This is a genomic window from Curtobacterium flaccumfaciens, assembly GCF_018598405.1.
Lineage (GTDB): Bacteria > Actinomycetota > Actinomycetes > Actinomycetales > Microbacteriaceae > Curtobacterium > Curtobacterium aurantiacum.
This window is the reverse complement of record NZ_JAHEWS010000028.1, coordinates 1-45,924: the sequence shown is the minus strand read 5'-3', so window position 1 is coordinate 45,924 and position 45,924 is coordinate 1. Positions and strand designations below refer to the sequence as shown.

The 45,924-nt window shown below is 71.4% G+C and carries 43 protein-coding genes and 2 tRNA genes; 29 read left to right on the top strand and 16 right to left on the bottom strand.

Annotated elements, in window-relative coordinates; genetic code table 11:
* Positions 1 to 81: 81 nt before the first annotated feature.
* From KK097_RS15470 to KK097_RS15460, 3 genes are read right to left on the bottom strand one after another with little or no spacing between them, the layout of a single operon-like run.
* Positions 82 to 330 carry a MoaD/ThiS family protein gene (locus tag KK097_RS15470; protein ID WP_214531252.1) on the bottom strand — a complete coding sequence of 83 codons (249 nt, stop codon included), beginning with the start codon at positions 328 to 330 and terminating at the stop codon, positions 82 to 84.
* 3 nt (positions 331 to 333) lie between these two features.
* The gene (gene moaA / locus KK097_RS15465) at positions 334 to 1,386 is read right to left on the bottom strand and encodes a GTP 3',8-cyclase MoaA (RefSeq protein ID WP_214545348.1); all 1,053 of its coding nucleotides are present in this window, start codon (positions 1,384 to 1,386) and stop codon (positions 334 to 336) included.
* Positions 1,387 to 1,391: 5 nt separating this feature from the next.
* Entirely contained in the window at positions 1,392 to 2,831 is a 1,440-nt protein-coding gene (locus tag KK097_RS15460; RefSeq protein ID WP_214545347.1) for a glycosyltransferase 87 family protein, read from the bottom strand.
* A gap of 87 nt (positions 2,832 to 2,918) precedes the next feature.
* On the opposite strand from KK097_RS15460, the gene KK097_RS15455 reads away from it, so the two are divergent.
* Genes KK097_RS15455 through pheA form a run of 4 tightly spaced genes read left to right on the top strand, consistent with a single transcriptional unit; the run spans position 2,919 to position 6,329 of the window.
* Positions 2,919 to 4,301 carry a molybdopterin-dependent oxidoreductase gene (locus KK097_RS15455; RefSeq protein ID WP_307858412.1) on the top strand — a complete coding sequence of 461 codons (1,383 nt, stop codon included), beginning with the start codon at positions 2,919 to 2,921 and terminating at the stop codon, positions 4,299 to 4,301.
* A complete protein-coding gene (locus KK097_RS15450; RefSeq protein WP_214531245.1) occupies positions 4,298 to 4,759 on the top strand; it encodes a hypothetical protein in 462 nt (153 codons plus the stop codon). Before KK097_RS15455 ends, KK097_RS15450 begins: the two co-directional genes overlap by 4 nt.
* Before the next feature lie 28 nt (positions 4,760 to 4,787).
* On the top strand, positions 4,788 to 5,333 hold the full coding sequence (locus KK097_RS15445) for a MarR family winged helix-turn-helix transcriptional regulator (RefSeq protein WP_214531244.1): 546 nt from the start codon (positions 4,788 to 4,790) through the stop codon (positions 5,331 to 5,333).
* 39 nt (positions 5,334 to 5,372) lie between these two features.
* Entirely contained in the window at positions 5,373 to 6,329 is a 957-nt protein-coding gene (gene pheA / locus KK097_RS15440) for a prephenate dehydratase (RefSeq protein ID WP_071406510.1), read from the top strand.
* 31 nt (positions 6,330 to 6,360) lie between these two features.
* On the opposite strand, the gene KK097_RS15435 is transcribed toward pheA, so the two are convergent.
* Positions 6,361 to 7,431: a diacylglycerol/lipid kinase family protein gene (locus KK097_RS15435; RefSeq protein ID WP_214545346.1), complete on the bottom strand. Its 1,071-nt coding sequence runs from the start codon at positions 7,429 to 7,431 to the stop codon at positions 6,361 to 6,363.
* A gap of 55 nt (positions 7,432 to 7,486) precedes the next feature.
* Between KK097_RS15435 and serS the strand changes: the two genes are divergently transcribed.
* The 5 genes from serS to KK097_RS15410 all read left to right on the top strand — a co-directional run bounded on the left by serS (position 7,487) and on the right by KK097_RS15410 (position 10,873).
* Entirely contained in the window at positions 7,487 to 8,752 is a 1,266-nt protein-coding gene (gene serS, locus KK097_RS15430; RefSeq protein WP_214545345.1) for a serine--tRNA ligase, read from the top strand.
* Positions 8,749 to 9,612 carry an HAD family hydrolase gene (locus KK097_RS15425; RefSeq protein WP_214545344.1) on the top strand — a complete coding sequence of 288 codons (864 nt, stop codon included), beginning with the start codon at positions 8,749 to 8,751 and terminating at the stop codon, positions 9,610 to 9,612. The genes serS and KK097_RS15425 overlap by 4 nt, the downstream gene beginning before the upstream one ends.
* An 83-nt stretch (positions 9,613 to 9,695) precedes the next feature.
* Positions 9,696 to 9,780, top strand: a tRNA-Ser gene (locus KK097_RS15420).
* Between the two features lie 2 nt (positions 9,781 to 9,782).
* Complete coding sequence (locus tag KK097_RS15415; RefSeq protein WP_214545343.1) at positions 9,783 to 10,313, top strand: GNAT family N-acetyltransferase; 531 nt, start codon at positions 9,783 to 9,785, stop codon at positions 10,311 to 10,313.
* Complete coding sequence (locus KK097_RS15410) at positions 10,310 to 10,873, top strand: GrpB family protein (protein WP_214545342.1); 564 nt, start codon at positions 10,310 to 10,312, stop codon at positions 10,871 to 10,873. The genes KK097_RS15415 and KK097_RS15410 overlap by 4 nt, the downstream gene beginning before the upstream one ends.
* A 12-nt stretch (positions 10,874 to 10,885) precedes the next feature.
* On the opposite strand, the gene KK097_RS15405 is transcribed toward KK097_RS15410, so the two are convergent.
* Together KK097_RS15405 and KK097_RS15400 are read right to left on the bottom strand one after the other, a co-directional pair.
* Entirely contained in the window at positions 10,886 to 11,281 is a 396-nt protein-coding gene (locus KK097_RS15405; protein WP_214531233.1) for a hypothetical protein, read from the bottom strand.
* Positions 11,282 to 11,395: 114 nt separating this feature from the next.
* Entirely contained in the window at positions 11,396 to 12,091 is a 696-nt protein-coding gene (locus KK097_RS15400) for an SDR family oxidoreductase (RefSeq protein ID WP_214545341.1), read from the bottom strand.
* Between the two features lie 84 nt (positions 12,092 to 12,175).
* Between KK097_RS15400 and KK097_RS15395 the strand changes: the two genes are divergently transcribed.
* Positions 12,176 to 12,631 carry a winged helix-turn-helix transcriptional regulator gene (locus KK097_RS15395; protein WP_214531229.1) on the top strand — a complete coding sequence of 152 codons (456 nt, stop codon included), beginning with the start codon at positions 12,176 to 12,178 and terminating at the stop codon, positions 12,629 to 12,631.
* Between the two features lie 59 nt (positions 12,632 to 12,690).
* Here KK097_RS15395 and KK097_RS15390 read toward each other — a convergent pair whose 3' ends face one another.
* The gene (locus KK097_RS15390; RefSeq protein ID WP_439647659.1) at positions 12,691 to 13,713 is read right to left on the bottom strand and encodes a LacI family DNA-binding transcriptional regulator; all 1,023 of its coding nucleotides are present in this window, start codon (positions 13,711 to 13,713) and stop codon (positions 12,691 to 12,693) included.
* A gap of 66 nt (positions 13,714 to 13,779) precedes the next feature.
* The gene (locus tag KK097_RS15385; protein WP_439647658.1) at positions 13,780 to 15,060 is read right to left on the bottom strand and encodes a Gfo/Idh/MocA family protein; all 1,281 of its coding nucleotides are present in this window, start codon (positions 15,058 to 15,060) and stop codon (positions 13,780 to 13,782) included.
* Positions 15,061 to 15,261: 201 nt separating this feature from the next.
* On the opposite strand from KK097_RS15385, the gene KK097_RS15380 reads away from it, so the two are divergent.
* The 5 genes from KK097_RS15380 (at position 15,262) to KK097_RS15360 (ending at position 19,851) form a co-directional block, all read left to right on the top strand.
* On the top strand, positions 15,262 to 16,230 hold the full coding sequence (locus tag KK097_RS15380; protein WP_250893376.1) for a carbohydrate ABC transporter permease: 969 nt from the start codon (positions 15,262 to 15,264) through the stop codon (positions 16,228 to 16,230).
* 11 nt (positions 16,231 to 16,241) lie between these two features.
* Entirely contained in the window at positions 16,242 to 17,183 is a 942-nt protein-coding gene (locus KK097_RS15375) for a carbohydrate ABC transporter permease (RefSeq protein WP_214545340.1), read from the top strand.
* A 26-nt stretch (positions 17,184 to 17,209) separates the two neighbouring features.
* Positions 17,210 to 18,583, top strand: coding sequence for an ABC transporter substrate-binding protein (locus tag KK097_RS15370; protein WP_214545339.1), 1,374 nt, complete (start codon positions 17,210 to 17,212; stop codon positions 18,581 to 18,583).
* Between the two features lie 117 nt (positions 18,584 to 18,700).
* The gene (locus tag KK097_RS15365; RefSeq protein ID WP_214545338.1) at positions 18,701 to 19,171 is read left to right on the top strand and encodes a BLUF domain-containing protein; all 471 of its coding nucleotides are present in this window, start codon (positions 18,701 to 18,703) and stop codon (positions 19,169 to 19,171) included.
* A 71-nt stretch (positions 19,172 to 19,242) separates the two neighbouring features.
* The gene (locus KK097_RS15360; RefSeq protein ID WP_214531223.1) at positions 19,243 to 19,851 is read left to right on the top strand and encodes a ScbR family autoregulator-binding transcription factor; all 609 of its coding nucleotides are present in this window, start codon (positions 19,243 to 19,245) and stop codon (positions 19,849 to 19,851) included.
* 45 nt (positions 19,852 to 19,896) lie between these two features.
* Here the strand turns inward: KK097_RS15360 and KK097_RS15355 are convergent, their stop codons facing one another.
* Together KK097_RS15355 and KK097_RS15350 are read right to left on the bottom strand one after the other, a co-directional pair.
* Positions 19,897 to 20,325: a BLUF domain-containing protein gene (locus KK097_RS15355; protein ID WP_017888306.1), complete on the bottom strand. Its 429-nt coding sequence runs from the start codon at positions 20,323 to 20,325 to the stop codon at positions 19,897 to 19,899.
* 76 nt (positions 20,326 to 20,401) lie between these two features.
* Positions 20,402 to 21,556, bottom strand: a complete 1,155-nt coding sequence (locus KK097_RS15350) for an AI-2E family transporter (protein ID WP_214531221.1) — start codon at positions 21,554 to 21,556, stop codon at positions 20,402 to 20,404.
* Between the two features lie 91 nt (positions 21,557 to 21,647).
* On the opposite strand from KK097_RS15350, the gene KK097_RS15345 reads away from it, so the two are divergent.
* From KK097_RS15345 to KK097_RS15335, 3 genes are read left to right on the top strand one after another with little or no spacing between them, the layout of a single operon-like run.
* Complete coding sequence (locus tag KK097_RS15345) at positions 21,648 to 22,415, top strand: Rv2135c family putative phosphatase (RefSeq protein WP_214545337.1); 768 nt, start codon at positions 21,648 to 21,650, stop codon at positions 22,413 to 22,415.
* A gap of 33 nt (positions 22,416 to 22,448) precedes the next feature.
* Complete coding sequence (locus KK097_RS15340; protein ID WP_071406497.1) at positions 22,449 to 22,976, top strand: Rv2134c family protein; 528 nt, start codon at positions 22,449 to 22,451, stop codon at positions 22,974 to 22,976.
* Positions 22,973 to 23,731, top strand: coding sequence for an Rv2133c family protein (locus KK097_RS15335; RefSeq protein ID WP_214545336.1), 759 nt, complete (start codon positions 22,973 to 22,975; stop codon positions 23,729 to 23,731). Before KK097_RS15340 ends, KK097_RS15335 begins: the two co-directional genes overlap by 4 nt.
* A 71-nt stretch (positions 23,732 to 23,802) precedes the next feature.
* On the opposite strand, the gene KK097_RS15330 is transcribed toward KK097_RS15335, so the two are convergent.
* Positions 23,803 to 25,839: a vWA domain-containing protein gene (locus KK097_RS15330; RefSeq protein WP_214545335.1), complete on the bottom strand. Its 2,037-nt coding sequence runs from the start codon at positions 25,837 to 25,839 to the stop codon at positions 23,803 to 23,805.
* Positions 25,832 to 27,217 carry a MoxR family ATPase gene (locus tag KK097_RS15325; RefSeq protein ID WP_214545334.1) on the bottom strand — a complete coding sequence of 462 codons (1,386 nt, stop codon included), beginning with the start codon at positions 27,215 to 27,217 and terminating at the stop codon, positions 25,832 to 25,834. Before KK097_RS15325 ends, KK097_RS15330 begins: the two co-directional genes overlap by 8 nt.
* A 205-nt stretch (positions 27,218 to 27,422) precedes the next feature.
* Between KK097_RS15325 and KK097_RS15320 the strand changes: the two genes are divergently transcribed.
* From KK097_RS15320 to KK097_RS15305, 4 genes are all read left to right on the top strand, one after another.
* Positions 27,423 to 28,877, top strand: a complete 1,455-nt coding sequence (locus KK097_RS15320) for an MFS transporter (RefSeq protein WP_307858410.1) — start codon at positions 27,423 to 27,425, stop codon at positions 28,875 to 28,877.
* A 169-nt stretch (positions 28,878 to 29,046) separates the two neighbouring features.
* The gene (locus KK097_RS15315; RefSeq protein ID WP_214545333.1) at positions 29,047 to 29,727 is read left to right on the top strand and encodes a GntR family transcriptional regulator; all 681 of its coding nucleotides are present in this window, start codon (positions 29,047 to 29,049) and stop codon (positions 29,725 to 29,727) included.
* A gap of 171 nt (positions 29,728 to 29,898) precedes the next feature.
* Positions 29,899 to 31,212 (top strand): LCP family protein, encoded by a 1,314-nt coding sequence (locus tag KK097_RS15310; RefSeq protein WP_214545332.1) that lies wholly within the window; start codon positions 29,899 to 29,901, stop codon positions 31,210 to 31,212.
* Positions 31,213 to 31,729: 517 nt separating this feature from the next.
* A tRNA-Ser gene (locus KK097_RS15305) sits at positions 31,730 to 31,819 on the top strand.
* A 66-nt stretch (positions 31,820 to 31,885) separates the two neighbouring features.
* On the opposite strand, the gene KK097_RS15300 is transcribed toward KK097_RS15305, so the two are convergent.
* Positions 31,886 to 33,076: an MFS transporter gene (locus tag KK097_RS15300; protein WP_214545331.1), complete on the bottom strand. Its 1,191-nt coding sequence runs from the start codon at positions 33,074 to 33,076 to the stop codon at positions 31,886 to 31,888.
* Between the two features lie 127 nt (positions 33,077 to 33,203).
* Between KK097_RS15300 and KK097_RS15295 the strand changes: the two genes are divergently transcribed.
* A complete protein-coding gene (locus tag KK097_RS15295; protein WP_214531207.1) occupies positions 33,204 to 33,653 on the top strand; it encodes a MarR family winged helix-turn-helix transcriptional regulator in 450 nt (149 codons plus the stop codon).
* Positions 33,654 to 33,731: 78 nt separating this feature from the next.
* Here the strand turns inward: KK097_RS15295 and KK097_RS15290 are convergent, their stop codons facing one another.
* The gene (locus KK097_RS15290) at positions 33,732 to 34,736 is read right to left on the bottom strand and encodes a LacI family DNA-binding transcriptional regulator (RefSeq protein WP_214545330.1); all 1,005 of its coding nucleotides are present in this window, start codon (positions 34,734 to 34,736) and stop codon (positions 33,732 to 33,734) included.
* A gap of 115 nt (positions 34,737 to 34,851) precedes the next feature.
* On the opposite strand from KK097_RS15290, the gene KK097_RS15285 reads away from it, so the two are divergent.
* The 5 genes from KK097_RS15285 (at position 34,852) to KK097_RS15265 (ending at position 41,963) form a co-directional block, all read left to right on the top strand.
* Complete coding sequence (locus KK097_RS15285) at positions 34,852 to 36,069, top strand: Gfo/Idh/MocA family protein (RefSeq protein ID WP_214545329.1); 1,218 nt, start codon at positions 34,852 to 34,854, stop codon at positions 36,067 to 36,069.
* Complete coding sequence (locus tag KK097_RS15280; RefSeq protein WP_214545328.1) at positions 36,066 to 37,070, top strand: sugar phosphate isomerase/epimerase family protein; 1,005 nt, start codon at positions 36,066 to 36,068, stop codon at positions 37,068 to 37,070. The genes KK097_RS15285 and KK097_RS15280 overlap by 4 nt, the downstream gene beginning before the upstream one ends.
* Before the next feature lie 200 nt (positions 37,071 to 37,270).
* Positions 37,271 to 38,275, top strand: coding sequence for an AAA family ATPase (locus tag KK097_RS15275; RefSeq protein WP_250893375.1), 1,005 nt, complete (start codon positions 37,271 to 37,273; stop codon positions 38,273 to 38,275).
* Positions 38,275 to 39,606: a DUF58 domain-containing protein gene (locus tag KK097_RS15270; protein ID WP_214545327.1), complete on the top strand. Its 1,332-nt coding sequence runs from the start codon at positions 38,275 to 38,277 to the stop codon at positions 39,604 to 39,606. Before KK097_RS15275 ends, KK097_RS15270 begins: the two co-directional genes overlap by 1 nt.
* Entirely contained in the window at positions 39,603 to 41,963 is a 2,361-nt protein-coding gene (locus KK097_RS15265) for a transglutaminase TgpA family protein (protein WP_214545326.1), read from the top strand. Before KK097_RS15270 ends, KK097_RS15265 begins: the two co-directional genes overlap by 4 nt.
* A gap of 757 nt (positions 41,964 to 42,720) precedes the next feature.
* On the opposite strand, the gene KK097_RS15260 is transcribed toward KK097_RS15265, so the two are convergent.
* Complete coding sequence (locus KK097_RS15260) at positions 42,721 to 43,323, bottom strand: TetR/AcrR family transcriptional regulator (RefSeq protein WP_214531726.1); 603 nt, start codon at positions 43,321 to 43,323, stop codon at positions 42,721 to 42,723.
* Positions 43,324 to 43,549: 226 nt separating this feature from the next.
* Positions 43,550 to 44,311, bottom strand: a complete 762-nt coding sequence (locus tag KK097_RS15255) for a trimeric intracellular cation channel family protein (protein WP_214545325.1) — start codon at positions 44,309 to 44,311, stop codon at positions 43,550 to 43,552.
* A gap of 69 nt (positions 44,312 to 44,380) precedes the next feature.
* Between KK097_RS15255 and efeU the strand changes: the two genes are divergently transcribed.
* Positions 44,381 to 45,924, top strand: a 1,544-nt coding sequence (efeU, locus tag KK097_RS15250; RefSeq protein ID WP_214545324.1) for an iron uptake transporter permease EfeU, incomplete at its 3' end; no start/stop codon positions are given.

The window sequence follows — 45,924 nt, the reverse complement described above, 5'->3', positions numbered from 1 at the left end:
GTACCTGGTCGGAAGTTCGCACCAGGTATGCCCGGAAGCACCAGGTATCGCGGGTGTTCTGGGAAGGAACGGGCGCGCCGCTCAGCCGCCGGCGAAGGGCGGCATGACGTCGACGACCTCGACACCCTCGAGCGCCGTGCCCCGGTCGCGCGTGGTCACGCCGTCGACCAGGTACGAGCAGCGCTCCTGCAACGCACTCCAGCGTTCGGGGTCCGCCACCTCGGCCGCGTCGATCGCGCCGAGGGCCGACTCGATGGTCCGACCCGTCGTGGTCAGTGAGTCGACGCCCACCGCAGCCCGGGCAGCGGCGAAGAACCGGATCGTGGTCACGCCTCAGCCGCCGATCGCACTCATGCCGCGCGTGGGGTGCACGAGCTCGTCGCTGTCGTCACCGTGGTCGCGGGGCTTCGCCCACATCGCGCGGCGCCAGAGCTCGGCGACCTGGTCGTCGTCCGCCCCGGCGCGCATCGGCCCGAGCACGTCGGTCTCCTCGTCGGAGAACAGGCAGCTGCGCACGTGCCCGTCGGCGGTCAGCCGGGTGCGGGTGCAGTCGGCGCAGAACGACTCCGTGATGCTCGCGATGATCCCGACGGTGCCGAGCGGCTCGCCGGTGACGGCATCGTGCACGCGGTACCGCTCGGCCGGGGCGCCGTCGCGCGGGGCGTCGTCCGGGGTGAGCACGAACGACGTCGCCAGCAGCGCGCGGGTCTCGGCGGCGGTGATCATCGAGGTGCGGTCCCAGGCGTGGTCGGGGTCGAGCGGCATCTGCTCGATGAACCGGAGCTCGTAACCGCGTTCGAGGCACCAGCGGAGCAGTTCGGGGGCGGCCTCGTCGTTGATCCCGCGCAGCAGCACCGCGTTCACCTTGATGTCGAGTCCGGCGTCGTGCGCGGCCGACAGCCCGGCGATCACCTTGTCGAGGAACGGGCGGCGGGTCACTGTGGTGAAGACGTCGGGGTCGACGGTGTCGAGCGAGACGTTCACGCGCCGCAGCCCGGCGTCGTACAGGCCCTGGGCGCGGTGGGCGAGGCCGATCGCGTTCGTGGTGAGCGACAGCTCCGGGGCGTCGGGCAGTGCGGCGCACCGGGCGATCACGTCGACCAGGTCGTGCCGGAGCATCGGCTCCCCGCCGGTGAACCGGACCTTGCGGACGCCGAACCGCGACGAGCCGATCCGGACCAGCCGCTCGATCTCGGTCGCCGTCATCAGGGCCTCGTCGGGGGCGAACGGCAGCCCGGCCGCGGGCATGCAGTAGGTGCAGCGCAGGTTGCAGCGCTCGGTCAGCGACACCCGTAGGTCGACGGCGCGACGCCCGAAGCGGTCGACGAGCCCGGCGGGAGCCGGGTCCACGGAGCCGGTCGTGCCGAGCAGGATCGCGGGTGCCATGGTCGTCAGCGTACGTGTTCCACGCGCCGGAACGTCAGCCGTTCCCACCACCGTCGCCACTCCGACCGCTCCGTGCGCAGCAGCGTGACGACCACGATGACCGCCACGGCCGCGAGCAACCACCACCGGTAGGCGTCCGCCGACGGCCACACCCCGCGCAGCGCGATGGCGAGTCCGATCGACAGCCACTCCCACCGGCCGGACAGCACCACGAACGGGATGAGCAGCAGCGCGTACCAGGGGTAGCGCGGGGTCACGGCGAGGAACGTCACGCCGATCATCAGGACCTCGCCCGACCAGGGCCGCGACGGGTCGGACAACCGCCACGCCACGAACGCGGCGAGCAGCACCAGGAGCCCGACGACGACCGTCGCCGCGTCACCCGGGACCACGAGCGACACCAGCGCGAACCGGGAGCCGTCCTCGTAGCCCTCCTCGCTCAGGTAGCCGGGCAGGTACCCGAGCACGTCGAGCCCGGTGGTCAGCACGTAGGGCACGTAGAGCAGCCCGAACACCGCGATGCCGATCGGGATCGCCCACCAGGCACGACCGCGACCGAGCAACGGTGGGTACACGATCGCCGGGATGAGCTTCGTCGCCGTCGCGGCCCCGAGCGCGATCCCGCCCCAGATCGGTCGGCCGAACGCGACGAGCACGACACCGGCCGTGGCGAGCGCGGCGCCGACGACGTCGACGTGCGAGTTCGTGACGGCCTCGGACGCGACGAGCGGGGACCAGGCCCACAGCGCCGCCCACCAGGTCGGGCGCCCGATGCGTCGGAGCACCATGACGAGCCCGACGGTGACGCCGAGCGAGACGAGCAGCCCGGCGACCTGGAACGGCAGGTACTGCGCCGTCGCGGGCACGAAGAACCGGACCGCCGCGAACCAGAGCTGGGCCATCGGCGGGTAGATCGTCGTCACGTCGGGTCGGTTGATCGCCGTGCAGTGCCCGTCCGCGCCGTCGCCGAGTCCGCGGAACCGGGGCTTGATGTCGTCGCACGTGCCGTTCACCTTGTCGGGGAACAACCAGTCGGGTCGGAGACCGGAAAGTGCCGTGGACTGGGGGGTGTGCGCGTACGGTGAGACACCGGCATGCTGGACGATGCCGTCCCACGCGTACCGAGCGGAGTCGGTGCTCGTGTTCGGCGGGCCGACCAGCGCGGCGATGCCGATCACCACCGCTCCGCCGATGACCATGGTGGTCATCCACCGGACGGGCACGAAACGCACCGCGAGCACGGCGATCACGAAGACGGTCCAAGCGATCAGCGTCCACGCAACGAATGCAGAACGATGGCCCGATCGGAGGAACCCCAGATGCGTGACGCCGACGGCGATGACGCCCGACAGGGCGAGGACTCCCACGACGGTCAGCACCGTGCCGATCCGCGCGGCGGTGCCGTCGGCCAGGGACGGTCGGAGGGCACGCAGTCGGTCGCTCATGGTCCGTCGAGGCTATCCGGCGTCCAGCGCCTCCTGCACGACGGACGGGCAGCTCTGGCGTCCCCCAACCGCAACGCCCGCTCGGCGGTGGTGCTCGGACGCCTGCTCGGCATCGCGTTCCTGATCTGCTTGGGCACCGGGATCTACAGCCACCTGCTGCAGGAACCGCTCGGCTGGATGCGGTTCCCGACCCGGCCGACGCAGCTGTACCAGTTCACGCAGGGCCTGCACATCACGACGGGGATCGCGATCATCCCGCTGCTGCTCGCGAAGCTCAACACCGTCATGCCGGCCCTGGTACAGGTGCCGCCGGTGCGCGGTGTGCTGCACCTGCTCGAACGCCTGTCGATCGCGGTGCTCGTGTCGGCGTCGATCATCCAGGTCGTCACCGGCCTGCTCAACACGTACCAGTGGTACCCGTGGCCGTTCCCGTTCCGCCAGGTGCACAACGCCCTGGCCTACGTGATCATCGGGTCGCTCGTCATCCACATCGCCGCGAAGCTGCCGGTCATCACCCGGTACTGGCGGAAGCGCGACTCCTACGACGCGCACGGCCGGTTCATCGCGGACCCCGCGTCCGGCAGTGAACTGCTCCCACCAGGCCGGGAGGCCCGTGGCGCGTCCGCCCCGAGCGCTGCGGTCTCCGAGACCGCCGGGTCCACCGCCCCCGGCCTGCTCGGCCGCGTGTTCCGCTGGATCGACGGCGTCGACGCCGCCCCCGGCGGCGCCGAGTCCCGGCCCGCCGGACCGGGCACGGCCCCCGAGACCCGCGAGGTGTCCGAGGAGCCGAGTCCCGCCCAGCCGACGGCCGACGTGGCGGAGCCGGACCGGGCCTCCAGACAGACTCCGGAAGCCGCACGGGGTCGACGTGAGCGGATCGCCCGACGCGGGTTCTTCGCAGGCGTGGCGGCCGCGACGGTCGGTGTCGTCGCGCTGACCGCCGGCCAGTCCTCGAAGCTCGCCGAACCGTTCAACGTCTTCGGTGCCCGCGGCCGTGGGATCGGCTCGAACGGCCTCCCCGTGAACCGCACCGCGCGTGCGGCGGGGGTCCTCGCCAGCGCGACCGCCGCGGACTGGACCCTGACGGTCGTCGGGCGCGACGTCAGCCGGACCTTCGTCCGCGCGGAACTCGTCGCACTCGGCACCGCGCAGGTCGACCTGCCGATCTCGTGCGTCGAGGGCTGGAGCCAGATGGGAACCTGGAAGGGCGTGCGGTTGCGCGACCTGCTCGACGCCGTGCAGGCCCCGAAGGGGTCGCACGTCCGCGTGACCAGCCTGGAGCGGCACGGCGGCTACCGGATCATGGACATGGGACCCGAGTACGCCGAGGACCCGACGACGCTCGTCGCCCTCGAGCTGAACGGTGCGACGCTCGACCTGGACCACGGGTTCCCGGCGCGGATCATCGCTCCCGGTCGGCCGGGCGTGCTGCAGACCAAGTGGATCGAGAAGATCGAGGTGCTCCGGTGAAGGCCGCGCGGATCGTGCTCGTGGTGATCGGCGTGCTGGTCATCGCGTTCGGGGCGTACGTGCTCGTGACCTCGGTGAAGCCGAACCGGATCGGTGGGCTCGGGGTGTGGCTGCTCGCCGCGGTGGTCCTGCACGACGCGGTCCTGTCACCGTTCGTGGTCGGTGCCGGGCTGCTGCTGCGACGGGCCGGAGGCGCGTTGCGGGTCTGGGTGCTCGTCGTCGTGCAGGTGGCGATCGTCCTCGGCAGCGTGCTCGCCCTGGTGGTGCTGCCGGAGATCGTGGCGAAGGACGACGGACCGAAGAACCCCACCGTGCTCCCGTTCGACTACGGCACGCGGCTGCTGCTCGTCGAGGGGGCGCTGCTCGTCGTCGTGGTGGTGGTGCTCGTGGTCGGGGTGGTGCTCGCGCGTCGCCCGGCCGCTTCGTCTGGTTCGTCCGCGGTGCGCACCACTGGTTAAAGGGACAACCTTTCGGTATGATCAGGTCATGACCGACGAGATCCCGTGGCTCACCCGCGAGCAGCTGCGCGCGTGGATGAAGCTCGTCGCCGTCATGGAACTCCTGCCGGCGGCGCTCGACCAGCAGCTCCAGCGCGACGCCGACCTGACGCACTTCGACTACATGGTCATCGCGATGCTCTCCGAGACCGACACCCGGACCCTGCGGATGTCGGCGCTCGCCTCGGCCACGAACGCCTCGTTGCCGCGGCTGTCGCACGTGGTGTCCCGACTCGAGAAGCGCGGGCTCGTGACCCGGTGCCCGTCGACCTCGGACCGCCGGGCAACCGACGTCCGCCTGACCGACGCAGGCTACGCGACCATCGTCGAGGCGGCCCCGGACCACGTCCGCACCGCTCGGCGGGTGGTCATCGACGCGCTCTCCGACGAGCAGGTCGCGCAGCTGGACGGCATCGCGGCGTCGCTCCTGACGCGGCTCGACCCCGAGGGGCGGTTCGCGGCGCTGACCTACCCGCGCGAGGGCGACGACACCGCGATCTGCGAGCAGCGCCTGACGGGTGCGGCGACGGACTGAAGCGGGCTGGTGGCTGTGCCCCTGCAATAGGCTCGCCACATGACCGACCCCGCCGCGCCGTCCGACACGTACTCCTACCTCGGACCCGCCGGCACCTTCACCGAGGCGGCCCTGAAGCTCGTCGAAGCCGCCGCCGGCAAGCCCTGGCGGAGCGTCAACAACGTCGGTGAGGCCCTGGACGACGTCATGTCCGGCCGCTCCATCGGCGCCGTCATCGCGATCGAGAACAGTGTCGACGGCGGGGTCAGTGCCACCCAGGACGCCCTGGCCCGGATCCCCGGCGTGCGGATCGTGGGGGAGTACCTGGTCCCCGTCGACTTCGTGCTCGTCGCCCGACCCGGCACCACCCTCGCCGACGTCCGCACCGTGAACGCGCACCCGGTCGCCTACGCGCAGACCCACAACTGGCTCGAGGCGAACCTGCCCGGCCACGGCCACATCCCGGCGTCGTCCAACGTCGCCGCGGCCCTCGCCCTGCTCGAGGCGAACCCCACCGCCGACGCCGCCGTCGCGCCGCCCGGCATCACCGACCACCACGACGTCGTCGTGCTCGCGTCGTCCATCGGCGACAACGCCTCGGCGGTCACCCGGTTCGTGCTCGTGTCGAAGACCCTCGCGCTCCCCGAGCCGACCGGCGCCGACAAGACGAGCGTCATCGTCGAGCTGCCCGCTGACCACCCGGGCGCCCTGGTGGACATGCTCGAACAGTTCGCGACCCGAGGCATCAACATGGGGCTGCTGTCGTCACGGCCCATCGGCGACGAGCTCGGTCGCTACCGGTTCGTCATCGACCTCGACGGGCACGTCCGTGACGAGCGGGTGGCGGACGCGCTGCTCGGCCTGCGCCGGTTCAGCCCGCGCGTGACGTTCCTCGGTTCGTACCCGCGGGCCGACGGCGCCCGCCCCGAGGTGCCCGCGCGCTACTCGGACGCCGCGTTCGTCGAGGCCCGGGACTGGCTGCGCGCGATCGTGTCGGGGGAGCCCGGCGCGCGGTAGCGGCGCGGCGGGCCCACCCACCCGTCTCGGCTCAGGGCACCTGGCGGGAGCCGTGGCGGTCGTCCGCCGGGTCCGGCACGCGCACGGCGAGGCCCATCGGGTCGATGCGGGACCGGAAGGCGATGACCTCGCCCACCGGGTCGCCGTCGATCTCGAACTCGTCGGGCCGCTCGAGCCGGGCCGTGAACTCCTGCCCGCGCAGGTAACGCAGGGGGCGTTCCTCGCGCGACTTCGAGACGATCTTCTTGCCCACCGCGGTCTTGCCCAGGGACGAGCGACGGAACGCCCGCAGGATCCCGTTCTCCCAGAACACCCGCGCGCCGATCCGGACCCAGCCGAAGAATCCGCGGGGACGCATCACGGCGATGTCGAACACGCCGTCGTCGATCTCGGCGTCCGGGAGCAGGATCGCGCCGGCCTGCAGCATGCCGCAGTTGCCGACGATCAGGGAGTGCGCGCGGAGCGAGTGGGTGCCGTCTTCGTCGAGCTGGTAGCGGAACTCGAACGCGTTGGCGTCGCGCACCGAACGGAACAGCGAGTCGACGTAGGCGAGCCAGCCGACCTTCTTCTTCAGTTCGGGCCGGGTGTTCACGAGCATCCGGGCGTCGAGTCCGAGACCGGCCATCACCAGGAAACCGAAGCGTTCGCGTTCGCCGCCGGGGCGTTCGACCTTGAGCATGCCGAAGTCGATCTTCCGGTCGTCGCCGTGGAAGATCGTCCGGACGCTCGCGGCCAGGTCGTCGAGCGGCAGCTTCATGTTGCGCGCGAGCAGGTTGCCGGTGCCGCTCGGCAGCAGCGCGAGGGTCGAACCGGCCTCGTGCACGACCTCGGCGACCGCGCGGACCGTGCCGTCGCCACCGGCCGCGGCGACGACGTCGGCACCGGCCTCGATCGCTGCGCGCGCCATGCCGCCGCCCGGGTCCTCTTCCGAGGTCTCGAACCACAGGGTCTCGGCCCAGCCGGCCTGCTCCTGGTGTTCCTGGACCGTGCGCTTGAGGGTCGGCAGGTGGACCTTGACCGGGTTGTAGACCACCGCGGCCGTCCGCTGCTCGGTGGGGAGGGCGTCCTGGTCCGCGGGCGCGGTCTCCGAAGGGGTCGACATACGTCCACGCTACCGATCGAGGCTGCGTGCGGTTGCCCCGTCTAGGATGGGGCGAGTGATCGATCCACAGCTGCTTCGCGACAACCCGGACGTCATCAAGGCTTCACAGCAGGCACGCGGTGCCTCCGTGTCCGTCGTCGACGAAGCCGTCGCCGCCGATTCCGCCCGCCGTAGCGCGCTCACCTCGTTCGAGTCGCTCCGCGCCGAGCAGAACGCCTTCGGCAAGACCGTCGCCAAGGCCCCGAAGGACGAGAAGGCCGCGCTCGTGCAGCAGGCCCAGGCCCTCTCCGCCCAGGTCAAGGAAGCCCAGGCCACGGTCACCGCGGCCGAGGATACCTTCAACACCGTCGTCCGGGCCATCCCGAACGTCGTGCTGCCCGGGGTGCCCGAGGGTGGCGAGGACGACTTCGTCACGCTCCGCACCGTCGGCACCAAGCCCGAGTTCGACTTCGAGCCGAAGGACCACGCCGACCTCGGCGAGCACCTCGGCATCATCGACATCCCGCGTGGCGTGAAGGTCTCCGGATCACGCTTCTACTTCCTGCGCGGCATGGGTGCCCGGCTCGAGATCGCGCTGATGTCGCTCGGGCTCGACCGTGCGATCGCCGCCGGCTTCGAGCCGCTCATCACCCCGACGCTCGTCCGCCCCGAGACGATGGCCGGCACCGGGTTCCTCGGTGAGCACGCGGCCGAGGTCTACCGGCTCGAGGCCGACGACCTGTACCTGACGGGCACGAGCGAGGTCGCTCTCGCCGGGTTCCACGCCGACGAGATCCTGCCGCTCGAGGAAGGCCAGGCCCACCGCTACGCCGGCTGGTCGACCTGCTACCGGCGTGAGGCCGGTTCGGCGGGCAAGGACAACCGCGGCATCCTCCGCGTGCACCAGTTCAACAAGCTCGAGATGTTCGCCTACGTCAACCCGGACCAGGCCGAGGCCGAGCACGAGCGCCTCGTCGCCCACCAGGAGCAGATGCTCCAGGACCTCGGACTCCACTACCGCGTGATCGACGTCGCCGCCGGCGACCTCGGCACGAGCGCGGCGAAGAAGTACGACATCGAGGCCTGGGTCCCGACGCAGGGCACGTTCCGCGAGCTCACCTCGACATCGAACTGCACGACCTACCAGGCCCGCCGCCTCGACATCCGGTACCGCACCGAGAGCGGCAAGACCGCCCCGGTCGCCACCCTCAACGGCACGCTCGCCACCACCCGCTGGATCGTCGCGATCCTCGAGACGCACCAGCAGGCCGACGGTTCCGTCGTCGTGCCCGAGGTGCTGCGCCCCTACCTCGGCGGCGTCGAGGTGATCGAGCCCCGATGAGCACCCAGGGACGGTTCGTGGACGGCACCTCGCAGAGTGCGGGCACTGACGCGCCCGCCCGCACCAAGCGTTGGCTCGTCGCGCTCGACATCGACGGCACCACCATGCGCGAGGACGGTGTCATCACCGAGGCGGTGGTCGCCGCCGTGCGCGACGCCGAGGCCGCCGGGCACGAGGTCATGCTGTCCACCGGCCGCAGCGAGGGCATGACCGTGCCCCTGCTCGAGACCCTCGGCATCCGTCCGAAGTACCTGGTGTGCGCGAACGGAGCGCTCATCCTGGCCCGCCGCGCCGACGGCTCCTACGTGCGCGAACACGTCGAGCGGTTCGACCCGTCCGAGGTGCTGCAGACCATCCACGGCGCGCTCGAGAACGCCGCCTTCGGGGTCGAGGACGAGACCGGCCACTTCCTGCTGTCCGGCAACTTCCCCGACGACACGATGACCGTCGCGGGCGAGCACGTGCCGTTCGAGCGGCTGCTCGGCGTCGAGGCCACCCGTGTCGTCGTCATCTCGCCCGGTCACGACACCGAGGACTTCCTGCAGATCGTCGAGCAGATGGGCCTGCACAAGGTCTCGTACTCCGTCGGCTGGACGTCGTGGCTCGACATCGCTCCCGAGGGCGTGACGAAGGCCACCGCGATGGAGCGCGTGCGCGAGTGGCTCGACATCCCGCGATCCCGCGTCTTCGCCGCGGGCGACGGCCGCAACGACATCGACATGCTCCGCTGGGCCTCGACCTCCGGTCGCGGCGTCGTCATGGGCCAGGCCCCCGACGACGTCGTCGACGCCGGCAACGAGCTCACCGGCGGCATCACCGACGACGGCCTGGCAGCGGCGCTCGACTCCCTGCCCCGTTAGTCCGCGCTCGCGCGCACCCCTGCCTGGAGGCCCGGGTAGACTTCCCGGGACGCGATCACGTCTCGCCACGTGGTCGCGTCACTGGAGGGTTGTCCGAGCGGCCGATGGAGCCTGTCTTGAAAACAGGTGGGCAGAGATGTCTCGTGGGTTCGAATCCCACACCCTCCGCGATGGACACACGGTTGCGCCCACTCCGCCTCGACGACGCGGCCGTCCTGGCTGCGGTCATCACAGCGAACGCCGAGTTCCTGCGTCCGTGGGAACCGGCCCGCGCGCCGTCTTACTACACGGAGTCCGGCCAGCGGGACGTCATCACGCAGGCTCTCGCCGCGCAGCGTGCCGGCAACGCGGTGCCGTTCGTCATCGAGTCGATCGACGGGGAACTCCTCGGCCGCATCACGCTGAGCGGCGTCACGCGCGGCGCCCTGCAGTCGTGCGCGATGGGCTACTGGATCCGCGCCGACCGCACGCGCCAGGGGCACGCGTCCCGTGCGGTGCGAGCCGCTGCGGCCCACGCCTTCGACGTGCTCCGCCTGCACCGCGTGCAGGCCGAGACCCTGCCCGAGAACGTCGGCTCGCAGCGCGCACTCGAGTCGGCCGGCTTCACCCGGTACGGCTTCGCGCCGGAGTACATCAAGATCGACGGGGTCTGGCGCGACCACGTCATGTTCCAGCTCCTCGCCCAGACGTCGGCCCCGTGATCGAGGTCGTCGAGTACCGACCGACCTGGCCCGAGCGGTTCCGGCAACTGCACGGTGCGTACGCCGCTGCGCTCGAGGCCGCCGACGCGCCGTTCCGGAGCATCGAGCACGTGGGCAGCACGTCCGTGCCGGGCCTGGCGGCGAAGCCCGTGCTCGACGTCGACGTCGTGGTGGACGCGTCCGACGTCCCCGCTGCGGTGGCGGCACTGGCGACGATCGGCTTCGAGCCATGCGGTGAACTGGGGGTTCCGGGGCGGCAGGCGTTCCGGGCTCCCGAGCGTTTCACCCCGACCAACACCTACGTCGTCACGACCGGATCGCTCGCGCTGCGGAACCACCTGGCCGTCCGCGACGTGCTGCGTGCCGACCCGGTGCTGCGTGACGAGTACGCCGCCGTGAAACGCCGTGCGGCCACCGAGGCCGAGGACATCGACGACTACATCGAGCGGAAGAGCGAGGTGCTGGGCCGGATCCTGCGCGTCGGCGGCCTGTCCGACGACGAGCGCGCCGCCATCACCGCCACGAATCGTCGGATCACCGACCGCGGCGCGGGCGGCTGACCGGCGACGCGCTCACGGCTGGAACGGTTGTGGCGTGACGACGACCTGGCCGCCGGTGAGCAGCAGCGACAGTCCGAGTCCGATGAGCGAATCCCCGAGGAGCACGATGACGCCCAGCGCGGCCGCAGAACCCATGGAGCGTCTGGCCCGAGCGGCGAGGGTGACCAGCACGGCCAGGCCGACGACGTGGGCGATGAGCAGCGGGATCCCGCCGAGCGAGAGGACGGCTGCGTTCGGCCAGGATCGGTCGTGCGCGGTCCCGCGGGCGTCTTCGTCGGATGCGAGGTAGAGCCACATCCACGAGCCCCACGCCGGGAGGACGCCGAGCGCCGCGGTGGCCCAGAACGCGCAGATCCGCCTCGCCGATGTCCACCCCGTGCGCCGCTCTGACGTTGCGCCCGCTGTCATCGGCTCAGGGTACAGGCAGAGGAGCGAGTAGCAGGACGAGGCGACTGACGGTTCTGGTTCACGAACCCGGGTGTTCGTGAACCAGAACCGTCACCGTCCCGACGAGGACAGGTCTCAGGCGGTGGCGAGCATCGGGTAGAGCGCGGTGAGCGGGGCGCTCAGACCGGCACGGACGTCACGGCTGACCTGGTCGGCGAGGACCTCGTGCTCGCCGGCTTCGACAGCGTCCCAGATGGCGCGGACGATGTCGGCGGGGTCGGACTTCTCGACGTCCAGGTCGGCGATCATGCCCGTGTCGGTGTAGCCGAGGTGGGCGCCGACGACCTGGGTGCCCTGGGGTGCGAGCTCGATGCGCAGGGAGTTCGTGATCGACCAGAACGCGGCCTTCGACGCCGAGTACGCGCCGGCGAGGGCGACCCAGCTCAGGGCGGAGTGCACGTCGATCAGCGCACCGTTGGCGATCGAGGGGGCGAAGGCCTTGGCGACGCGGAGTGCGCCGAAGACGTTGGTGGCGAAGATGCGCTCGACCTCCTCGACGGAGACGTCGACGAGCGGATCCGAGCCGGCGATCCCGGCGTTGTTCACCACGACGGTCACGTCGGCGGCGGTGCGGGCCGCGGCGTCGACACTCTCCTGGCTCGTGACGTCGAGGGTGAGCGGGACGATGCGCTCGTCGTGCCAGGTACGGGGGTTGCGGGCGGTCGCGTAGACCTTGGTGGCGCCACGCTCCAGGGCCTGGCGGACGAACTCGGCGCCGAGGCCGCCGTTCGCTCCGGTGACGAGGACGACGGCGTTGGTGAGGTCGGTCATGAGTGCTCCAAAGAAGAGAAGTTGAGTACGGAAACCGAACCTAGCACGTTGTGTCCGGAAATCGAACCCAGCTAGGATGAACACATGCTCGGCATCCTCGGCGGCGACGAGCGCTGCCCCATCGCACGCTCCCTCGACGTCCTCGGCGAGAAGTGGACGCTCATGGTCGTCCGCGACGCCGTCGGCGGCTCGACCCGCTTCAGTCAGTTCCAGCAGAGCCTCGGCATCCCGCGCGAGGTCCTGACCGCACGCCTGGCATCCCTCGTCGACGGGGGAGTGCTCGAGCGCACGACCTACAAGCCCGAGGGCGCCCGTGCCCGCGAGGAGTACGTGCTGACCGACGCCGGCCGTGACCTGTCGCTCGTGTTGCTCGCACTCGGCGGGTGGGCCGACCGGCACCGCCCGTCCGAGCGGCCGTCGGACCTGCGGTTCGTCGACGCCGAGAGCGGCGAGGCGGTCGAGGCCGCCGCAGTGACGATGGATGCGCAGCAGCGCATCCCGACCGCGCGCCTCCGCGCCGTCATGGAGCCGGCGTCCTGAACGCGACCAGCTGACGGACAGGAGGCCTGTGGCGGCCCCGCCCCGCGCCTCCCGTCCGGTCAGCGACGCACGTCGCACCCGCAACTCGCGCCGAGGACCAACTCGGCGGGGACCAGGTCGCGGTGCCACTGGTTGTCGGCGTCGAGGCCGAGCACGCGGTCGACCGCGGCGACGGCCATCGTCTCGATCGGCTGCCGGACCGTGGTGAGCTGCGGGTTCGTGTAGTCCGCCTCGGCTGCGCCGTCGAAGGACACGATGGCGACGTCCTCCGGGACGCGCAGCCCGAGTTCCCACAGTGCGCGCATCACGCCGATCGCCTGCATGTCGGAGCTGACGAAGACGGCCCGTGGTCCGGTGTCGTCGGCGAACATGCGGAGGCCGGCCTCGTACCCGCCGCGTCGGGTGAAGGCGGTGCGGACGATGGGGCCGTCGGGCAGGCCGGCCTCGCGGAGGGCGCGCATCCAGCCCTGTTCACGGAGCTCCATCGACCCGGTGTGGCCCATCACGAGGCCGATGGACCCGTAGCCGTGCTCGACCAGGTGCCGGGTGCCGTCGAGAGCCCCGCGCAGGGCGTCGACACCGATGCTGGCGTACTCGGGGACCTCGAAGAACGTGTTGAGCAGGACCATCGGCAGACCGGGGTCGGTCACGGTCGACAGGTCCGGGTGGGTCATGATGCTCGTGACGATGACGCCGTCGACCTGGCGGGCGGAGAGGCTGCGGAGCCGCTCGCGCTCCTGGGCAGCGTCACCGTCGCTGTTGGCGAGCAGGACGTCGTACCCACGCGCGGCGGCGGCGTGCGTGACGGCGACGGCGAGCTCGGACCAGAACGGGTTGTCGAGCTCCGGCACGATCAGGCCGAGCATCTTCGACGACCCGGTGCGCAGGGCCTGGGCACTCGCGTTCGGGCGGTAGCCGAGGACCCGGATGGCCTCGCGCACCCGGGCGGCGGTGGCGGGGGCGACGGGGCGGGGTCCGTCGTGCACGACGTAGCTGACGACGGAGGTGCTGACACCGGCGTAGCGGGCGACGTCCGCACGGGTGACCGCCCTCGGGTTCGTCGGGACGGTCACGGGTGCCACCTTCGTCGGGTCCGGGAGCGTCGTTCGGGTGCCGGCCCGCGAGGACCGGCACCCGAACGACACGTGTTACTCGGACGCGATCGTAGTCGACGCCGTGCTGCCTGCTGACGCCGGTGCGTTCGTCGTCGCAGCGCTCGTCGCCGCAGTGCTCGTCGTCTCGGGGGCGTCACCGAAGTCCGGCACCTCGAGACGGGCGCCGCCCTGCAGCGCGGACTGGTGGGCGATGATGCCGGGCAGGGTGAAGCGTGCGGCGGTCCAGGCGTTCACCGGCGGCAGGGTCCGGTCGACGACGGCGCGGACGAAGTCGTCGGCGAGGAACTGGTGGCTGCCCTCGTGTCCGGTCGGCACGCCGTCGTACTCGGCGGGCAGGCGGTCGGTGTCGTGGACCTCGGCGTAGCCGGAGACGAAGGCCTCACGCAGGGACGGGTCGACGTCGGCCAGACGCGGGTCGTCGAGCGACATCGTCGCCTGCGTGTTGATCTTGTCGCTGATGTCGTGCGAGTCCTCCTTGTCCTGCCAGACGCTGACCTTCGCCAGCTGCTCGAAGCTCGCCTCGGTGCCGAAGTAGCGGAAGCGGGACTCGCGGATGTGCGACGGGTAGCCGACGCGGCGCATCTCGTTGATCCGCATCACCCCGCCGTTGTCGAGCTCGAACAGGGCCGTGGCGTTCGAGAAGTCGTTGTCGAACTGGCTGACGTCCTTGTCGAATACGCCGTCGCCGCGGTCGTCCTTGATGCCGATGCAGCTGACGCTGACCGCGTGCCCGGGGATCGCGCCGAGGACCCCGCCGACCGAGTGGGTCGGGTAGAGCATGGGCGGGTAGCTGGCGGTGCGCTTCCAGTCGTCACCGCCGCTGTACTGGTACGCGGCGTAGAAGCCGAGGTCCATGTCGTGCACGTAGTCGCCCTCGGAGTAGAACACCCGGCCGAAGGCGCCCTCGGCCACCTGCTTGCGGGCGAACACCGTCGCGGGGTTGTAGTAGCTCGTCTCGCCCATCATGTAGGTGAGGCCGGTCTCACGGACCGCCTCGATGATGTCGCGGATCTCGTCGACGGAGATCGCCATCGGCACGGCGGAGTACACGTGCTTGCCCGCGCGCAGGGCCTTGACCACGAGCGGGCCGTGGGTCCAGCGCTGCGTGAAGATCGCGACGGCGTCGACGTCCGAGGCGAGCACGGCGTCGAAGTCGTCGAACGTGCCGTCGAGGTGCTGTGCCTCGACGAGTTCGGACGCGCGCTCGTCGACGAGGTCCGTGACGTAGACCCGGTCGACGTCGGGGTGGAGCTTGAACAGCTTGGCGAACTGGGGGGCGAACTGGCCCGCGCCGACCATTCCGACAGAGATCATCAGTGACCTTTCCGAGGTGTGGGATGCGTCGCCGAGCGGGTCGCTCCGATGCGATCGAGGGCCATCCTGACACACGCTGTCTACACGTGACAACCCCTGTCCACAGCCCGGAAAAAGACTCTTGCCTGAGGTGGTCCCCACGTGTAGATTCCCGGCTCACGGACTGCTGCACGTCAGTCCACCGCAGACGAAGGAGTCGCGATGGTCACCGAGAGCCCTGTGTCGTCACCCTTGACGGCCACCAGCACGAGGCGGAGGAGTCGGTCCGCCGACCCCGCCCGCACCACGTCCCCGCCGCGCCGCCCCAGGAACGACCTGTGGCTCGCGCTCGTCTTCATCGCGCCGGCTGCCGTCGGCTTCGCGGTGTTCCTCGCCTGGCCGACCGTGCGGGGCATCTACCTGAGCTTCACGTCGTACAACCTGCTCACCGAGCCCGAGTTCACCGGCCTGCAGAACTACGCCCGACTGGTGCAGGACTCGATCTTCTGGCACTCGATGGTGGTGACGGTCGAGTACGTGCTCATCAACATCGTCATCCAGACCGTCGTCGCGCTGTTCATCGCCGTGATGATGCACCGGCTGACGAAGTCGACGTTCGTGCGCGGCATCGTGCTCGCGCCCTACCTGGTGTCGAACGTCGTCGCCGCCCTCGTCTGGCTCTGGATCCTCGACACCCAGCTCGGCATCGGCAACGAGATGCTCGCCGCACTCGGCCTCGACCGCATCCCGTTCCTGCAGAGCGACGTCTGGGGCATCCCCTCGATCGCGCTCATCAACGTGTGGCGGCACGTCGGCTACACGGCACTGCTCATCTTCGCCGGCCTGCAGTCGCTGCCCGAGACCGTGTACGAGGCCGGACGCATCGACGGTGCGAGCGAGTGGAAGATGTTCTGGCGCATCACGGTGCCGCTGCTCCGCCCGATCCTGTCCCTGGTGCTGATCATCACCGTGATCGGGTCGTTCCAGGTGTTCGACACCGTCGCCGTCACCACGCAGGGCGGCCCCGCGAACGCCACGAACGTCGTGCAGAACTACATCTACAACCTGGCGTTCGGCCGGTTCCAGTTCGGCTACGCGTCCGCGGTCTCGGTCGCGCTCCTCATCGTCCTCAGCATCATCACGATCATCCAGTACCGCCTCACCCGCTCGGGTGAGTCCGACCTGGACTGAACGGAAGCGCCATGACCACGACACTCACCCGCTCCGTCACCACGTCCCGCCCGCCGCGGATGGGCGCCGCCCACCGTCGTCGCCCGTCGCTCGGCCGGGTGCTCGCCTGGGTCGCGATGATCCTCGTCATCGTCGTCACCCTGTTCCCGTTCTACTGGATCCTGCGGACGGCGCTGTCGTCGAACACCGCGATCAACTCCGACCCCACCTCGCTGCTGCCCGTCGGGTTCAGCCTGGGCGGGTTCGAGCGGGTCTTCGGTCTGCAGTCCACCGAAGAGGCGCTGGCACAGGGCGGCTCCGGCGCCGCGCTGAACTTCTGGCGGTACCTGCTCAACTCGATCCTGGTGTCGACGCTCGTCACGGTCGGCCAGGTGTTCTTCTCGGCAGCGGCCGCCTACGCCTTCGCCCGGCTGCGCTGGCCCGGTCGCGACAAGGTGTTCGGGGTGTTCCTGGCGGGGCTGATGGTCCCCGCGATCTTCACGCTGCTGCCGAACTTCACGCTCATCAAGCAGCTCGGGCTCGTCGACAACCTGCTCGGCATCGCCCTGCCGACGATGTTCATGACCCCGTTCGCGGTGTTCTTCCTGCGGCAGTTCTTCCTCGGCATCTCGAAGGAGGTCGAAGAGGCGGCGCTCATCGACGGCGCCGGGAAGGTCCGCGTGTTCTTCCGGCTCGTCATCCCGATGGCGGCGGCCCCGATCGCCACCCTCGCCGTGCTGACGTACATCACGAGCTGGAACGACTACTTCTGGCCGCTCATGGTGTCGTACACCGACAGCTCGCGGGTGCTGACCGTCGCGCTCGGCGTCTTCAAGTCGCAGACCCCGCAGTCCGGCACCGACTGGGCCGGGCTCATGGCCGCGACCCTGGTGGCGGCGCTCCCGATGATCCTGCTGTTCGGCGTCTTCGCCAAGCGGATCGTCAACTCCATCGGCTTCTCCGGGATCAAGTGACCCGGCTGTCGGACAGGACGAACACCATGACGAACCAACTGACCCGCCGCACGCTCTTCGCCGGCGGTGCCTCCGCCCTGGCCCTCGGCGCGCTCGCCGCCTGCTCGTCGCCCGGTCGCCGCACGACGAACCGGTCGGGTGCGCGCACAGTGAGCTACTGGCTCTGGGACGCCAACCAGCAGCCCGCGTACCAGGCCGTCGCCGACGCGTTCCACCGCGCGAACCCGGACATCACCGTGAAGATCACCCAGCTCGGGTGGAACGACTACTGGACCAAGCTCACCGCGGGCTTCATCGCCGGCACCGCGCCCGACGTCTTCACCGACCACCTGACGAAGTTCCCGCAGTACGCCGACCTCGACGTGCTCTACGGACTCGACGAGCTCGACGCCACGAAGGGGATCCGTGACGACGACTACCAGTCCGGGCTCGCCGAACTGTGGAAGGGCCAGGACGGCCACCGCTACGGCTCCCCGAAGGACTGGGACACCGTCGCGATGTTCTACGACAAGAAGGCGATGGCGAAGGCGGGGGTCTCCGCCGAGGAGCTCGGGTCGCTCGAGTGGAACCCGGACGACGGCGGCACGTTCGAGCGGATGCTCGCGCGGCTGACCGTGGACTCCAAGGGCCGACGTGGGGACGAGGACGGCTTCGACAAGGACGACGTCGCCGTCTACGGGATCTCGTCGAACGGTTCCGGCGGTGACGGCTTCGGTCAGACCCAGTGGTCGCCGTTCACCGGATCGGTCGACTGGTTCTACACGAACGAGAACCCCTGGGGCGACCGGTTCCGCTACGACGAGCGGGTCGTGCAGGACACCCTCGCCTGGTACTACCGGTTGGCCGAGAAGGGCTACATGGCGAAGTACGGGGTGTTCTCCACCACGACCGGGCCCGAGGTCCAGCTCGGCGCGGGCAAGTGCGCGCTGTCCTTCAACGGCTCGTGGATGATCGGCTCGTACCTCGGCATGAAGGACCTCGACGTCGCGGTCGCCCCGACCCCGATCGGCCCGTCGGGTCACCGTGCGTCGATGTTCAACGGGCTCGGCGACTCGATCACGAAGCAGGCGAAGGACCCCGAGGCCGCGGCGAAGTGGGTGGCGTTCCTCGGCAGCGACGAAGCGCAGCGGATCGTCGGTGAGAGCGGCATCGTGTTCCCAGCCCGTCCCGCGGGTACCGAGGCCGCGGTGGCGTCGTTCCGGAAACGCGGCCTGGACGTCTCGGCGTTCACCCGGCAGGTCGAGGAGGACACCACGTTCCTGTTCCCGGTCACGAAGAACCCCGCCGACGTGCAGGCCCTGCTGCAGCCCGCCTTCGACGACGTCTACGCGAACGGCAAGCCGATCTCGACGCTGACCGGGGTCAACGAGCAGGTCAACAACCTCCTCGCGCTCACCTGATCGAAACCCGGAACCCGGAACCCGACAGCCCGCCCGTCGTCCGCATGCCGCACCGTCCGGTGCGGTGTGCGGACGACGCGTTGACCCCTCCGGCGACCGCGACCCAGACTGAAGTCGATGACAGCACTCACATCACTCGTCTACATGTCCGTCGCCGCCGACGACCTGACCGACGACCAGCTGGTCGCCATGCTGCGCGAGGCACGCCTCCGCAACCACGCGCTCGGCGTCTCCGGGCTCCTGCTCGCCAAGGGCGGCCGTTTCATGCAGGTGCTCGAGGGTCCGGTCTGGAGCGTCGAGGACCGCTTCGCCGCCATCGAGCGCGACCCGCGGCACACCGGCGTGAAGTCGCTGTCGCGCGAGTCCATCGCCACGCGCCGGTTCGACGGCTGGGCGATGGCGTTCGGCAGCCCGACCGGTGACGAACTCCGTGACGAGCCCGGCTTCAGCACGTTCCTCAGCGACCGCACCGGTCTGCCGACCGGGGTGGCGGGCACGCCCGCCGACTGGCTGCTCCGCTGGTTCCGTGGGCGCGACCTGCAGGACCTGCCCGAGGAGCGCATCACGCTCGGCCGGCACGCGGCCTGAGACGCACCACCCCTCGGTCTGGAGGCACGGTGCGGGCCCGCCCCGTGCCTCCAGACCGACAGACTGGTCCCGTGGAACGACGTGAGCAGATCCTGGTGGCCGCGGCGGAGGAGTTCGACCGCGTCGGCTTCGCCGGCGCGACGATCGCGGGCATCGCCCGCACGGCGGGCGTCTCGCAGGGCACCCTGCACTTCCACTTCCCGACGAAGCTCGCCCTGGCGCTCGGCGTCATCGGTGAGCAGAACGCCCGCACCTTCGACGTCGTCAGCCACACCGACAGTTCGCCCGTCGCCGCGCTGATCGGGGCGTCGCACGGCATCGCCGATCTGCTCCGGACCGACCCGATCGTGCGGGCGGGGATCCGGCTGTCGCTGGAGCGCGGGGAGTTCCAGACCGCGACGCTGAGCTTCTACGAGCAGTGGATCGGCGGGATCGTCGACGTGTTCCGGCTCGCGGTCGCGAGCGGGGAACTCCGGACGGACCTGACCGCGGAGCAGCTCGGGTCGACCGTGGTGCCGTACTTCACGGGCGTGCAGCTCGTGTCCGACGTCCGGACCCGGCGCACCGACCTGATGCCGGCCGTGGCGACGATGTGGCGTGTGGTGATCGCGGCGACGGCGGACCCGAAGCACCGCGACCGGCTGCTCACCGTCGTCGAGGACGCGTTCGGGACCGACTGAACCGCTGGGTGCGGCGCGGCATGCGGGTGCGGCGCTGCCGGCGGGTCAGAGGTCGTGCAGTTCGCGGTCGCGGAACCACTTCAGCAGCCAGGCCGCACTGGTTCGGTCGAACGACCGCGGGAAGTCCATCGTGCCCGACAGGAAGGGACTGAAGCCCGCTTCGGACCGGATGTCCGAGTCGTCGAGCGCGCGGTAGGCCATCGACCAGCCGTCGAACCGCCGGCGTTCGATGTCCTCGCGCACGAGTGACTTCACCTCACCGTGCCGTCGGTCCTTCGCGATCACGTCGTACCGGTCCTGCACGCTCCACGCCGGCCCCTCGAGCAGCTGCATGAACCGGCCGCCCTTGGCGAGCAGGAGCCCGGAGACCCCGAGCGCTTCGTTGCGCAGCCGGGACTCCGCGAGCAGCACCGCCATGGCCTGGTCGTCGAAGGGGACGACGGCACGGCTCATGTAGACGATGGAGACGAGCACTCCTCCATCCTGCTGGGTGGAAGGCCGTTGCGCGAAGCGGATGTCCGCAACGCGCCCCGCGGATCGGCGCTGCGGATCAGCCCTGCGGCAGCTCGTGCGCGGTGACGTCCTCGTTGCGCTTCTGGCGCCACGGACGGGCCGGGGTGTTCGGGCCGTCCCAGACCAGGATCGCGCCCCAGGCTGCGGCGATCAGCGGCACCGAGATGATGGCGCCCGTGATGCCGGCGAGGACGGTGCCGGCGGTCAGGCCGATCAGGATGACGAGGCCGTGCAGCTTGAGCGTGCGGCCCATCAGGACCGGCTGCAGGAAGTTGCCCTCGAGCTGGTTCACCAGGACCACGATGCCGATCACGATGAGCGCCTGCACCGGGCCGAGGGCCACGAGCGCGACGAGGGCGGCGAGGATGCCGGCGGCGGTCGCACCGACGATCGGGATGAAGGCCGTGATGAAGACGATGACGGCCAGCGGCAGGGCGAGGGGGACCCCGACGATCGCGATGCCGACACCGATGCCGATCGCGTCGACCGCGGCCACCGTCGCGGTGCCGCGGACGTACCCACCGAGGGTCGAGACGACCCGGTCGCCGACGCGACGGGCCCGGGCGTAACGCTCGCCGGTGAACGGGCGGAGCAGGAACTCCCAGATGCTCGGGCCGTCCTTCAGGAAGAAGAAGAGCACGACGATCATCAGGACCAGGCCGGTCAGGAAGTTGGCGGTGGCCGAGGCGCCGGCGAGGGCACCGGAGCCGAACTGTGCGCTCGTGACGAAGTCGGACGCGCCCGCGACGGCGTCGTCGATCTGCTTGTCCGAGATCGAGAACGGCAGGTTCTTCGCGAACTCCTGCAGCTGCTGGAACCCGTCGACCGCCGACTTCTGCAGCTGTGCCCACTGGTTCTCGACCGCGACGACGATGAGCCAGCCGATCAGGCCGAGGACCGCGAGCACGCCGATGAGCACCGTGAGGGTGGCCAGGACCGACGGCACCCGGTGCTTCCGCAGCCAGGACACCACCGGGTGCATGGCCGACGCGATGATCAGGGCGAGGAGCACGGGGATCGTGACGACGCTCAGGATGTTGCTCGCCCAGACGATCCCGGCGACGACCAGCACGACGATGATGAGCTGCAGGCAGCGCGTCGCGAAGTGCCCGGCGGAGTCGGACCAGGCTGCCTGGACCCTCGACGGCGTGGGCGGGGTGGTGGGGCGCGGAGCGTCGCGGAAGAACGGCATGTCCGAGACGCTACCGACCGGAGCGCCGACGCGCCGGTTCCGTGGGGCAACGCGTCAGGGGCGGATGGTCCCGCCGCCTAGGATCGGGCGCATGGCGACCGTCCTCCTCGTCCGTCACGGACGCACCACCGCGAACGCCACCGGCGTCCTCGCCGGACGCACCGCCGGCGTGCGACTCGACGCCGTCGGCCGCACCCAGGCCGATCGCACCGCGGAGCGCATCGCCGCGGTGCCCGTCGTCGCCGTGGTGTCGAGCCCGCTCGAGCGCTGCCGGCAGACCGCCCGCGTGATCCTGGACCGACAGACCGACCGGCACTCCGGCGCGTCCGATCTGCTGATCGAGCGGGGCATCACCGAGGCCGACTACGGGCAGTGGCAGGGCCGGACCCTCGCCGACCTGGCGAAGGAACCCCTCTGGCGAACGGTGCAGGCGAACCCGAGCGCGGTCGTGTTCCCCGGCGGGGAGTCCATGCAGACGATGCAGTCCCGGGCCGTCGCGGCCGTCCGACGCATCGACGCCGAGGTCGAGGCGGAGCACGGGCCCGGCGCGGTCTGGGTCGCGGTGAGCCACGGCGACATCATCAAGAGCGTGCTCGCCGATGCGTTCGGCATGCACCTCGACCTGTTCCAGCGCATCGGCGTCGGCCCGGCCTCGGTGTCCGTCGTGCGCTACGGCGAGCACCGCCCCGAGGTCGTCGCGACGAACACCGAGTCCGGTGACCTGTCCTGGCTGGGCAGCGCTCCGGCGCCCACCGGGGACGCCGCGGTCGGCGGTGGAGCGGGCCATCCGGAACCCGGTGCAGGCACCGCCGGCGGGTCCCCGGCCCCCGACTCCGCGACCGGCCCTGCCCGACCCTGAACGGGCGGAGCCGGGCGCTCCTACAATGCGGGTATGCCCACCATCGTCCACGGCTTCGACTGGCCGGACCGCCTCGTCGTCGGCACCATCGGCCGTCCGGGTGAGCGCGCCTTCTACATCCAGGCCCGTTCCGGTCGTCGCGTCACCAGCGTCGCGCTCGAGAAGGAGCAGACCGCCGTGCTCGCCGACAAGATCGACGAGCTCCTCGACGAGGTCGCGACCGTCGACGACAACCGCTTCAGCGTGCCGCCGTCGGTGCCGGTCGAACTCCGCGACCCGGAGCCGCTCGACCAGCCCGTCGAGGCCGAGTTCCGCGCCGGTGCGCTGAGCCTGGGCTTCGACCCGTCCACGGCGCAGGTCGTCATCGAGGCGTACCCGATCGACGACGAGGTCGAGATCGTGTCCGAGGAGAGCGAGGACGGCATCGAGATCGAGGCCGTCGTCGAGATCCCCGAGCCCGCCGAGCTGTTCCAAGTGAAGATCCCGGTCGGCACCGCCCGGGCCTTCGTCGAACGCACCCGCGAGGTCGTCGCCGCCGGTCGTCCGCCCGGCGACGCATGAGCGACGGTCCGCTGTCCATCCGGGCGCGCATCCGCGAGGCGTCCAACGCCACCTTCCTCGCGGAACTCGACGGTGGGACCGTCGTCTACAAGCCCATCGAGGGCGAGCGCCCGCTGTGGGACTTCCCGGACGGCACGCTCGCCGGCCGCGAGATCGCCGCGCACCTGGTCTCCGAGGCGTTCGGCTGGGGTGTCGTCCCGCCCACGTGGATGGGTGACGGTCCGTTCGGGCCCGGCATGGTGCAGCGCTGGCAGGACGTCGACCCCGAGCAGGACGCCGTCGACCTGGTGACGCCGGAGCTCGCCGAGGCGGCGGGTTCGCCCTGGCTGCCCGTGCTCGAGGCGATCGACGAACATGACCAGCCCGTCACGCTCGTGCACGAGGACTCCGAGGCCCTGCGCCGGATGGCCGTCTTCGACGTCGTCGTGAACAACGCCGACCGCAAGGGCGGGCACGTGCTCGCGATGCCCGACGGCCACCGCTTCGGCGTCGACCACGGGCTCACCTTCCACGTCGAGCACAAGCTCCGGACGGTCCTGTGGGGTTGGATCGGGGAGCCGCTCGGGCCGGACGAGCTCGAGGGCCTCGACCGGGTGTCCGAAGCCCTGCGCGGTGGTCTCGGTGACGAGCTCGCCGAGCACCTGACGGACGAGGAGATCGACACGCTCCGGGCGCGCTGCGCGGCCCTGCGCGCCGTCGGGATCTTCCCGCCGCCGCCCGGTGACGGCCCCGCCGTCCCCTGGCCGCTGTTCTAGACGCACCCCGTCCACAGCCTGGAGGATCGTAGCGGACCCGCCACGGGCCTCCAGGCCGTCCGTCGCCGGCTTCAGAGCCCCCAGTCGTCGCGGAAGAGCGCGCCGCCGGCCCCGCGACGCGAGCCGAGGTACGAGCCGACCACGGCGACCCCGAGGTCCTCGTTGTCCGGCGCGACGACACTGCCGTCCACCCGCTTCGCCATCGCGTCGACGAACCGGGCCAGCCCCGGGTCCTCGCCGAGCCGGAAGAACGTCGTCTGGGCGCCGAGGCGTCCGGCGTTCTCGAGCTCCCGCACCGTCAGTGCGATCGTGACCGGGTCGGGCGGGTAGTCGAACCAGACCTGCCCGTTCGGCTCGAGGTGCGAGGTCGGTTCCCCGTCGGTGACGATGAGGAGCACCGGCTGCGCCGTCGGGTGCTTCCGGAAGTGCCGGTTCGCGAGCAGCAGGGCGTGGTGCAGGTTCGTGCCCTTGTCCCACATGGCGTCGAGGCCCACGAGCTGTTCGACGTCCATCACCTCGGCCTCGCGACCGAACGCGATGAGCTGCAGGTCGTCGCCGCGGAACCGGGTCGACACCAGGGTGTGCAGCGCCAGGGCCGTGCGCTTCATCGGGACCCAGCGGTCCTCCATCGCCATCGAGAACGAGGTGTCGACGAGCAGCGCGACGCAGGCCTGGGTGCGGGCCTCGGTCTCCTGCACCTCGACGTCCTCGATGCTCAGGTGCACGCCGGCTCCCTGCCGACCGCTGGCCGCCGTCCGGACCACGGCGTTCGTGATCGTGCGCGGGATGTCCCACGGCTCGGTGTCGCCGAACGCCCACTGCCGTGACGCCCCCGAGGGTTCACCGGCGGCACCGGAGCGACGGAGGTCCCGCGCGCCCTGGCGGCCGGACATCCGCTGGGCGACGTCCTTGAGCAGGCTCTTGCCGAGCTGCCGCATCGCCTTCGGGGTGAGCCGGAGCTGCCCGTCGGCACCGCGGCGCATCGCCCCGGAGTTCCGGAGCGCCTGCTCGAGGCGCTGCAGGGTCTTCGCGTCGACCGCCGCCTCGTCGCCGAGCTGCCGGGACAGCGCGTCGAGGTCCAGGTCGTCGAGCTCCGAGCCCGGCCCGGACTGGGCGAGCTGGTCGGCGAGGGCGTCGAGGTCCGCGATGTCCTGGAACACCCCGGTGCCGTCGCCCAGCCCGAGGCCCTGTTCGCCCTCCATACGCTCGGATCCGCCCCAGTCCTCGCCGGGACGCAGCGCGCGCAGGGTGCCGTCGAGCTGGGACAGCTGCCCCATCAGGTCGGGGGAGCCGAAGGCCTGCTGGGCGAGGGCGTCGAGTTCGTCCCGCTGCTCCTGGGTCATCGAGTTGCGCATGCGCTGCGCCGCGGCCGCTCGGGCTGCCAGGTCGTCGAGCAGCTCGTCGACGTTCGCAGGGTTCGACGGGAAGGCTGTCGTACCGAAGAGCACAGTGCCGTGCTGGTCCATGAAGTCGTCGAACTGCTGCCGGGTGTCCTCGCCGCGGGCGTGCGCGTCGAGCAGGGCGTTGAGGTCCTGCATCATCGCGCTGACGGCGGCCCGGTCCTGGTCGGTGGCACCCTCGAGCGCCTGTTTCATGCCGGCGAAGCGCTGGTCGAGCACCTCGCGGCCGAGCAGGTCCTTGATCTCGTCGTACTTCTGGCGCGCGGTCGGGCTCGTCCAGTCGTAGTCGCCGAGTTCCTGCACCGCGGCGGCGGGGGAGGGCGACAGGCTGTCGAGCTGCAGTTCGGCCAGGGCCCGGTCGCCGTCGTCGAGGTCGACGTTGCGGGCGAGCTCCCCGCGCTCGGCGAGCAGCGCCTGGTCGAGCAGTTCGCGGACCTGCTGCAGGGTGCCGTCGAGGTTGTTCCTGCTCGTCAGCTCACGGCGGCGCTCCGCCACCCGGCGGGCCAGGTCGTCGAGGCCGCGCTGCGTCCGTCCGCCGCGCCGCAGGAACTCCCGCATCGCGCGCTCGGGCGACGTGCCGCCCATCACGTCCTGCCCGATCGCGTCGAGCGCCTCGGCCAGGTCGACCGGGGCGGCGAGCGGGTCGGGTCCGTCGGTGTACCGGCCGTACCGGGTGTCGCGCGTCAGGCGCCGGTTCTGCCTAGCCATAGACGGCTTCGCCCCCGCCGGACTCCTTGCTGATGCGCCGGGCCAGGAACAGTCCCTCGAGGGCGAGCTCGATCGCGCCGGCCCGTTCGCCGTCGTTCGTGGCACCCATCCGGTCGCACACCTGGTCGTACAGGTCGGACTCGCCGATCGACGGCAGGCCCTCGAGGAACGCCCGGGCGCTGACCTGCTCACCCGTGGTCACCATCGTGCCGCCGTCGAGCGCGTCCACGAGCACCGCGAAGTCGAGGCCCGTGAACCGGGAGCGCACGGTCTCGGCGGTCGCGGTGCGGAGCAGGTGCGCGAGGACCTCGTCGGCACGGTCCTCCTCGCCGTTCTCGAACTCGATCTTGCCGCCGAGGACGTCCACCGCGGTCTCGAGGTCGATCGGCCGGGCGACCGCCTCGTCCTCGCCCTGGCGTGCGGCGCGGTGCACGGCGGCGGCGGACACGGTCTCGGCGCCGGCGATCGCGAACCGGGCGCTCACGCCACTGCGCTGGTCGACGGCGCTCGAACCACGCAGTGCCCGCGTGAACCGGGCGAGGATCTCGATCAGGGCATCGGGGACCTCCGCTGTCAGCTGGGCCTCCTGCCGGATGACGGCGATCTCGTCGTCGAGCTCGATCGGGTAGTGCGTGCGGATCTCGGCGCCGAAGCGGTCCTTCAGCGGCGTGATGATCCGGCCGCGGTTCGTGTAGTCCTCGGGGTTCGCACTCGCCACGACGAGCACGTCGAGCGGCAGCCGCAGCACGTAGCCGCGGATCTGGACGTCGCGCTCCTCCATCACGTTGAGCATCGCGACCTGGATGCGTTCGGCCAGGTCGGGCAGCTCGTTGATCGCGACGATGCCGCGGTGGCCACGAGGGACGAGCCCGAAGTGGATGGTCTCCGGGTCGCCCAGGCTGCGGCCCTCGGCGACCTTCATCGGGTCGACGTCGCCGATCAGGTCGGCCACGCTCGTGTCCGGCGTCGCGAGCTTCTCGACGTAGCGGTCGTCGCGGTGCCGCCAGCTGATCGGCAGGGCGTCGCCGAGGTCGTCGGCACGCCGGATGCTCGCGGTGGTGATCGGTTCGTACGGGTGCTCGCCGAGCTCGGAGCCCGTGATGACCGGGGTCCACTCGTCGAGCAGCCCCTGCAGGGTGCGGAGCAGGCGGGTCTTGCCCTGGCCGCGCTCGCCGAGCAGGACGACGTCGTGGCCGGCGATCAGGGCGCGTTCGAGCTGGGGGATGACGGTGGTCTCGAAGCCGTGCAGGCCGGGCCAGGGATCGGTGCCCTGGCGGAGGGCGGTGAGCAGGTTGTCGCGGATCTCGGCGCGGACCGTCTTCTGGACGTGACCAGAGGTGCGGAGCTCGCCGACCGTGCGGATGTCGGGTCGGGTCACGTTCTGGACGTTACGCCGTTGCGGTCTGGAGGCACGGTGCCAGCTGGCACCGTGCCTCCAGACCGCTTGTGGGTTTCCACAGCACCCGCGATCATGGAGATCCCGGCGACGGAGCCGGATTCGAAGTAGGGGGATCCGGCTCCGTCCCCGGTTCCTCGTTCCGCATCTGAACCACATCGGCGATCTCGGCGTACGGTCCCCTTTCGTGAGCAGCGCGAACGCAACCATCAAGAGCCTGGTGCCCGCCAGGATGGACCGCTTGCCGTGGACCCGGTTCCACTGGAGCGTCGTCGTCGGACTCGGCATCTCGTGGATCCTCGACGGTCTGGAGATCCAGATCGTCTCGAACGCGGGGTTCCAAGCCGACCTGAACCTGTCGACACAGCAGGTGACGTCGCTCGGCACCATCTACCTGGTCGGCCAGGTCGTCGGTGCACTCGTGTTCGGACGGATGTCCGACCGGTTGGGCCGCCGCAAGCTGTTCATCCTGACGTTGGCGATCTACCTGATCGGCTCGGGCATCGCGGGCCTCGCCCAGGACTTCTGGTTCCTGGCGGCCTTCCGGTTCGTCGCGGGACTCGGCATCGGCGGCGAGTACGCCGCGATCAACTCGGCGATCGACGAGCTCATCCCGGCGAAGTACCGCGGGCACGTCGACATCGCGATCAACGGCACGTACTGGGGCGGTGCCGCACTCGGCGCGTTCGCGAACATCTACCTGCTCGACACGTCCTACTTCGCCGAGGACGTCGGCTGGCGCATCGGGTTCTTCCTCGGCCCGGTGCTCGGCATCGCGATCATCTTCCTGCGACGGCACATCCCGGAGAGTCCGCGGTGGTTGATGACGCACGGGCGCGAGGAGGAGGCCGAGGCCACCGTCGCCCGCATCGAGGAGTCGGTGGAGCAGACCACCGGGACGAAGCTGCCGGACGTCGACCCGTCGAAGGCGATGACGGTCACGCCGAGCGATCGCGTCGGCTTCCTGACCATCGCGCGCGTGCTGCTGAAGCAGTACCCGACCCGCACGCTCGTCGGCGCGACGATGATGATCACGCAGGCGTTCCTGTACAACGCGATCTTCTTCACCTACGCCCTGGTGCTCACGAACTTCTTCGGCCTGAAGACGGCGGAGACGGCGGTCTACTTCTTCCCGTTCGCGATCGGCAACCTGCTCGGCCCGATCATCCTCGGCCGCTTCTTCGACACCTGGGGTCGTCGGCAGATGATCTTCCTGACGTACCTGGTGTCCGGGCTCGTGCTCGCCACGTCGGCGTTCCTCTTCCGGGCCGACGCGATCTCGGCGACGGTGCAGGTCGCGTTCTGGTGCGTCTCGTTCTTCTTCGCCTCCGCCGGGGCGTCGAGCGCCTACCTGACCGTCAGCGAGATCTTCCCGCTCGAGCTGCGGTCGCAGGCCATCTCGTACTTCTTTGCCCTGGCACAGATCTTCGGTGCGATCGCGCCGGCCATCTACGGCGCCTTCATCGGGGACGGCTCGTCGCGGGAGCCGCTGTTCTGGGGGTACCTGCTCGGATCCGCGGTGATGATCGGCGGCGGCGTGGTGGCGTTGATATTCGGGGTCGACGCCGCACGGAAGGGGTTGGAGGACGTCACCCAACCGCTCTCGGTGCTCACCGGGGACGCGAAGTCGGACCGGGAGTGAGCCACGCGGCGGCGGCCTGACATTCTGTATTCAGAGTGTTTAGCGCCGCCGTCGCAGCGCTGTCACTGTTCCTCCATGGCACTCCTCCACAGCGCGACACCGGCGACCACGATCCACGGCGGCGACCGTCCCCGCCTCGGGGGCACCGCCCGTGCGTGACCCTGGGGTGATGGAGCACACCCCCATGCGCGCCGGGGCCGGCGACCTCGACCCCCACGGCCTACGCCGCAGTCTGCTGCGCGACGCGGTGTTCCTGCGTCTGCTCGACAACGTCCTGCGGGGGGAGTACCGCCGCGGGCAGCGTCTGCGGCTCGACACCCTGGCGTCGGACATGCGGGTGTCGCGCACGCCTGTGCGCGAAGCCCTCGTGACCCTCGAGTCGCTGCAGCTCGTCACGGTCCAGCGGTACGTCGGGGTCGTGATCTCGCACTGGTCGGTCGACCAGATGATCGAGCGCCTGCGGATCGCCCAGGCCCTGCTCGTCGATCCGCCGTCGACCTCTGTCGGGTACCAGGACCGGTTCGACAAGGCGTGGCTGCGCGAGTGCTGGACCGAAGCCGGTGCCTTCGTCGAACTCGGGGCCTGGTACCTGCGCCGCCGCGGGTCGTCGGTCAGCGGCGACTGGTTGCTGTCGCAGCGCATCGTGCTCGACATGTTCTTCACCGACGACGTCGCCCTGGCGAACGGCATCGATGCCGTGGTCGACCGGCGACGACGGGTCGAGATCGTCGAGCGTGCGGTGGACGCTGCCGACCGTGACGCCCTCGACGAGTGTGCCGCCGCACTGCTCGACCTCTCGACCGCGCTGATCGCCCTGCCGGACCGCTTCCGGGTGGTCGTGCCGGCCTGACGCCGGGTCGGCTGCGGATCCGTTCAGGTCCCCGCCGACCGCTGCGGGTCCGCTGGTCTCGGCACCCCGCGCCCCGCACGCCGAAGTCCTTCGCACTGGATCGTCAGGCAACGTCGTGGCAGCCTTGACCGGTTGCCGTCCCCGGCGTGTCCACCGACGACAGGAGTGCCCGTGAACGACGTCCGCGATCGATCCCACCGCTTGAACCGAGCGGCCGGGATCGCACGGCACGGACGTCTGCGTCGCTCGAGCCCCTTCGCCACCGCCGCCAAGTTGGTCTCCGGCGTCGTCGCGGTGGCGCTCGTGAGCTCGGTCTCGGTGACGGCCATCGCGGCGAAGCAGGTCACGGACGACCTCGGTGACGGCGTCGAGATCCAGGGGCAGCCGGCGCCGAAGGCGAAGGGTGCCAAGCCGCTCAGTGCCTTCAAGGGCGGCTTCAACATGCTCGTCGTCGGCACCGACAACGACCCCGAGCAGAGCGCGGCGTTCGGGGAGCGTGACGCGACCCTCAACGACGTCAACATCCTGCTGCACGTGTCGGCCGACCACACCAACGCGACCGCGGTGAGCATCCCGCGCGACCTCGTCACACCGATCCCGGCGTGCAAGAAGACCGACGGCACGGGCACGGCGCCGGCGATGGCCGCGCAGCCGATCAACACGTCGTTCGGCGAGGGCGGCCTGAACTGCGTCACCCAGACGGTCTCCGGGCTGACCGGGCTCGACATCCAGTACTCGGCCGCGGTGTCGTTCAAGGGCGTCATCGAGATGTCGAACGCGATCGGCGGCGTGCCGGTCTGCGTCGCCCAGCCGATCACCGACTCGTACACCGGACTGAACCTGCCCGCCGGTACCTCGACCTTGCAGGGTGACGAGGCCCTGGCGTTCCTGCGCACCCGGCACGGGGTCGGCGACGGGTCGGACCTCGGCCGGATCTCGAGCCAGCAGGTCTTCCTGTCGTCGCTGCTCCGCACCGTGAAGTCGAACGACACCCTCGGCTCGCCGACCCGCCTGTACAAGCTGGCCCGGGCTGCGGCGTCGAACATGCAGCTGTCCCAGAGCCTGAACGACATCGGCACGATGGTGCAGATGGGTCTGGCGCTGCGGGACCTGCCGTTGGCGCAGGTGAACTTCGTGCAGTACCCGGGCACCACGGGCGGCACCGGTGTCTACGAGGGCAAGGTCGAGCCGACGACGTACCTGGCCGACCGGCTGTTCGCGAAGATCAAGGCCGACCAGTCGTTCTCCCTCGGGGCGGACAGCACGGGCATCGGGTCGGAGACGAACCCGACGCAGCCGACTGCGGCTCCCTCGTCGCCGGCCGCTGCGCCGGAGCCCGCGGATCCTGCGACCCCTGCGGCGCCGTCCGCTGGCACCCCGTCGTCCGCTGCGCCCCGCACGCCGTCCCTAACGCCGGAGACGATCGACGGGCTCGAGGGTCAGTCCGCCGACCAGCAGACCTGCTCCAAGGCGTTCGGGTACTGAGGCGCGGCTGGGCGGTGGGGCTGGCCCGTCGCCCCCCTTCCGCGAAAGCGACAGTCTGCCGCCGAACGTTCGCGGCACTCTGTCGCTGTGGCGGCACGGTCGGGCCGGATCGGCGGCGCAGTGTCGCTTTCGCGGGACTGACCGTCGGCGAGTGCACGTGCGCGCGTGCGCGTGCGCCGGAACGTCAGCCGTGCCCCCGCCGGCGAAACAGAAACGGGGGCGCGGTGGTGGGCCGCGCCCCCGGGGGAAGTCGCTCCCCGCCGGGCGCCACGCGATCGGGCGCGCCGGGCCCGCACGGGGAACGACGTCGGGTGCTGTGTCGCGACGACGGGGACGAGCCCCGGAACGTGATTGCCGCGTCCCGACGATGGTATGCAGCGGGGTACGCCCCGACAACCCCAGCGTGTCCCCACTTCGGGGGACCGAGTGCGACGGGTCGTGCCACGCGCGGGTGTGCGTCGGGTCGAGAGTGGCGCGGTCCTCCTGTATGGTGGTCGCAGCGCTCGCGAGAGTGCTTGGAGACGTCGCATAGTCCGGCCGAGTGCACCACCCTGCTAAGGTGGAGTCCCCTTTGAGGGGACCGAGGGTTCAAATCCCTCCGTCTCCGCGCGACGATGAACCCCGGTCCGATCGGACCGGGGTTTCGTCGTTTCTGGCACCCGAAGCGCTCGCGTCAGACGGTCGCGATGCTCCCCGTCGTCGTGGTCCGGGCCCCCGCGCGACCCCGACGCACCGCGCCCATCGCCACGAGCGTCAGCACGACTGCCGCCAGGGTGATCCCCGACCCCGCCCAGATCGGCGACGTGTAGCCGAGCCCGGCGGCGATGGTCAGGCCGCCGATCCAGGCCCCGAGCGCGTTGCCGAGGTTGAACGCGGCGATGTTCGCCCCGCTCGCCAGGGTCGGCGCGTGGTCGGCGTACTGCATCACCCGCGTCTGCAGGGCCGGGACGGTCGCGAACCCGAACGCCCCCATCAGCACGAGGGCGATCACGGTGAGCACGGGCGAGGTCGCGACGAGGGCGAACACCGCGAGCACCACGGTCAGCACGACGAGCACCACGAGCAGCGTGCGGTCGATCGAGCGGGCCGCGAGCTTGCCGCCGGCGAAGTTGCCGACGAACAGCCCGATGCCGAACACGATGAGCAGCCACGGGACCGCCGACGACGGGAACCCGGACACCGAGGTCAGCGTGTACGCGATGTAGGTGAAGGCGCCGAACATCCCGCCGTAGCCGAGCACGGTCATGCCGAGCGACAGCCAGACCTGCCCGGACCGGAAGGCGCTGAGTTCGCGGGCGAGGGACGGGACCTCGGTGGAGCGGACTGCGGGGACGAGGACGAGCACGCCGATCAGGGCGACGACGCCGATGGCCGCGATCGCCCAGAACGTCGCACGCCAGCCGGCGGCCTGGCCGAGGAAGGTGCCGAACGGGACGCCGAGCACGTTCGACGCGGTGAGTCCGGTGAACATCAGCGCGACGGCCGAGGCGCGCTCGGACCGCTCGACCATGTTCGCGGCGACGACCGAGCCGATGCCGAAGAACGCTCCGTGGCACAGGGCTGCGATGACACGGCCGGTCATCATCACGCCGTAGGTCGGGGCGATCGCGGACAGGGTGTTGCCGACGATGAACAGCACGAGCAGCCCGAGCAGGACGGGCTTGCGGGGGAGTCGGGTGGTCGCGGCGGTGAGCCCGAGGGCTCCGACGATGACCGCCAGGGCGTACCCGGTGACGAGCCAGCCGGCGGTGGTCTCGGTGACGCCGTAGTCGGCCGCCACCTCGGGTAGCAGGCCGGTGATGACGAACTCGGTCAGGCCGATGCCGAATCCGCCGAGTGCGAGGGCGATGAGTCCCGCGGGCATGGATGTCCTTCCGTTGTGGAGCTGTGCCGCGTACGCTTGTTGTTGCAGACGCGGGATATCGATAGTTGCACACGCGGGGTATCCGCGCAAGCAACTATCGTCGTCTGCACCGACCGAAGGAGCCCCGATGTCCGTCGACGACACCTCGACCGCCGTCCGCGCACACGGCTGGCGCACCCTGGCGGCGCTGCACGGCCTGATCGAGACGCGCCTGGAGCGGGCGCTCCGCCAGGTCGACCTGTCGGTCGTGGAGTTCACGGTGCTCGATGCCCTGCGCCGTCAGGACGGTTTCCACATGCGCATGCAGCAGCTCGCCCGCGCCGCAGCGCTCAGCCCGAGTGCGACCACCCGCCTGGTGAACCGGCTCGAGGAGCGCGCCCTGCTGACCCGCGTCCTGTGCGCCGACGACCGTCGCGGGCTCTACACAGAACTCACGCACGCCGGGCAGGCCCTGCTCGAGCGTGCGACACCGATCCACGCCGAGGCGCTCGAGGGTGCCCTCGCCGAGGCGCACGAGGTCCCCGAGCTCGCCGACCTGGCCGAGTCCGTCGAGCGGCTCGAGGGCGCGCGCGTCTGACCTCGGGTCACCTCGCACACGGCCTGGAGGCGCGGCGCACCTCCGCCCCGCCGGCACCGGCCCCGGGGTGGTCACCACTCAGGCGCGCGGCGGCCCCGTCGTCGACCGCACGACGAGCGTCGGTGGCACGAGCGTCCGGAGGGGATCCGCCGGAGCCCCAGCGGGCGCGCTGATCCGCTCGACCAACCGCGCAGCCGCCAGGCGCCCGACCTCGTCGTTGTGCGGGTCGACCGTCGTCAGGCGCAGCAGGGGTGAGGCGGCGAGCGGGGTCTCGTCGTTGCCGATCACCGAGACGTCCTGCGGCACGCGGAGTCCGGCTTCCTGCACGGCGGCGATCGCGCCCATCGCCATGACGTCGTTCGCGGCGAACACCGCGGTCAGGTCGGGGTGCTCACGGAGGGCGAGTCGCATGCCCTCGTAGCCGGTCGTCTCCGAGGTCGGGCCGGAGCCGTAGACCAGCGGCTCGATGCCGGACGCGACCAGCTGCGCGACGGTGGCCTGACGGCGGATGGCAGCCGGGCCTCCCGAGCCGGTGACGTGGGCGATGCGGCGGTGACCCAGGCCGATCAGGTGATCCGCTGCCAACCGCCCGCCGGCGGCTTCGTCGGAGGCGACCACGTCGAGTCCGCCGGGGACGTCCTCGCGCGCGCCGGCGATCACGACCGGGGTGTCCGCGGGGACGACGACGTCGGGGAAGCCCTCGGCGGCGAGGACCACGCCGTCGACCCGCAGGGAGACCAGGTCGTCGAAGGGGGAGGAGTCGAGGTGGGCGTTGGCGCGGGTGTCGGCGAGGGTGAGGCGGAGGCCGTGTGGGGCGAGGGCCTCGCGGATGCCGTCGAGCATCGGGACGTACCAGGGGTTCCGGAAGTCGTCGACGATGACCCCGATGGTGCGGGTCCGGGTGCCGGCGAGGATGGCGGCGGCGCGGTTCGGGCGGTAACCGAGCTCCGCGACGGCGGCGAGCACCGCGGAGCGGCGGGCGGGGGAGACCCCGGGGTCGTCGCGCAGCACCATCGACACCAGGGACTTCGACACGCCGGCACGTGCGGCGACGTCGATGATCGTCGGCGGGCGAGGGGACACGCTGAGCCTTTCCGGCACGGTGCTTGACAGGACATGGGCTACTGCGGCTACAGTCTACCGACACGTTCTGGAACGTTCCAGAGCGGATCCCAGCGAGCTTCTCGAAGGAGAGAACATGAGCGACAGCATCGGCGTCGCCGTCATCGGTGCGGGCATGGCGGGCAAGGCCCACATGGCTGCGTGGCGGAACGCACCCTCCCTCTTCACCTCGACGCTGCCGCCGGTCCGGCTCGTCTCGGTCGGCGACGTCTACGAGCCCCTCGCCGCCGAGGCCGCACGGCGCTTCGGCTACGAGCGGCACGACACCGACTGGCGGGCCATCGCGGCAGCGGACGACATCGACGTGGTGAGCGTCGTCGTCGCGAACACCCTGCACCGCGAGATCGTCGAGGGGCTGCTCGCCGCCGGCAAGCACGTGCTGTGCGAGAAGCCGCTGTCCGACTCGCTCGACGACGCCCGGGCGATGGCGTCCGCGGCCGCCGAGGCCGAGCAGCGCGGAGTCCTCGGTCGCATCGGCTTCACCTACCGCCGGGCTCCCGGGCTCGCCGCGATCAAGGAGCTCGTGGAGGACGGCACGCTCGGTCGGGTCCTGCACGTCTCCGGCCGGTACTGGACCGACTACGGCGCCTCGCCCGACGTCCCGTTCTCGTGGCGCTTCGCCGGCGAGCCGGGGTCCGGAGCGCTCGCCGACGTCGGCTCGCACCTGTCCTACGTCGCCGAGTTCCTGGCCGGTCCGGTCCGGAGCGTCAGCGGTGGGACGTTCACCACGTCGATCACCGAGCGCCCGATCGCCGCGGGGCATGCGCTCCGCGGGCAGGCCGTCCCGCTCACCGGTGAGACCGCGACGGTCGGCAACGACGACTACGCCACCTTCAGTGCACGGTTCGGTGACGGCACGGTCGTCGGGTCGCTCGAGGCCTCGCGCGTCGCGGCCGGGCACCCGAACGGGCTCGTCATCGAGGTGTTCTGCGAGCGGGGGGCCGCCCGCTGGGACCAGGAGCGTGCGTCCGAGATCGGCCTCGCCCTGCGGTCCGACGGCTCGCGGCTCGGTGGGTACCGCCAGGTCGTGCTCGGCCCCGACCACCCCTACGTCGCCGGAGGGATGGCCATGGACGCCCCGGGGGTGGGCTGGGGGCAGAACCAGATGTTCGAGTACCAGGCGCGGGCGTTCCTCGACGAGGTCGTGGGGCTGTCCGGTGCGGTGCTCGACCCCCTGCCCGCGAACGCCACGTTCGACGACGGCGTGCACAACATGGAGGTCCTCGACGCGGTGGCACGGTCCGCCGCAGCCGGCGGAGCCACACAGACGATCACGGAAGCAGTCAACGCATGAAACTCGGTCTCTACAACGCGATCCTGCACGACCGGCCCCTCGCCGACGCGCTCCGGGTCATCGCGGCCAACGGGCTCACCGGCATCGAGCTGAACACCGGCGGGTTCCTGCCCCCGGTGCACGTGCCCGACATCGACGCGATCCTGCAGGACGACGGGGCGCGTGACGCGTTCCTCGCGCAGTTCGACGGGACCGGCGTCTCGATCGCCGGGCTCAACTGCAACGGCAACCCGCTGCACCCCGACCCGTCGATCGGTCCCGCGCACGCCGAGGACGTCCGGCGCAGCATCCGTCTCGCCGCCCGCCTCGGCCAGGACCGCGTCGTCACGATGTCCGGACTGCCGGCGGGAGAGCCGGGCGGCACACGGCCGAACTGGATCGTGAACGCCTGGAACTCCGCCGCGCTCGACGTGCTCGAACACCAGTGGAGCATCGCGGTGCCGTTCTGGCAGGAGATCGACGCCCTGGCCCGGGAGCACGGCGTCAAGGTCGCGCTCGAGCTGCACCCGCAGAACCTGGTGTTCAACCCGGCGTCGATCCGCGAACTCGTCGAGCGCGGTGGCCTGACGAACGTGGGCGTCGAGCTCGACGCGTCGCACCTGTTCTGGCAGCAGATGGACCCGGTGGCGGTCGCCCGCGACCTCGGTCCGCTGGTGTTCCACGCTGCCGCCAAGGACGTCCGGATCAATCCGCACGCGGCGATCAACGGGGTGCTCGACAACTCGTTCCGCCGGTTGTCGCCCGACGAGCCGCGCACGAACCTCGGCGGCGACGAGTGGGCGAACGAGTGGCCGAAGCCGTCGGCGTGGGACTTCGTCGCGCTCGGCAAGGGGCACGACGAGGCGTACTGGTCGACGTTCCTCGAGGCCCTGCGATCCATCGACCCGGACATGTGGGTGAACATCGAGCACGAGGACACCGAGCTCGGTCGCGAAGAAGGGGTCGCGGTCGCCGCGCGCGTGCTGCGCGCTGCGGACGCGGCGTTGCCGCCCCGGCCCTGACGACCGACACCTGTCCCGGACACTGCCTGGAGGCCGTGGGCCGTTCCGCGCACCGGTGACGGATCACGTGTGGGTGGGCCGTGCCTCCCGGCCCCACCACGCGCGGATCGGCCACCGATGCGCGGAACGACCAGTCCGTGCACCCGTACCGGGTGCTGTCACCGGCCCGAGGTAGCATGCACGACACCTGTCCTCTGACGATGGAGCCCTGCGTGCCGGAACCGACCGATCCCGCCTTCCCGCTCGAACACGTCCGAGCGGTGGGCGACGACATCGTGGCCTCCGTCGCCACGGTGATCGACGGCAAGGCGGAAGCCATCCGCACGGCGCTGACGGTCATGCTCGCCGAGGGACACCTGCTCGTCGAGGACGTCCCCGGGGTCGGCAAGACGGTGCTCGCCAAGGCGCTCGGTGCCTCGGTCGGCGGGTCGGTGAACCGCATCCAGTTCACCTCGGACATGCTGCCGTCAGACGTGACGGGCGTGAACATCTTCGACCAGTCGTCCAGCACCTTCCGGTTCTCGCCCGGCCCCGTCTTCGCGAACGTCGTCATCGGTGACGAGATCAACCGGACCAGCCCGAAGACCCAGTCGGCCCTGCTCGAGGCGATGGCCGAGTCGCAGGTCACCGTCGACGGCGTGACCCGGCAGCTCGACCGCCCGTTCATGATCGTCGCGACGCAGAACCCGATCGACATGGAGGGCACGTACCCGCTGCCCGAGGCACAGCGCGACCGCTTCATGGCGCGGATCGCGATGGGGTACCCGAGCGTCGACGCCGAGCGGCAGATGCTCGCGAACCGCGGCGGCAGCGACCCGCTGTCGCGCCTGCGCCCCATCGTCGACGTCACCACGCTGCGGGCGATCATCGAGACCGTTGCCGGGGTGCACATCGCCCCCGACGTCGAGGCGTACATCATCGCGATCGTCCGGTCGACGCGCACCCACCCCGACCTGGTGCTCGGCGCGAGCCCCCGCGCGACGCTGCACCTGGCCCAGGCCGCCCGCGCGCACGCCGCCCTGCTCGGCCGCCCGTTCGTCACCCCCGACGACGTCGCCACGCTCGCCCCGATCGTGCTCGCGCACCGGCTCGTGCCGGTCGCTCGCGGGCTCGGCGGCACCGGTGAGGACACCGTGCGCGAGATCGTCGTCCGCATCGTCTCGGACACCGCCATACCGTTCACGGCCACCCCCGTCCGCTCCTGATGGCCGGTCCATCGGCGCCGTGGTCGCTGCTGCGGCGCGTCGGTGCCGCGCGGTCCACGGCGACGCGGTTCGGCCGCCGCGGACTCTCCCTGGCCCGCCGCACCCCGTTCCCGCGTCCGACGATCCGGGGCTGGACGGTCATCGCGATCGGCATCGGCCTGGTCGGCGGCGGCCTGGTCGGCACCACGAGCGTCGCGGTCTCGGCCGGCCTGCTGCTGCTCGTGCTGGTCGTGCTCGGCATCGTGATGGCGTTCGTCGTCGCGACCCCGCTCCGGGGCAGCCGCAGCACCGCGCGCGCGATCGTGCAGGTGGGCGAGGTCTACCGGGAGCGCATCACCCTCGGCAGCACCAGCCTGCCGATCGGGCCGCGGGCGACGCTGCTCGTCCGCGAACAGCTGGAGGACGCCTTCGCCAGCCTGGCCGAGGCGGAGACCTACGCCGAGGTCGGCCCCGGGGTCCCCCCGGCGGTCCTCGACGTCGAGGCGCTCGCGATGCACCGTGGCCGCTCGCTGGTCGGGCCCGTGACGATCCGGGTGGAGGACCCGTTCGGCCTGCTCCGGATCGACCGCCCCGTCGTCGCCGCCGAAGAGGTCGTGGTCGTGCCGGCCTCGGCGCCCCTCGGGGCGATCGACGCCGGTGCGCTCGCCGGTGCCGTCTCCGCCGACGAGGGGCGGGTCGGACAGGGCGGCTCCGCCGACGACAGCGAACTCCGTCCGTACCGACCGGGCGACCCGATCCGCCGGGTGCACTGGGCGCAGAGTGCGCGCCGCGGTGAACTCCACGTCCGCCAGACCACGCAGGCCCAGCCGCCCGAGGCCGTGATCGCGCTCGACGTCCGTCGCGAGTCCTACCAGCGGCTCGGGCGTGAGGACCTCGCCGAGATCTCCGACCTGGGCGGCGACCAGGCCTTCGAGCACGCCGTCGTGGTGGCTGCCAGCGTCGCCCGCGCCCTCGCCGCCCGGACCTCACGCGTCGTGCTGGTGTTCGACGGCCCGGACGGCAGCACCCGGCACGCGGGGGACGTCGGCGGCCTCACCGACGTGCTCGTCGGACTCGCCGACGTGCGCCTGCGGTCGGAGGCGCGCGAGGTCACCGACGTCCTGCCCGAGGTCCGCGGGCGCGACGTGCACGGCATGACCGCCGTCGTCACGGGCAACTGCACCGCCGAGCAGGCCGCCGAACTCATCAGCGCGACGAGTGGCTCGAGCCGCGGGATCCTGGCGACCATCGTGCCGCCGGACCCTGCCGTGCGGGGCATCCTCGACCGCGGCGGCTGGCGGACCCTCGTCGTCCCGGTCGCCGGTGCGACGCCGTCCGGAGCCGCGCGGTGACCGGGGTGAGCGCTCCGGCACGTGGGCGTACCGACGTTCGCGAGATCCTGGACCGCGACGACGACCTGCGTGACGTGCCGAGTGCCTGGGTCGTCGCACTCGCCCCGGTGCCGGTGCTCCTCGCCGCGCTCGCCATCCGCCCGCTCGTGCAGGGCATCGCCTGGTGGGCCTCCGGTGTCGTGGTCGTCGCCGTGCTCGTCGCGGTGATGCTCGCGGTCCGGCGTCAGACGCCCGGTGTCCGCTTCGTCTTCCTCGTCGGGACGGTCATCGCCTGTTCGTGCGCCGCCGCACTGGTCAACGACATCCAGCCGCTCGGGTGGCTCGACGCCGACGGAGCGCTGGGGCAGACCCTCGCCGCGATCCGGCTGAACCCGGCGCCGCTGCCGCAGACCGACGCGATCCGGCTCGTCGTCACCGCGTCGATCGGCTGGGTGGCGGCGGTCTCGCTGTTCCTCGCCGCCATCGCGCGGATCCCGTCGCTCGCGGCGGCCCCGGCCCTCGTCATCCTGATCGTGCCGGGTGTCATCACCGGGCAGCCCGCCGGCACCCCGCTCGTGATCACCACGGCTGTGGCGTTCCTCGCCCTGCTCTGGCTGTCCGTGCGCCCGGTGCAGCGAGCACTGCCGGCCGCGGTCGTCGGGGCGATCGGGCTCGTCGTGGCCATCGGACTGCCGACGATCGTGCCGCTCAACGCCAGCTGGTTGTCCGGCGTGACCGGTGCGATCCAGTCGCCGATCCAGCCCGGCCGGCCCGGCACCCTGCTCGAGCTCGGCGACGACCTGCGCCGACCGAGCGAGCTCGAGGTGTTCCGGTACCGGTCGTCGGACGGGCAGCCCGAGTACCTCAAGCTCGCCGACCTGGACGAGTTCGGCACGGGGGACTGGGTGCCGACCGTGACGAACGCGGCCGAGGCCGACACCGCCGACGAGCAGCAGTGGGCCGAGGGGGTCAACCCGCGCCTGGCGAGCCGCGGTGACGTGACCGTCCGGATCACGGGGCTGTCGAGCACCTACCTGCCGGTGCCGTCGGGTGCGGTGTCGATCGAGTCGCAGTCCACCAACCTCGACCTGTCGCAGTGGCGGTGGATGGGGAACTCGAGCACCGTCCGGTCGACCGGTGCCGCGACGGCCCGTGGCGCGATGTACGAGGCCTACGGGGCCTCGACCTTCGCCAATGACTACCTCGACGCGGTCGCCGCCTCCGGGGTCCTCGCCCGCTCCGATGGTCGTGGATTCCGGGAACCGAGCCGGGAGCAGCTGCGCACCGACCTCGCCCTGCCCGACGACCTGCCCGCGAACATCTCGTCCGCCGCCACCCGCGTGGCCGCAGCCGGCACCGACGACTACGGGCGTGCCCGGGCGCTCGAGCAGTGGTTCCGTAGCGACCTGTTCACCTACTCCGAGACCGCTCCGGTAGAGCAGGGCTACGACGGCGACAGCATGGACGTCGTCTCGACCTTCCTGCGGGTCCGCGACGGGTACTGCGTGCACTTCTCGTCCGCCATGGCCGTGATGGCCCGGACCCTCGGCATCCCGTCCCGCATCGCGGTCGGGTACCGCGCGGGATCGCCGCAGCCCGACGGCGAGTACGCGGTGTCGAACCGGCAGCTGCACTCCTGGCCCGAGCTGTACATCCAGGGCGCCGGCTGGGTCGCGTTCGAGCCGACGCCCGACTCCGACGAGGCTGCCCCGTCCGAAGAGCCCTCGGCCTCGCCCACCGCTGCGGCGCCGGAGACCCCGTTGCCGGCGCCGGAGCAGACCACCCCGGCGGAAGAGTCAGCGTCGCCGACCCCCTCGGCGTCCCCGGTTCCGGGTGCCACGGGTGCGTCCCGCACCGGCGGCGGAGGTGGCCCCGTCGGGCTGCTGGTGGGGTTGCTGCTCGTGCTCGGCGTCCTCGTCGCCCCGGGCCTCGTGCGGGCCGTTCGCCGTCGGTCGAGACTGTCGGCGATCGCCGCCGGCCGGTCACCCGCCGTGCAGGCCTGGCGTGAGCTGCTCGACGACGTCGCCGACCACGGGTACGCGCCGGGCATCGCCCCGCCGGGAGACGCCGCCGCCGTGGCCCGGACTGCCAGAGCCGTGCTCGGACGCCTGCGTCCCGGGTTGCCGGCATCGGTCCTGCCGCACCTGGAGGCCGCGGTCGATGCGGTCGACCGCGAGCGCTTCGCCGCCGACGGGGTGGCGTCGGTGGACAGCACGGCGTTGGGACGACACGTCCGCGAAGCTCGTGACGCTCTCGACGCCTCGGTGCCCACCCTGCGGGTCGTGCGGTCGCGCCTGCTGCCGCCGAGTCTGCTGCCGTCGTCCGCCTGGTCCCACGACGGACCGAAGCCCCGCCGTCGGGATCGCCGCCCGGCCTGACGCGGGCGCGGTCCGGCGGCTGGTACACGGTGCGAGGTTCGTCGGGTGGTGCGCGGGTGCTCGCTCGGTGCGGGGCTGTAGGCGTGCACGGGGCGGTCGAGTGGGCACGGGGTCGCGAACCTCGCACGGTGCGGGCTCCGTTGGGCGATGGCACGGCGGGTGTTGCACGGTGCGGGGTTCGTCGGGTGGTGCGCGGTTGCTCGCTCGGTGCGGGGCTGTTGGCGTGCACGGGGCGGTCGGGCGGGCACGGGGTCGCGAACCTCGCACGGTGCGGGTTGGTCGGGTGGCGGCTGGGCCACGGTGCGCGGTTCGTCGGGTGGTGCGGGTTGGTGGTTCGGTGCGGGGCTGTTGGCGGGCACGGGGCGGTCGGGCGGGCACGGGGTCGCCAACCTCGCACGGTGCGGGGTTGGTCGGGTGGCGGCTCGGCGGGTGTTGCACGGTGCGAGGTTCGTCGGGTGGTGCGCGGCTGGTAGCTCGGTGCGGGGCTGTAGGCGTGCACGGGGCGGTCGAGCGGGCACGGGATCGCCAACCTCGCACGGTGCGGGCTCCGTTGGGCGATGGCTCGGCGGCTGGTGCACGGTGCGGGGTTTGTCGGGTGGTGCGCGGTTGGTAGCTCGGTGCGCGGCTGTAGGCGTGCACGGGGCGGTCGAGCGGGCACGGGGTCGCCAACCTCGCACGGTGCGAAGCCCCAACCGCCACAACGCCCCAGCCGCCGCCTACGCCCGCCCCAGCCGCCGCCCGCGGCCGCGCCCCAGCATCAGCGCCGGCGGATGACCGCCTCGAGCAGCGTCGCGATGAGCTCACCCGGGTCCACCCCGGGCAGCGCCGGCGCATCGAACACCAGGCCGACGTTCGCCCCGATGAGCAGAGTCGCGAACTCCTCCGGGCTCATGCCGACGTCGACCTCGGGGTGGGCGCCGAGCCACAGCCGCACGAGCTCGAGCACGCCGTCCTGCAGGATCCGGCGCTGGCGGATGAACTCGGGCAGCAGCTCCGGGTGCCGCACGGCGTACCCGCGGAACGCCGACAGCAACGCGAACTGCTCACTCTGGTCGTGCTGCCCGAACGCGGCGCGCAGGACGTCCCCGACGTCGACGGCTGCGATGTCCGCGTGCACGAGATCCTGCAGTGAGCCGAGCACCACGTTCGTGGACCGTTGCATGACCTGCGCGAGCAGGTCCTCCTTCGACGAGAAGTTCGAGTAGACGGCGCCCTTGCTGAACCCCGCGCGCGCTGCGACGTCGTCGAGTCGCGCCCCGTAGACGCCCTGTTCCGCGAAGACCTCGGCACCGGCGGCGAGCAGACGTTCTCGGACCTCGGCCCGCGGGATGCGCGGGGTGGGGGAGGCGTCGTCGCTCATCGGTTCCTGTTTCGGCCGTGCCGTGGTGGGGAGACCTGCCGCGCCGCGCGTCTGATCCCGCGCGGCATCAGCGAAGCCCCCATCCCCACGTCTGCTCGGAACCGGCGCGTTCGGGTCGCGTCGGTGCTGTGCGGACAGCGTTCACCGGGATGTTGCCCGGCAGAACAGCCAGGACGATACCCGGCGGTACTGATCGTAGCGTCGCGGGGCCGCGGATGACAGCCCCTCAGTCCTCGTGCTCTTCCCGGACACTGCCGGCACCGGTCCGTCGGCCCGGACGGCGGAGCAGCCGGAGTGCGTCCGGTCGCAGGCTCCGACCCCGCCGGAGCAGCGAACCGAGGGTCGACTTCGGCTGCCAGTCGCGGCCGTTCGGCAGCCCCCAGCCGCGGCGGACCGCACCCCAGCGCAGCCCGAGCGACAGCGTGATCGCGAGCAGGATGCCGAGCGAGGGCGAACCGAGTGCGGACGCGATCACCATCACGGCCGACGCGGCGACGGCCACGGTGGCGTACAGCGCGTTCCCGCCGAACACCGCCGGCACCCGCCGCAGCAGCAGGTCGCGCATCGCGCCGCCGCCGACCGCGGTGATGGTCCCCATGATGATCGCGGCGGGCCAGTCGAGTCCGGCGTCGTAGGTCCGCTGCACGCCCACCACGGCCCAGAACCCGATCACGGCGGCGTCGAGCACGGTGAACAGCCGGTCCCACGTCACCTCGGAGAACGACACGAGGAACGCGACGAGCGCCCCGGCGACGGCGACCGGCACGTACAGCGGGTCGACCAGCGCGACGGGTGGTCCGTTCTGCAGCAGGGTGTCGCGGAGCATCCCGCCGCCGAGCCCGGAGACGAACCCGACGACCAGGAACCCGAACAGGTCGAAGTCCATCGCGCGGGCGATGGAGCCGCCGAGCAGGGCGGACGCGAAGACCCCGGCCAGGTCGAGCACGTTCGTGACCGACGCCAGACCGTCGACGGACAGCAGGTTCATGAGAACCATCAAACATCACGTCGAACGACTGGCGGGCCGATCCGCGGTTAGGTTAGCCTCACCTTCGTCATGCTCGCCACCCTCGTCATCGGCCTCCGCGAAGGCCTCGAAGCCACGCTCATCGTCGGCATCATCGCCGCGTTCCTGCGTCGCAACCGTGTCCCGCTCGCCCCCATGTGGTCCGGCGTCGGGCTCGCGGTGCTGCTCAGCATCGCCGTCGGCTTCGGGCTGCAGGCCGTCGAGCAGGCGCTGCCGCAGGCCCAGCAGGAGGGCATGGAGGCGGTGATCGGCATCGTCGCCGTCGTCTTCGTCACCGGGATGATCGTCTGGATGCGCACCCATGCGCGCACCCTGACCACCGACCTCGAGGCGAGCGCGACCGCCGCACTCGGCCGCGGCACCGCCTGGGCGCTGGCCGGCATGGCGTTCCTCGCGGTCCTGAAGGAGGGCTTCGAGACCTCGGTGTTCCTGCTCGCCACGTTCCAGGCGACGTCGGACACCGGCCTCGCCGCCCTCGGGGCCGTGATCGGCATCGCCGCGGCGGTCGTCGTCGGCTTCGGCATCTACACCGGTGGCGTCCGCCTCAACCTGTCGCGGTTCTTCACCGGCACCGGGGTCTTCCTGGTCTTCGTCGCGGGCGGCCTGGTGCTGACCGTCCTCCGCCGCGCGCACGAGGCCGGCTGGATCGTCATCGGCCAGCAGCGCACCGTCGACCTGTCGTGGCTCGCCCCGAACGGCTCGGTGCAGGGCGCCCTGGTCACCGGCGTGCTCGGCATCCCGCCGGACCCGCGCGTCATCGAGGTGCTCGGCTGGGTGCTCTACGTCGTCCCGGTGCTGGCCCTGACCCTCTGGCGGCGCGCCTGGCGTCCGTCGCCGGACCGCGTGCCCCGGGTGCGCGCGGTCGTCGCCGGTGCACTCGCCGTGGCCGCAGCGGCGCTCGCGATCGCCGTGCCGACGGGCGGGGTCGACCTGCCCCGCACGACCGCGGTCAGCGGTGACGCCAGCTCCGTCTCCGCCAGCGTCGACGGTGCGTCCGGCGTCCTGCGGGTGGCCGGCACCGGAACCGGCCAGGAGGCCCGGATCGCCCTGCCGACGTCGGCCCACCGCCGCGTCACCCGCGCGGGCGTGGCCGCCGACCGGTGGCGCGTCGTGCAGGACGGCGCCGGCTCGCGCACCGGCAGCGCAGGCGACGACCGTCCGTCGACGCTCACGCTCGACGACCTCGTCACCCTGTTCGGCCGCCTCCCCGTCGGGGTGTCGCCGTCGACGAACCCCGGCCCGTTCGCGGCCCGCTGGGCCGTCCGCGACACCGTCACGCTGTGGACGGTCCGGGGCGGGGTCCTGGACGCCACCCGCGACGAACGGGACGTGCTGACGCTGAGCGGTGGGGGCCTCCCGTCCGCGCGCACCACGACCCTGGACCGCACCGTTTGGTCCGTCCCCGACGCCCGCGTCGAGCGGTCGGCCGCCGCGGTGGCCGCCGCGGACGCGCGGTCCGCCGAGCTCCTGCTCTGGAAGGCCTGGCTGCCGATCGCCCTCGGCACAGCGGCCGCCGCGCAGGCGCTGCTCGCCCTCCGTGACCGCCGTCGCCGGCGGCTCCCCACCACCCCCAC

Coding starts and splice junctions, on each gene's coding strand:
- KK097_RS15405 (WP_214531233.1), bottom strand. CDS start 11,281: ATGACAGCGGGCGCAACGTCAGAGCGGCGCACGGGGTGGACATCGGCG.
- KK097_RS15315 (WP_214545333.1), top strand. CDS start 29,047: ATGGAGCACACCCCCATGCGCGCCGGGGCCGGCGACCTCGACCCCCAC.
- KK097_RS15275 (WP_250893375.1), top strand. CDS start 37,271: ATGGAGCCCTGCGTGCCGGAACCGACCGATCCCGCCTTCCCGCTCGAA.
- KK097_RS15350 (WP_214531221.1), bottom strand. CDS start 21,556: ATGCCGTTCTTCCGCGACGCTCCGCGCCCCACCACCCCGCCCACGCCG.
- KK097_RS15285 (WP_214545329.1), top strand. CDS start 34,852: ATGAGCGACAGCATCGGCGTCGCCGTCATCGGTGCGGGCATGGCGGGC.
- KK097_RS15280 (WP_214545328.1), top strand. CDS start 36,066: ATGAAACTCGGTCTCTACAACGCGATCCTGCACGACCGGCCCCTCGCC.
- KK097_RS15370 (WP_214545339.1), top strand. CDS start 17,210: ATGACGAACCAACTGACCCGCCGCACGCTCTTCGCCGGCGGTGCCTCC.
- KK097_RS15270 (WP_214545327.1), top strand. CDS start 38,275: ATGGCCGGTCCATCGGCGCCGTGGTCGCTGCTGCGGCGCGTCGGTGCC.
- KK097_RS15375 (WP_214545340.1), top strand. CDS start 16,242: ATGACCACGACACTCACCCGCTCCGTCACCACGTCCCGCCCGCCGCGG.
- KK097_RS15415 (WP_214545343.1), top strand. CDS start 9,783: ATGGACACACGGTTGCGCCCACTCCGCCTCGACGACGCGGCCGTCCTG.
- KK097_RS15435 (WP_214545346.1), bottom strand. CDS start 7,431: ATGTCGACCCCTTCGGAGACCGCGCCCGCGGACCAGGACGCCCTCCCC.
- moaA (WP_214545348.1), bottom strand. CDS start 1,386: ATGGCACCCGCGATCCTGCTCGGCACGACCGGCTCCGTGGACCCGGCT.
- KK097_RS15400 (WP_214545341.1), bottom strand. CDS start 12,091: ATGACCGACCTCACCAACGCCGTCGTCCTCGTCACCGGAGCGAACGGC.
- KK097_RS15330 (WP_214545335.1), bottom strand. CDS start 25,839: ATGGCTAGGCAGAACCGGCGCCTGACGCGCGACACCCGGTACGGCCGG.
- KK097_RS15335 (WP_214545336.1), top strand. CDS start 22,973: ATGAGCGACGGTCCGCTGTCCATCCGGGCGCGCATCCGCGAGGCGTCC.
- pheA (WP_071406510.1), top strand. CDS start 5,373: ATGACCGACCCCGCCGCGCCGTCCGACACGTACTCCTACCTCGGACCC.
- KK097_RS15295 (WP_214531207.1), top strand. CDS start 33,204: ATGTCCGTCGACGACACCTCGACCGCCGTCCGCGCACACGGCTGGCGC.
- KK097_RS15460 (WP_214545347.1), bottom strand. CDS start 2,831: ATGAGCGACCGACTGCGTGCCCTCCGACCGTCCCTGGCCGACGGCACC.
- KK097_RS15260 (WP_214531726.1), bottom strand. CDS start 43,323: ATGAGCGACGACGCCTCCCCCACCCCGCGCATCCCGCGGGCCGAGGTC.
- KK097_RS15340 (WP_071406497.1), top strand. CDS start 22,449: ATGCCCACCATCGTCCACGGCTTCGACTGGCCGGACCGCCTCGTCGTC.
- KK097_RS15300 (WP_214545331.1), bottom strand. CDS start 33,076: ATGCCCGCGGGACTCATCGCCCTCGCACTCGGCGGATTCGGCATCGGC.
- KK097_RS15445 (WP_214531244.1), top strand. CDS start 4,788: ATGACCGACGAGATCCCGTGGCTCACCCGCGAGCAGCTGCGCGCGTGG.
- KK097_RS15365 (WP_214545338.1), top strand. CDS start 18,701: ATGACAGCACTCACATCACTCGTCTACATGTCCGTCGCCGCCGACGAC.
- KK097_RS15395 (WP_214531229.1), top strand. CDS start 12,176: ATGCTCGGCATCCTCGGCGGCGACGAGCGCTGCCCCATCGCACGCTCC.
- KK097_RS15345 (WP_214545337.1), top strand. CDS start 21,648: ATGGCGACCGTCCTCCTCGTCCGTCACGGACGCACCACCGCGAACGCC.
- KK097_RS15425 (WP_214545344.1), top strand. CDS start 8,749: ATGAGCACCCAGGGACGGTTCGTGGACGGCACCTCGCAGAGTGCGGGC.
- KK097_RS15380 (WP_250893376.1), top strand. CDS start 15,262: ATGGTCACCGAGAGCCCTGTGTCGTCACCCTTGACGGCCACCAGCACG.
- KK097_RS15255 (WP_214545325.1), bottom strand. CDS start 44,311: ATGAACCTGCTGTCCGTCGACGGTCTGGCGTCGGTCACGAACGTGCTC.
- KK097_RS15385 (WP_439647658.1), bottom strand. CDS start 15,060: ATGATCTCTGTCGGAATGGTCGGCGCGGGCCAGTTCGCCCCCCAGTTC.